Origin of the sequence: Pseudomonas sp. IT-P4 (assembly GCF_949767755.1) — a bacterium.
GTDB classification, from domain to species: domain Bacteria; phylum Pseudomonadota; class Gammaproteobacteria; order Pseudomonadales; family Pseudomonadaceae; genus Aquipseudomonas; species Aquipseudomonas monachiensis.
On record NZ_CATKPX010000034.1, the window covers coordinates 288,358 to 345,721 of the forward strand.

General features: G+C 61.8%; 52 protein-coding genes (2 of these 52 running past the window's edge). 27 read left to right on the forward strand and 25 right to left on the reverse strand.

Going from position 1 to position 57,364, the window contains the following annotated elements; genetic code table 11:
* On the reverse strand, window positions 1–1,678 hold the 5' portion of the coding sequence (locus ACM6IT_RS14685) for a penicillin-binding protein 1A (RefSeq protein WP_409078612.1). Its footprint begins 764 nt before the window's first position; 1,678 of the gene's 2,442 nt are visible here — the first part of the coding sequence; the start codon lies at window positions 1,676–1,678; its stop codon lies beyond the left edge, outside the window.
* A gap of 217 nt (window positions 1,679–1,895) precedes the next feature.
* Between ACM6IT_RS14685 and ACM6IT_RS14690 the strand changes: the two genes are divergently transcribed.
* The 24 genes from ACM6IT_RS14690 (at window position 1,896) to gspM (ending at window position 29,259) form a co-directional block, all read left to right on the forward strand.
* Window positions 1,896–2,960, forward strand: a complete 1,065-nt coding sequence (locus ACM6IT_RS14690; protein WP_056725704.1) for a pilus assembly protein PilM — start codon at window positions 1,896–1,898, stop codon at window positions 2,958–2,960.
* Entirely contained in the window at window positions 2,960–3,526 is a 567-nt protein-coding gene (locus ACM6IT_RS14695) for a PilN domain-containing protein (protein WP_414918234.1), read from the forward strand. The genes ACM6IT_RS14690 and ACM6IT_RS14695 overlap by 1 nt, the downstream gene beginning before the upstream one ends.
* Window positions 3,523–4,146, forward strand: a complete 624-nt coding sequence (locus ACM6IT_RS14700) for a type 4a pilus biogenesis protein PilO (protein WP_414918235.1) — start codon at window positions 3,523–3,525, stop codon at window positions 4,144–4,146. The genes ACM6IT_RS14695 and ACM6IT_RS14700 overlap by 4 nt, the downstream gene beginning before the upstream one ends.
* Window positions 4,143–4,667 (forward strand): pilus assembly protein PilP, encoded by a 525-nt coding sequence (locus ACM6IT_RS14705; RefSeq protein WP_414918236.1) that lies wholly within the window; start codon window positions 4,143–4,145, stop codon window positions 4,665–4,667. The genes ACM6IT_RS14700 and ACM6IT_RS14705 overlap by 4 nt, the downstream gene beginning before the upstream one ends.
* Before the next feature lie 13 nt (window positions 4,668–4,680).
* The gene (pilQ, locus tag ACM6IT_RS14710) at window positions 4,681–6,750 is read left to right on the forward strand and encodes a type IV pilus secretin PilQ (protein ID WP_414918237.1); all 2,070 of its coding nucleotides are present in this window, start codon (window positions 4,681–4,683) and stop codon (window positions 6,748–6,750) included.
* Window positions 6,751–6,754: 4 nt separating this feature from the next.
* Window positions 6,755–7,273 (forward strand): shikimate kinase AroK, encoded by a 519-nt coding sequence (aroK, locus tag ACM6IT_RS14715; RefSeq protein ID WP_056725695.1) that lies wholly within the window; start codon window positions 6,755–6,757, stop codon window positions 7,271–7,273.
* A 150-nt stretch (window positions 7,274–7,423) separates the two neighbouring features.
* On the forward strand, window positions 7,424–8,524 hold the full coding sequence (gene aroB / locus ACM6IT_RS14720) for a 3-dehydroquinate synthase (protein WP_056725692.1): 1,101 nt from the start codon (window positions 7,424–7,426) through the stop codon (window positions 8,522–8,524).
* 10 nt (window positions 8,525–8,534) lie between these two features.
* A complete protein-coding gene (locus ACM6IT_RS14725) occupies window positions 8,535–10,124 on the forward strand; it encodes an AAA family ATPase (RefSeq protein ID WP_414914174.1) in 1,590 nt (529 codons plus the stop codon).
* A gap of 349 nt (window positions 10,125–10,473) precedes the next feature.
* Window positions 10,474–14,919: a glutamate synthase large subunit gene (gene gltB, locus ACM6IT_RS14730; RefSeq protein ID WP_414918316.1), complete on the forward strand. Its 4,446-nt coding sequence runs from the start codon at window positions 10,474–10,476 to the stop codon at window positions 14,917–14,919.
* A gap of 32 nt (window positions 14,920–14,951) precedes the next feature.
* Window positions 14,952–16,370: an FAD-dependent oxidoreductase gene (locus ACM6IT_RS14735; protein WP_007975602.1), complete on the forward strand. Its 1,419-nt coding sequence runs from the start codon at window positions 14,952–14,954 to the stop codon at window positions 16,368–16,370.
* Between the two features lie 252 nt (window positions 16,371–16,622).
* The gene (gene hemE / locus ACM6IT_RS14740; RefSeq protein ID WP_056725688.1) at window positions 16,623–17,690 is read left to right on the forward strand and encodes a uroporphyrinogen decarboxylase; all 1,068 of its coding nucleotides are present in this window, start codon (window positions 16,623–16,625) and stop codon (window positions 17,688–17,690) included.
* A gap of 290 nt (window positions 17,691–17,980) precedes the next feature.
* Window positions 17,981–19,447 (forward strand): N-acetylglucosamine-binding protein GbpA, encoded by a 1,467-nt coding sequence (gene gbpA, locus ACM6IT_RS14745; protein WP_414914176.1) that lies wholly within the window; start codon window positions 17,981–17,983, stop codon window positions 19,445–19,447.
* 77 nt (window positions 19,448–19,524) lie between these two features.
* Complete coding sequence (locus tag ACM6IT_RS14750; RefSeq protein WP_414918317.1) at window positions 19,525–19,875, forward strand: cytochrome b/b6 domain-containing protein; 351 nt, start codon at window positions 19,525–19,527, stop codon at window positions 19,873–19,875.
* Window positions 19,876–19,879: 4 nt separating this feature from the next.
* Entirely contained in the window at window positions 19,880–20,422 is a 543-nt protein-coding gene (locus tag ACM6IT_RS14755) for a hypothetical protein (protein WP_414918238.1), read from the forward strand.
* Window positions 20,423–20,430: 8 nt separating this feature from the next.
* Window positions 20,431–22,350 (forward strand): type II secretion system secretin GspD, encoded by a 1,920-nt coding sequence (gene gspD / locus ACM6IT_RS14760; protein ID WP_414918239.1) that lies wholly within the window; start codon window positions 20,431–20,433, stop codon window positions 22,348–22,350.
* 4 nt (window positions 22,351–22,354) lie between these two features.
* A complete protein-coding gene (gene gspE / locus ACM6IT_RS14765) occupies window positions 22,355–23,827 on the forward strand; it encodes a type II secretion system ATPase GspE (RefSeq protein ID WP_414918240.1) in 1,473 nt (490 codons plus the stop codon).
* Window positions 23,828–23,830: 3 nt separating this feature from the next.
* On the forward strand, window positions 23,831–25,039 hold the full coding sequence (gene gspF / locus ACM6IT_RS14770) for a type II secretion system inner membrane protein GspF (protein ID WP_056725675.1): 1,209 nt from the start codon (window positions 23,831–23,833) through the stop codon (window positions 25,037–25,039).
* A 3-nt stretch (window positions 25,040–25,042) separates the two neighbouring features.
* Window positions 25,043–25,498 carry a type II secretion system major pseudopilin GspG gene (gspG, locus tag ACM6IT_RS14775; RefSeq protein ID WP_414914181.1) on the forward strand — a complete coding sequence of 152 codons (456 nt, stop codon included), beginning with the start codon at window positions 25,043–25,045 and terminating at the stop codon, window positions 25,496–25,498.
* Between the two features lie 3 nt (window positions 25,499–25,501).
* Window positions 25,502–25,969, forward strand: coding sequence for a type II secretion system minor pseudopilin GspH (gene gspH, locus ACM6IT_RS14780; RefSeq protein WP_414918241.1), 468 nt, complete (start codon window positions 25,502–25,504; stop codon window positions 25,967–25,969).
* On the forward strand, window positions 25,962–26,345 hold the full coding sequence (gspI, locus tag ACM6IT_RS14785) for a type II secretion system minor pseudopilin GspI (protein ID WP_056725668.1): 384 nt from the start codon (window positions 25,962–25,964) through the stop codon (window positions 26,343–26,345). Before gspH ends, gspI begins: the two co-directional genes overlap by 8 nt.
* Entirely contained in the window at window positions 26,338–26,880 is a 543-nt protein-coding gene (locus ACM6IT_RS14790) for a type II secretion system protein GspJ (protein ID WP_056725666.1), read from the forward strand. Before gspI ends, ACM6IT_RS14790 begins: the two co-directional genes overlap by 8 nt.
* Entirely contained in the window at window positions 26,877–27,728 is an 852-nt protein-coding gene (locus ACM6IT_RS14795; RefSeq protein WP_414918242.1) for a type II secretion system protein GspK, read from the forward strand. Before ACM6IT_RS14790 ends, ACM6IT_RS14795 begins: the two co-directional genes overlap by 4 nt.
* Window positions 27,725–28,831, forward strand: a complete 1,107-nt coding sequence (gene gspL / locus ACM6IT_RS14800) for a type II secretion system protein GspL (protein ID WP_223541758.1) — start codon at window positions 27,725–27,727, stop codon at window positions 28,829–28,831. Before ACM6IT_RS14795 ends, gspL begins: the two co-directional genes overlap by 4 nt.
* Entirely contained in the window at window positions 28,828–29,259 is a 432-nt protein-coding gene (gspM, locus tag ACM6IT_RS14805) for a type II secretion system protein GspM (RefSeq protein ID WP_056725659.1), read from the forward strand. The genes gspL and gspM overlap by 4 nt, the downstream gene beginning before the upstream one ends.
* On the opposite strand, the gene ACM6IT_RS14810 is transcribed toward gspM, so the two are convergent.
* Window positions 29,252–30,532 carry an MFS transporter gene (locus ACM6IT_RS14810; RefSeq protein WP_413966567.1) on the reverse strand — a complete coding sequence of 427 codons (1,281 nt, stop codon included), beginning with the start codon at window positions 30,530–30,532 and terminating at the stop codon, window positions 29,252–29,254. The two genes, gspM and ACM6IT_RS14810, sit on opposite strands and share 8 nt — an antisense overlap.
* Before the next feature lie 118 nt (window positions 30,533–30,650).
* Between ACM6IT_RS14810 and ACM6IT_RS14815 the strand changes: the two genes are divergently transcribed.
* Window positions 30,651–31,553 (forward strand): LysR family transcriptional regulator, encoded by a 903-nt coding sequence (locus ACM6IT_RS14815; protein WP_150754744.1) that lies wholly within the window; start codon window positions 30,651–30,653, stop codon window positions 31,551–31,553.
* Between the two features lie 466 nt (window positions 31,554–32,019).
* On the forward strand, window positions 32,020–32,286 hold the full coding sequence (locus ACM6IT_RS14820) for a DUF6124 family protein (protein ID WP_414918243.1): 267 nt from the start codon (window positions 32,020–32,022) through the stop codon (window positions 32,284–32,286).
* A gap of 93 nt (window positions 32,287–32,379) precedes the next feature.
* Here the strand turns inward: ACM6IT_RS14820 and ACM6IT_RS14825 are convergent, their stop codons facing one another.
* The 19 genes from ACM6IT_RS14825 to ACM6IT_RS14915 all read right to left on the reverse strand — a co-directional run bounded on the left by ACM6IT_RS14825 (window position 32,380) and on the right by ACM6IT_RS14915 (window position 49,902).
* Window positions 32,380–33,606 (reverse strand): beta-ketoacyl-ACP synthase, encoded by a 1,227-nt coding sequence (locus tag ACM6IT_RS14825; RefSeq protein WP_414918244.1) that lies wholly within the window; start codon window positions 33,604–33,606, stop codon window positions 32,380–32,382.
* Entirely contained in the window at window positions 33,606–34,334 is a 729-nt protein-coding gene (gene fabG, locus ACM6IT_RS14830) for a 3-oxoacyl-ACP reductase FabG (RefSeq protein WP_414918245.1), read from the reverse strand. The genes ACM6IT_RS14825 and fabG overlap by 1 nt, the downstream gene beginning before the upstream one ends.
* Entirely contained in the window at window positions 34,334–34,792 is a 459-nt protein-coding gene (locus ACM6IT_RS14835; RefSeq protein WP_056725648.1) for a hotdog family protein, read from the reverse strand. The genes fabG and ACM6IT_RS14835 overlap by 1 nt, the downstream gene beginning before the upstream one ends.
* A complete protein-coding gene (locus ACM6IT_RS14840) occupies window positions 34,789–35,985 on the reverse strand; it encodes a beta-ketoacyl-[acyl-carrier-protein] synthase family protein (RefSeq protein ID WP_414914183.1) in 1,197 nt (398 codons plus the stop codon). The genes ACM6IT_RS14835 and ACM6IT_RS14840 overlap by 4 nt, the downstream gene beginning before the upstream one ends.
* Entirely contained in the window at window positions 35,982–36,506 is a 525-nt protein-coding gene (locus tag ACM6IT_RS14845; protein ID WP_056725644.1) for a hypothetical protein, read from the reverse strand. The genes ACM6IT_RS14840 and ACM6IT_RS14845 overlap by 4 nt, the downstream gene beginning before the upstream one ends.
* A 94-nt stretch (window positions 36,507–36,600) precedes the next feature.
* On the reverse strand, window positions 36,601–37,848 hold the full coding sequence (locus ACM6IT_RS14850) for an NAD(P)/FAD-dependent oxidoreductase (protein WP_414914184.1): 1,248 nt from the start codon (window positions 37,846–37,848) through the stop codon (window positions 36,601–36,603).
* Window positions 37,835–38,995: a sodium:proton antiporter gene (locus ACM6IT_RS14855; RefSeq protein WP_414914185.1), complete on the reverse strand. Its 1,161-nt coding sequence runs from the start codon at window positions 38,993–38,995 to the stop codon at window positions 37,835–37,837. The genes ACM6IT_RS14850 and ACM6IT_RS14855 overlap by 14 nt, the downstream gene beginning before the upstream one ends.
* Window positions 38,992–41,331 (reverse strand): MMPL family transporter, encoded by a 2,340-nt coding sequence (locus ACM6IT_RS14860; RefSeq protein WP_414918246.1) that lies wholly within the window; start codon window positions 41,329–41,331, stop codon window positions 38,992–38,994. The genes ACM6IT_RS14855 and ACM6IT_RS14860 overlap by 4 nt, the downstream gene beginning before the upstream one ends.
* Window positions 41,315–41,863: an outer membrane lipoprotein carrier protein LolA gene (locus ACM6IT_RS14865; protein WP_414914297.1), complete on the reverse strand. Its 549-nt coding sequence runs from the start codon at window positions 41,861–41,863 to the stop codon at window positions 41,315–41,317. The genes ACM6IT_RS14860 and ACM6IT_RS14865 overlap by 17 nt, the downstream gene beginning before the upstream one ends.
* 197 nt (window positions 41,864–42,060) lie before the next feature.
* Window positions 42,061–42,486 carry an acyl-CoA thioesterase gene (locus tag ACM6IT_RS14870; RefSeq protein WP_056725634.1) on the reverse strand — a complete coding sequence of 142 codons (426 nt, stop codon included), beginning with the start codon at window positions 42,484–42,486 and terminating at the stop codon, window positions 42,061–42,063.
* On the reverse strand, window positions 42,479–44,023 hold the full coding sequence (locus tag ACM6IT_RS14875) for an HAL/PAL/TAL family ammonia-lyase (RefSeq protein ID WP_056725628.1): 1,545 nt from the start codon (window positions 44,021–44,023) through the stop codon (window positions 42,479–42,481). The genes ACM6IT_RS14870 and ACM6IT_RS14875 overlap by 8 nt, the downstream gene beginning before the upstream one ends.
* A complete protein-coding gene (locus ACM6IT_RS14880) occupies window positions 44,004–44,945 on the reverse strand; it encodes a glycosyl transferase (RefSeq protein WP_414914187.1) in 942 nt (313 codons plus the stop codon). The genes ACM6IT_RS14875 and ACM6IT_RS14880 overlap by 20 nt, the downstream gene beginning before the upstream one ends.
* Window positions 44,942–45,676 (reverse strand): glycosyltransferase family 2 protein, encoded by a 735-nt coding sequence (locus ACM6IT_RS14885; protein WP_414914188.1) that lies wholly within the window; start codon window positions 45,674–45,676, stop codon window positions 44,942–44,944. The genes ACM6IT_RS14880 and ACM6IT_RS14885 overlap by 4 nt, the downstream gene beginning before the upstream one ends.
* A complete protein-coding gene (locus ACM6IT_RS14890) occupies window positions 45,669–47,348 on the reverse strand; it encodes an AMP-binding protein (RefSeq protein ID WP_414918247.1) in 1,680 nt (559 codons plus the stop codon). Before ACM6IT_RS14890 ends, ACM6IT_RS14885 begins: the two co-directional genes overlap by 8 nt.
* Window positions 47,345–47,890: a hypothetical protein gene (locus tag ACM6IT_RS14895; protein WP_056725603.1), complete on the reverse strand. Its 546-nt coding sequence runs from the start codon at window positions 47,888–47,890 to the stop codon at window positions 47,345–47,347. Before ACM6IT_RS14895 ends, ACM6IT_RS14890 begins: the two co-directional genes overlap by 4 nt.
* Window positions 47,887–48,141, reverse strand: a complete 255-nt coding sequence (locus tag ACM6IT_RS14900) for an acyl carrier protein (protein ID WP_007992314.1) — start codon at window positions 48,139–48,141, stop codon at window positions 47,887–47,889. Before ACM6IT_RS14900 ends, ACM6IT_RS14895 begins: the two co-directional genes overlap by 4 nt.
* Before the next feature lie 9 nt (window positions 48,142–48,150).
* Window positions 48,151–48,411: a phosphopantetheine-binding protein gene (locus ACM6IT_RS14905; protein WP_056725601.1), complete on the reverse strand. Its 261-nt coding sequence runs from the start codon at window positions 48,409–48,411 to the stop codon at window positions 48,151–48,153.
* Complete coding sequence (locus ACM6IT_RS14910) at window positions 48,392–49,201, reverse strand: lysophospholipid acyltransferase family protein (protein ID WP_223541755.1); 810 nt, start codon at window positions 49,199–49,201, stop codon at window positions 48,392–48,394. Before ACM6IT_RS14910 ends, ACM6IT_RS14905 begins: the two co-directional genes overlap by 20 nt.
* Window positions 49,177–49,902: a beta-ketoacyl synthase chain length factor gene (locus ACM6IT_RS14915; RefSeq protein WP_414914190.1), complete on the reverse strand. Its 726-nt coding sequence runs from the start codon at window positions 49,900–49,902 to the stop codon at window positions 49,177–49,179. The genes ACM6IT_RS14910 and ACM6IT_RS14915 overlap by 25 nt, the downstream gene beginning before the upstream one ends.
* Before the next feature lie 356 nt (window positions 49,903–50,258).
* Between ACM6IT_RS14915 and ACM6IT_RS14920 the strand changes: the two genes are divergently transcribed.
* Window positions 50,259–51,029: a ParA family protein gene (locus ACM6IT_RS14920; protein ID WP_015093167.1), complete on the forward strand. Its 771-nt coding sequence runs from the start codon at window positions 50,259–50,261 to the stop codon at window positions 51,027–51,029.
* Between the two features lie 93 nt (window positions 51,030–51,122).
* Here the strand turns inward: ACM6IT_RS14920 and trxC are convergent, their stop codons facing one another.
* The 4 genes from trxC to ACM6IT_RS14940 form a co-directional block, all read right to left on the reverse strand.
* Window positions 51,123–51,557, reverse strand: a complete 435-nt coding sequence (gene trxC / locus ACM6IT_RS14925; protein WP_223541753.1) for a thioredoxin TrxC — start codon at window positions 51,555–51,557, stop codon at window positions 51,123–51,125.
* Window positions 51,558–51,630: 73 nt separating this feature from the next.
* Window positions 51,631–53,094: a protein adenylyltransferase SelO gene (gene selO, locus ACM6IT_RS14930; protein WP_414918248.1), complete on the reverse strand. Its 1,464-nt coding sequence runs from the start codon at window positions 53,092–53,094 to the stop codon at window positions 51,631–51,633.
* 48 nt (window positions 53,095–53,142) lie between these two features.
* Window positions 53,143–56,511 (reverse strand): mechanosensitive channel MscK, encoded by a 3,369-nt coding sequence (gene mscK, locus ACM6IT_RS14935; protein WP_414914193.1) that lies wholly within the window; start codon window positions 56,509–56,511, stop codon window positions 53,143–53,145.
* Between the two features lie 34 nt (window positions 56,512–56,545).
* A protein-coding gene (locus ACM6IT_RS14940; RefSeq protein WP_056725589.1) for a potassium/proton antiporter crosses the window boundary here: on the reverse strand, window positions 56,546–57,364 show its final stretch. The gene runs 924 nt beyond the window's last position; 819 of the gene's 1,743 nt are visible here — the last part of the coding sequence; the start codon falls outside the window, past its right edge; the stop codon is at window positions 56,546–56,548.

The window sequence follows — 57,364 nt, forward strand, 5'->3', positions numbered from 1 at the left end:
TGCCCAGCGCCAGGGACAGGTTGGGTGGCAGGTCCTGTTTGTTGAAGCCGAAGCGCGTGATGTAGTCGATGGTCTTGCCCACGCCCATCGCTTGCAGCAAGCGGATCGACACCAGGTTGCGCGACTTGTACAGCGCCTCACGCAGGCGAATCGGGCCGAGGAAGGTGTTGGTGTCGTTCTTCGGACGCCAGACCTTGTCCAGGTACTCGTCGACGAACACGATCGGCGCGTCGTTCACCAGGCTGGAGGCGGTGTAGCCGCTATCCAGTGCGGCGGCGTAGACGAATGGCTTGAAGCTCGAGCCTGGCTGGCGCTTGGCCTGCAGTGCGCGGTTGTAGTTGCTCTGCTCGAAGGCGAAACCGCCGACCAGCGAGCGAATGGCACCGTTCTGTGGGTCCAGGGATACCAGTGCGCCCTGGGCCTGCGGGATCTGGCTGAACTTCAGCGAATTGTCAGGCTGACGCTGTACGCGAATCAGATCGCCGACCTGGGCCACGTCCGAAGGTTGTTTCGGGTTGGCCCCCATGCTGTTGGTGTTCAGGAACGGTCGGGCCCACTTCATGGTGTCCCAGTTCACGTGTTCCTGGCCGGTGCGGGTCAGCACTTGCAGGCCGCTCTTGTCGACCAGGGTCACGATGGCCGGTTCCAGGCCGCTGATGGTGCGTTGTTTGGTCAGCTCGGTTGCCCAGGCTTCGCGAGTCTTGCCCGGCAGCCGCGACTCGGGCCCGCGATAGCCGTGGCGCTGATCGTAGGTCATCAGGCCTTCGTGGACCGCGGTGTTGGCCAGTTCCTGGAGATCGCTCGGCACCGTGGTGGTGACGCGGAAGCCTTCGGTATACGCGTCGCTGCCATAACGCCCGACCATTTCGGCACGGGCCATTTCGGCGATGTACGGGGCGTTCACTTCCGGAGTCGGCACGTGATAGCTGGCGTTCAGCGGCTCGTTGACCGCAGCGGTGTAGTCGGCCTCGCTGATTTTCCCGAGCTTGTACATGCGCCCCAGGATCCAGTCGCGACGCTCCTTGCTGCGCGCCGGGTTGGCCAATGGGTTGAAGCGCGACGGCGCCTTGGGCAGGCCGGCAATCATCGCCATCTGCGCCAGGCTGACATCGCGGATCGATTTGCCGTAATAGACCTGCGCCGCCGCCTCGATGCCGTAGGCGCGGTTACCCAGATAGATCTTGTTGACGTACAGCTCGAGGATCTCGTCCTTGGTCAGCTGGCGTTCGATCTGCAGGGCCAGGAGGATCTCGGTGGTCTTGCGTGAAAAGCTGCGTTCGCTGGTCAGGAAGAAGTTCTTCGCCACCTGCATGGTGATCGTGCTGCCGCCGGACTGGATGTGTCCGCTTTTGACCAGCTGGGTCGCGGCACGCATCAGGCTGCTCGGATCGACGCCGTAGTGGTTGGCGAAATTGTCGTCTTCAGCACTTAGTAACGCATTGATGAAGTTGGGGGGAATGTCGGCGAAACGGATCGGTGTACGGCGCATTTCGCCAAATTCTGCGATCAACTTGTTATCGCTGCTGTAGACCCGCAAAGGGATCTGCAACTGGATGCTTCTCAGCGCCTCCACGGACGGAAGTCCGGGACTAAGGTAGAGGTACGCCCCGCTCAGACCCAGAAGGAGTCCGCAGAAAACCGCGACGATGGACCAACCGAAAAACTTCAGCAGACGAATCAAGGCTTTTGGATATCCAGGGTAAAAATGAATTGGGCAACAGGGTTCAGGCTAAATCAGAACGACCCGCGCTTGAGCAAATGCGGAAAAAAAACGCTGGGCATTATAAGCATTTTTCTGATCGGGAGCGCGGCTGGCGCTGCTGTCAAGACGGGCGGATTGAACGCAATGGACATTGCAGAGTCCGTAACTCACGGAAAGTCATAGGGAATTGGTAGTGCCAGGACTCTTCAACAAAAAATCCAATACGCTCTTGGGAATCGATATCAGCTCCACCTCGGTGAAACTTCTTGAGTTGAGCCGTCAGGGCGAGCGCTACCGGGTCGAGGCGTATGCGGTCGAGCCGTTGCCGGTCGGCGCGGTGATCGAAAAGAATATCGCCGAACTCGAAGGCGTGGGGCAGGCCCTTGCGCGCGCGCTGGCCAAGGCCAGAACCGGCCAGAAGAACGTGGCCGTGGCCGTGGCGGGCTCGGCGGTGATCACCAAGACCATCGAGATGGAGGCCGGACTTTCCGAGGACGAGATGGAAAGCCAGCTGAAGATCGAGGCCGATCAGTACATTCCTTATCCCCTGGACGAAGTCGCGATCGACTTTGAAGTACAGGGCACCTCCGGGCGCAATCCCGAACGCGTCAACGTGCTGCTCGCCGCTTGTCGCAAGGAAAACGTCGAGGTCCGCGAGGCCGCCCTGGCCCTGGCGGGGCTGACCGCTCGTGTGGTCGATGTCGAGGCCTACGCGCTGGAGCGCTCATTCGAATTGCTGGCCAGTCGGCTCACGGTTTCCGGGGGACCTTCGACGGTCGCCGTGATCGACATCGGCGCCACCATGACCACCCTGAGCGTGCTGCACAACGGGCGGATCATCTACACCCGCGAACAACTGTTTGGCGGTCGGCAACTGACCGAGGAAATCCAGCGTCGCTACGGCCTGACGCTGGAGCAGGCGGGGCTGGCGCAAAAGAAGGGCGGTTTGCCGGATGACTATGCAGGTGAGGTCTTGCAGCCATTTCGAGAGGCGCTGGTGCAGCAGGTGTCGCGCTCGTTGCATTTCTTCTTTGCCTCCGGCCAGTACAGCACCGTCGACCATGTCCTGCTGGCTGGCGGTACCGCATCGATCCCGGGGCTGGACCGTTTGATCGAGCAGCAATTGGGCACGCCGACCCAGGTCGCAAACCCTTTTTGCGATATGACTCTGGGCAGCAAGGTCAATGGTGCTGCCCTGGCGAGTGATGCCCCGGCGTTGATGATCGCCTGCGGTCTGGCCCTCAGGAGCTTCGACTGATGGCACGGATCAACCTTTTACCCTGGCGCGAGGAGCGACGTGAAGTTCGCCGCAAGCGTTTCCTTCTGACCCTGGTGGCGGTGATGGTGGGCACGATGGGTGCGGTGCTGGTCGCGAACCAGGTCATCAGCGGTGCCATCGACCGGCAAGTCGCCCGTAACAATTACATCGGCAAGCAAGTCGCCGATATCGATGAGCGGATCACCCGGATCAATGATCTCAAGGCGCGCCGCCAGCAACTGGTCGAGCGCATGGGCGTCATCCAGGACCTGCAAGGTAATCGCCAGATCAGCGGGCGAATATTTGACCAATTGGCGCGAGCCCTGCCCGACGGCGTGTATTTCACCGAGGTGAAAATGACCGCAAAGACCTTGTCCATCACCGGCGCCGCGCAATCCAACAACCGTGTTTCGGATTTGATGCGCAACCTGGAGGCATCAGACTGGTTCGATGCGCCGAGCCTGACCGAAGTCAAGGCCACGGCTGCCGGTCAGGTGGGGCAGGCCAACGTCTTCCAGCTGACCGTTCGCCAGACTCAGCCCGCAAAACCGGAGGAAGGCAAATGAGTCTGTCTGAATGGTTTGAAGGGCTGCGCAAGATCGACATCAATGATCTGGATACCAGCAACATGGGTTCCTGGCCGCCGGCGATCAAGTGTCTGGTGGCTGGTTTGCTCGTGCTTCTGGTGCTGGCCTTTGGCTATAGTTTTTTCACCCGCGACCTTGTGAGCCAGCTCGATCTCAAGCGCGAAGAGGAGTCGGCACTCAAGGAACAGTTCGCCGACAAGGCCCGCATGGCGACGAATCTGGATCTCTACACCCGGCAGTTGAAGGAGATGGAGAGCGCCTTCGTCGTGCTGTTGCGTCAACTGCCCAGCGACACCGAAGTCCCCGGCTTGCTGGAAGACATCACGCGTACGGGCCTGGGCAGCGGCCTGGAGTTCGAAGAGATCAAGTTGCTGCCTGAAGTCGCCCAGCCGTTCTACATCGAACTGCCGATCCAGATCACGGTCAACGGGGACTACCACGACCTGGCCACTTTCGTCAGTGGTGTGGCCGGGTTGCCGCGAATCGTCACCTTGCACGATTTCGACCTTGCCCCCGTCAGCCCCGAGGGTGGTCCGAAGCTGCGCTTGACCATCCTCGCCAAGACCTACCGCTACAACGACAAGGGACCGCATCAATGATCCCGGGACGTTGTTTTATGGTGGTGTTGCTGTCTGCCCTGTCCGGTTGTGGCGCAGGCGATGACTACACCGATCTGGACGCGTACATGAACGAAACGCGCCTGCATGGGCCGGGGAAGATTGAACCAACGCCGGTATTCCGGTCTTACCCGGCATTCACTTACAACGCGGCGAATCTGCGCAGCCCGTTTTCGCCGCAGATCAGCACTGATCTGGCGGCCCGGCGCAGGGGCTCGCACAACGTCAAACCCGACCCGGGTCGGGTCAAGCAATACCTCGAAGGCTTCAACATCGAGCAGTTTCAAATGGTCGGCACCCTTTCCAATGCGACGGGCTCCTATGCCCTGCTGCGTGGGGCGGGTGGGGTGCACCGGCTGAAAGTCGGCGATTACCTGGGGCGCAACGACGGACGGATCGTTGCGATCAGCGGCTCTCAAGTCGATGTGGTTGAAATTGTCCCGGATGGTCAGGGTGCTTGGCTGGAGCGTCCCCGGACCATTTCCTTGAAAGAGCACTCATAGTGGAACTCCAATAATGAACAGGATTCTTTCCACCGTCGGCCTTTCGCTATGGATAGCGTTGTTGTCGCCGATGGTACAAGCAGCCAATCTCAAGGCGCTGGATGTCGCTGCGCTGCCCGGTGACCGTGTCGAGTTGAAGTTGTCGTTCGATGCACCACCCCCGGTGCCCCACGGCTACACGACGGATTCGCCGGCCCGGATTGCCCTGGACTTGCCGGGTGTCGCCAGTCAGTTGGCCAGCAAGACTCGCGATCTCGGCAGTGGAAATGCCCGCAGTGCAACGGTGGTGGAAGCCCGGGACCGTACGCGATTGATCATCAGCCTGGCCCAGTCGGCCCCGTACGCCTCGCGAATTGAAGGCAACAATCTGCTGGTCGTCGTCGGGCAGGGAGTCAAACCGTCGACATCCAGGCCGGCGGCCACAGCAATGCCGGTTCCGGCTCGGGCCGCCGCGACGGCGGGCAAGGTCATTCGGGGTGTGGATTTCCAGCGGGGAACCCAGGGCGAAGGCAACGTGGTGATCGACTTGTCGGATCCATCGATTGCACCCGACATACAAGAGCGCGAAGGCAGGATCATCGTCGGATTTGCCAAAACCTTATTGCCCGAGCGATTGCGCGTGCGACTGGACGTGAAGGATTTCGCCACGCCCGTGCAGTTCGTCAATGCCAGCGCGAGCGGCGATCGAGCCACCATCAGTATTGAACCCGGCGGCACGTTCGATTACTCGACCTATCAGACTGACAACAAGCTCACTATCAGCGTTCGCCCGGCGACGGTCGACGAACTGCAAAAGCGCAATGCCGGGCAACAGGCCTATAGCGGCGAGAAGCTATCGCTGAATTTCCAGGACATCGATGTGCGCTCGGTGCTGCAACTGATCGCCGATTTCACCAACCTCAATCTGGTGGCCAGCGATACGGTCCAGGGGGGAATTACCCTGCGTCTGCAGAACGTGCCGTGGGATCAGGCGCTGGATCTGGTGCTGAAAACCAAGGGGCTGGACAAGCGCAAGGTCGGCAATGTCCTGCTTGTTGCGCCGGCCGATGAAATTGCTGCCCGTGAGCGTCAGGAGCTCGAATCGCAGAAGCAGATTGCCGATCTGGCGCCGTTGCGTCGGGAGTTGTTGCAGGTCAATTACGCCAAGGCGGCGGACATCGCCAAGCTCTTCCAGTCAGTGACCAGTGCTGAAGCGAAGCCCGACGAACGGGGGTCGATCACTGTCGATGAGCGTACCAACAACATCATTGCCTACCAGACCCAGGACCGGCTGGATGAGTTGCGCAGGATCGTTACGCAGCTGGATATCCCCGTGCGTCAGGTGATGATCGAGGCGCGCATAGTCGAAGCCAACGTCGACTATGACAAAAGCCTCGGGGTGCGCTGGGGCGGTTCGATACAGAACAAGGGCAACTGGAACACCTCCGGCGTCAGCAATGGGCTCAATGGGTCATCGACCATCGGCACGCCCGGCAGTACCAGCACCAACTCACCGTTCGTCGACATGGGTGTAGCCAACAACACCTCGGGAATCGGCATCGCGTTCATCACCGATAACGTCTTGCTGGACCTGGAGCTGACGGCCATGGAGAAAACCGGCAACGGGGAAATCGTCTCACAGCCCAAAGTAGTCACGTCCGACAAGGAAACCGCGAAAATCCTCAAGGGCACCGAGATTCCCTATCAGGAAGCCAGCTCCAGCGGCGCGACTTCGGTCTCGTTCAAGGAGGCTTCGCTGTCGCTGGAGGTGACGCCGCAGATCACGCCCGACAACCGGATCATCATGGAGGTCAAGGTCACCAAGGACGAACCGGACTTCCTGAACAAGGTTCAGGATGTACCGCCCATCAAGAAAAACGAAGTCAACGCCAAGGTCCTGGTCAACGATGGCGAGACCATCGTCATTGGCGGTGTTTTCTCAAATACTCAGAGCAAGGTTGTAGATAAGGTGCCATTTCTTGGCGATGTGCCGTATCTTGGCCGCCTTTTCCGGCGTGACGTGGTTTCGGAGAAAAAATCCGAGCTGTTGGTATTCCTCACTCCGCGTATCATGAATAATCGGGCGATTGCTGTGAGTCATTGATTCTGTGCGAAATTTGATTCTTGTTGGACCGATGGGTGCTGGAAAAAGCACCATCGGCCGGTTGCTGGCCAAAGAGCTGCGCCTGCCATTCAAAGATTCCGATAAGGAAATTGAATTGCGCACGGGCGCCAATATCCCTTGGATCTTCGATAAGGAAGGCGAACCGGGCTTTCGTGATCGCGAGCAGGCAATGATTGCCGAGCTGTGCGATTACGACGGTGTGGTGCTGGCGACAGGCGGGGGCGCGGTCATGCGCGAAGCCAATCGTCGGGCACTGCATGCCGGTGGGCGTGTGGTTTATCTGCATGCGTCGGTCGAGCAACAGGTCGGCCGCACGTCTCGCGACCGCAATCGGCCATTGTTGCGTACCGCTGATCCCGCCAAGACCCTTCGGGATCTGCTGGCGATCCGCGATCCGCTTTATCGGGAAATTGCCGACCTGGTGGTCGAAACCGATGAGCGGCCGCCACGAATGGTCGTACTCGACATTCTGGAGCGCCTGCAGCAGTTGCCACCCCGTTAAAGCGCCGCGGGAAATGCGCTATCCTCGGCGTCCGCCAGGACCACTCCAGGTTGTGGCGGATGGCTACCGGACGGCGTCACGCCAGATGAGGCCGTGGATATTCGTTAACTCAGGGCAGAACGCCTGATTCCATCTTCACTGTGGGGACACATGCAGACACTCAAGGTCGATCTGGGCGAGCGCAGCTACCCGATTCATATTGGCGAAGGTTTGTTGGATCAGCCTGAGCTGCTGGCCCCGCACATTCGCGGACGGCAAGTAGCAATCATCTCCAACGAGACGGTTGCGCCGCTCTATCTCGAGCGTCTGACCCGCAGCCTGGCGCAGTTCTCGGTGATTTCCGTGGTGCTGCCCGACGGCGAAGCCTTCAAGACCTGGGAAACCCTGCAACTGATTTTCGACGGCCTGCTGACCGCCCGGCATGATCGGCGCACCACGGTGATCGCCCTCGGTGGCGGTGTGATCGGTGATATGGCCGGCTTTGCCGCCGCCTGCTACCAGCGCGGCGTCGATTTCATCCAGGTTCCGACCACGCTGCTGTCGCAGGTCGACTCCTCGGTGGGCGGCAAGACCGGGATCAACCATCCGCTGGGCAAGAACATGGTCGGCGCCTTTTATCAGCCGAACGTGGTGCTGATCGATACCGCCAGCCTCAACACCTTGCCGGCGCGCGAGCTGTCCGCCGGGCTGGCCGAAGTCATCAAGTACGGGCTGATCTGTGATGAGCCGTTCCTGACCTGGCTCGAAGACAACGTTGACCGCCTGCGCAGTCTGGACCAGCAAGCCCTGACCTATGCCATCGAGCGCTCCTGCGCGGCCAAGGCGGCGGTGGTCGGTGCCGATGAGAAAGAGACGGGCGTTCGTGCCACTTTGAACCTGGGCCATACGTTTGGCCACGCCATCGAAACCCACATGGGCTATGGTGTATGGCTTCATGGTGAGGCAGTGGCTGCTGGCACCGTAATGGCGCTGGAAATGTCCGCGCGACTCGGCTGGATCAGCGAGCAGGAGCGTGATCGCGGTATTCGTCTGTTCCAGCGTGCGGGGCTGCCGGTCATTCCGCCGCAAGAGATGACAGAAGCCGATTTCCTCGAACATATGTCCATTGATAAAAAAGTGATCGACGGTCGTTTGCGCCTGGTGCTGCTGCGCCACATGGGCGAAGCGGTGGTGACCGACGATTATCCGAAAGAGGTTCTACAGGCCACGCTGGGAGCAGACTACCGCGCCCTGGCTCAGCTTAAAGGTTAATAAGAACACGATGACTAGTTTGCATGCCGACGAGGCTTTCCTCGGCCATTACCAGTTGAGTCATGACCCTTTTGCTCCACGGGTACCTGGCTTCAAATTTTTCCCGGCCCAGCGCAAACCCGTGCTGGGACAACTGCATCACCTGGCCCGCTACAGCCAGTTGCTGCTGGTAGTCACTGGCCCCGAAGGCAGTGGCAAGACCCTGTTGCGTCAGGCCCTGGTCGCCAGCACCAACAAGCAATCGGTACAAAGTGTGGTGGTTTCTGCCCGCGGCGCCGGCGATGCGGCCGGTGTGCTGCGTCAGGTGGCCCAGGCGCTGAACGTCGGCCAGGCTGATGCCGACGCGATTCTGGCCCAAGTGGTGCAACTCGCACTGACCGGGCAAGAAGTCTATCTGCTGGTCGATGACGCCGAACAACTCGACGAATCCGCCCTTGAGACTCTGATGGTCCTGGCTGCCGGCGCGCCTGAGGGTCGCCCGCATGTGTTCCTGTTCGGTGAGACCTCGCTGATCGGTCAACTTGAGGCTCTGCATCTCGAGGAAGAGCGCTTCCACGTCATCGAGTTGCAGCCCTACACCGAAGAAGAAACCCGCGAATATCTGGAGCAGCGGCTCGAAGGCGCGGGTCGCGGTATCGAACTTTTCACCGCGGATCAGATCTCTGATATTCACGAAAGCTCCGAAGGCTGGCCTGGCAGCATCAATCAGGTCGCCCGCGATGCAATGATCGAAGCCATGATCGCCAGCCGCTCAGCGGTCAAGCGTCCAAAAATGGGGTTCAATATGCCGAAGAAACACGTATTGGCGATTTCCGCCGTGGTCGTGGTCGCGGTAGCTGCCGCCTGGTTGATTCCGGGTCGCAACAAGGCGCCGACCACCGGTGCACCGACCAATGAACAGGCGCAACTGCCGCTTGGCCAGGGTCAGCCAGCCGCGAATGGCGGTGCTCCGGCCGTCGAATTCGCCGGCAGCACGCAGCCGATGCCATTGCCGTTGGTCGGTAACTCGCAACCGGTCATGCGCGCTCCACTGGCTGAAGCCGCGGGCGGCATCACCGAAGGCGATGATGGCGTTCCGGTAGAAGGCTCCAGCGCTACGCCGCCGACCGTTACGACTACTGCACCACCAGCGGGTGTACCTGCCGGCCCTGCGCCGACACCAGCGGCCAAGCCGACACCTGCGCCGACTCAGGTCGCCACTGCCAAGCCTGCGCCTGCTCCAGTGGCCAAGCCTGCTCCAGCGCCAGCCAAGCCAGTCGTTGCCGCGGCGGCCAAGCCCGCGGAGAAATCCGCTCCGGTGGCCAAAGCTGCTGGCGGTACCTGGTACGCTGGTCAGGCACCGGGTAACTACGTGGTGCAAATCCTCGGCACCAGCTCCGAGACCGCCGCGCAAAGCTTCGTCAAGGAGCAGGGCGGCGAGTACCGTTATTTCAAGAAAGTCCTCAATGGCAAGCCGCTCTACGTGATCACCTACGGCAGCTTCGCCAATCGTGATGCAGCCGTTTCCGCCATCAAGGCCTTGCCAGCGAAGGTTCAGGCTGGTAAACCTTGGCCTCGCACTGTCGCCAGCGTCCAACAGGAACTGGCAACAACTCGCTGAAGATTCGGCGGCCTTACCCAGGCCGCCTCTCCAAGCACCTCAAAATTTCTACAAGTGCGCGCAACCTTCCGGGCTGCGTGCCTTGTGGTGTCTGCGTCACAGTAGTCTTTGAGTCGTTGCGGTCAGAATTAAAAAAAGTTTTGACTAGCACAGCAGATCGCTTTAAACCTTTCACAAATGCGACATAGATTTGCGACATTTCGTCGTCAAATTTGTGAGCCTCCGTGTCGGTGTGTACAATGACCTCCCTTTTGCCCCCGCAAAGCTGGCGTACGTTCGGCGCGGTTGGTAAGTGGTTGAATTGAAAAGAAATTTGCTTCGAGAGAAGCAGCCTGGTGAGAAAGTGTCTATGAAAGCAGGTCTGTACCAACCAGATGAATTCAAGGATAACTGCGGTTTCGGCCTGATTGCTCATATGCAGGGCGAGCCCAGTCATACCCTTTTGCAAACGGCCATCGAGGCCCTGACCTGCATGACCCACCGCGGTGGGATTAATGCCGACGGCAAGACCGGTGACGGTTGCGGTCTGCTGATTCAAAAGCCGGACGTGTTCCTGCGAGCCATCGCCCAGGAAACCTTCGGCGTCGAAATGCCCAAGCAATACGCTGTGGGCATGGTTTTCTTCAACCAGGACCCCGTCAAGGCCGAAGCCGCTCGCGAGAACATGAACCGCGAGATCCTGGCCGCCGGTCTGCAACTGGTCGGCTGGCGCAAAGTGCCGATCGACACCAGCGTCCTCGGCCGCCTGGCCCTTGAGCGCCTGCCGCAGATCGAGCAAGTGTTCATCGGTGGTGAAGGCTTGAGTGATCAGGACATGGCCGTCAAGCTGTTCACTTCCCGTCGTCGCTCGTCCGTGGCCAACGCCGCCGACACCGACCACTACGTGTGCAGCTTTTCCCACAAGACCATCATTTATAAAGGCCTGATGATGCCGGCGGACTTGACCGCCTTCTATCCGGACCTGAGCGATGAGCGCCTGCAAACCTCGATTTGCGTGTTCCACCAGCGCTTCTCCACCAACACCCTGCCGAAATGGCCGCTGGCTCAACCGTTCCGCTTCCTGGCGCACAACGGCGAGATCAACACCATCACCGGCAACCGCAACTGGGCCGTGGCCCGTCGCACCAAGTTCACCAACGACCTGATGGACCTGGAAGAACTCGGCCCGCTGGTCAACCGTGTGGGTTCCGACTCCTCGAGCATGGACAACATGCTGGAGCTGATGGTCACCGGCGGCATCGACCTGTTCCGTGGCGTGCGGATGATCATTCCGCCTGCATGGCAGAACGTCGAAACCATGGACCCGGATCTGCGTGCGTTCTACGAATACAACTCGATGCACATGGAACCGTGGGATGGCCCGGCCGGCGTGGTAATGACCGACGGTCGTTACGCGGTGTGCCTGCTCGACCGTAACGGTCTACGTCCGGCGCGTTGGGTCACCACCAAGAACGGCTTTATCACCCTGGCCTCGGAAATCGGTGTCTGGAACTACCAGCCTGAAGACGTGATCGCCAAAGGCCGCGTTGGCCCGGGCCAGATCTTTGCCGTGGACACCGAAACCGGCCAGATCCTCGACACCGACGCGATCGACAACCGTCTGAAGTCCCGTCATCCGTACAAGCAATGGCTGCGCAAGAATGCCCTGCGCATCCAGGCGACCATGGAAGACAACGACCACGGCTCGGCGTTCTACGACGTCGATCAGCTCAAGCAATACATGAAGATGTATCAGGTCACGTTCGAAGAGCGCGACCAGGTGCTGCGTCCACTGGGCGAACAGGGCTACGAAGCCGTGGGCTCGATGGGCGACGATACGCCGATGGCCGTGCTGTCCCAGCGCGTGCGCACGCCGTACGACTATTTCCGCCAGCAGTTCGCGCAGGTCACCAACCCGCCGATCGATCCGCTGCGTGAAGCCATCGTCATGTCGCTGGAGATCTGCCTCGGTGCCGAGCGCAACATCTTCCAGGAGTCGCCGGAACACGCTTCGCGCGTGATCCTCAGCTCGCCGGTCATTTCCCCGGCCAAGTGGCGCTCGCTGATGAACCTCGATCGTCCGGGCTTTGAGCGCGCGATCATCGATCTGAACTACGACGAAAGCGTCGGCCTCGAAGCGGCGATCCGCAACGTCGCCGATCAGGCTGAAGAAGCCGTGCGCGCAGGTCGTACCCAGGTTGTGCTGAGTGACCGTCACATAGCCCCTGGCAAGTTGCCGATCCACGCGTCCCTGGCCACAGGTGCTGTGCACCACCGCCTGACCGAAAAAGGCCTGCGTTGCGACTCCAACATCCTGGTGGAAACCGCGACTGCGCGTGACCCGCATCACTTCGCCGTGTTGATCGGTTTCGGCGCCTCTGCCGTTTACCCGTTCCTGGCCTACGAAGTGCTGGGCGACCTGATCCGTACCGGTGAAGTACTGGGCGACCTCTACGAGGTGTTCAAGAACTACCGTAAAGGCATCACCAAAGGCTTGCTCAAGATCCTGTCGAAGATGGGCATCTCGACCATCACCTCGTACCGCGGTGCGCAGTTGTTCGAAGCCATCGGTCTGTCCGAGGAAGTCTGCAACCTGAGCTTCCGTGGCGTGCCAAGCCGCATCAAGGGTGCGCGTTTCGTCGACATCGAAGCCGAGCAGAAAGCCCTGGCCACCGAAGCCTGGAGCCCGCGCAAGCCGATCCAGCAAGGCGGCCTGCTGAAGTTCGTCCACGGTGGCGAGTACCACGCCTACAACCCGGACGTGGTCAGCACCCTGCAAGCCGCTGTGCAGCAGGGCGACTACAGCAAGTTCAAGGAATACACGTCGCTGGTGGACAACCGCCCGGTGTCGATGATCCGCGACCTGCTGAAAGTCAAAACCCTGGACACGCCGCTGGACATCAGCGAGATCGAACCACTGGAATCGGTGCTCAAGCGCTTCGACTCCGCCGGTATCTCCCTGGGCGCCCTGTCGCCGGAAGCTCACGAAGCCCTGGCCGAAGCCATGAACCGCCTCGGTGCGCGCTCCAACTCCGGTGAAGGCGGCGAAGACCCGGCGCGCTACGGCACCATCAAGAGCTCGAAAATCAAGCAGGTTGCCACCGGCCGTTTCGGTGTAACCCCGGAATACCTGGTCAATGCTGAAGTGCTGCAGATCAAGGTCGCCCAGGGCGCCAAGCCCGGCGAGGGTGGTCAACTGCCAGGCGGCAAGGTCAACGGTCTGATCGCCAAGCTGCGTTACGCAGTGCCGGGCGTGACCCTGATTTCGCCACCGCCGCACCACGACATCTATTCGATCGAAGACTTGTCGCAGCTGATTTTCGACCTGAAACAAGTCAACCCGAAGGCGCTGGTCTCGGTGAAGCTGGTAGCAGAAGCGGGCGTCGGTACCATCGCCGCCGGTGTGGCCAAGGCCTATGCGGACCTGATCACCATCTCCGGCTACGACGGCGGAACCGGCGCATCGCCGCTGACCTCGATCAAATACGCGGGCGCTCCGTGGGAACTCGGCCTGGCCGAAACCCACCAGACCCTGCGCGGCAATGACCTGCGCGGCAAAGTCCGGGTACAGACCGACGGCGGCCTGAAAACCGGCCTCGACGTGATCAAGGCTGCGATCCTCGGCGCTGAAAGCTTCGGCTTCGGTACCGCGCCAATGATCGCCCTGGGCTGCAAATACCTGCGTATCTGCCACCTGAACAATTGCGCCACCGGCGTCGCGACCCAGAACGAGAAGCTGCGCAAGGATCACTACATCGGTACCGTCGACATGGTGGTGAATTTCTTCACCTACGTCGCCGAAGAAACCCGTGAGTGGCTGGCCAAGCTGGGCGTGCGCTCCCTCGAAGAACTGATCGGCCGTACCGATCTGCTGGAAGTCCTCGAAGGCCAGACCGCCAAGCAGCATCACCTGGACCTGACTCCGTTGCTGGGCAGCGACCACGTACCGGCGGACAAGCCGCAGTTCTGTGGCGTTGAACGCAACCCGCCGTTCGACAAGGGCCTGCTGGCCGAGAAAATGGTCGACATGGCCTCCCCGGCAATCAACGACTTGAGCGGCGCCGAGTTCGACCTGGATATCTGCAACTGCGACCGTTCCATCGGCGCACGGATCTCCGGCGAAATCGCGCGTAAACACGGTAACCAGGGCATGGCCAACGCGCCGGTCACGTTCCGCTTCAAGGGCACGGCAGGGCAGAGCTTCGGCGTATGGAACGCCGGTGGCCTGCACATGTACCTGGAAGGCGACGCCAACGACTACGTCGGCAAGGGCATGACCGGCGGCAAGCTGGTCATCGTTCCGCCGAAGGGCAGCGTCTACCGCACCCAGGACAGTGCCATCATCGGCAACACCTGCCTGTACGGCGCCACTGGCGGCAAGCTGTTCGCCGCCGGCACCGCGGGCGAGCGTTTCGCCGTGCGTAACTCCGGTGCCCACACCGTTGTGGAAGGCACTGGGGATCACTGCTGCGAGTACATGACCGGTGGTTTCGTCTGCGTATTGGGCAAGACCGGGTACAACTTCGGCTCTGGCATGACCGGCGGTTTCGCCTACGTGCTCGACCAGGACAACAGCTTCGTTGACCGGGTCAACCACGAACTGGTGGAAATCCAGCGGATCAGCGGCGAGGCGATGGAAGCCTATCGCAGCCACCTGCAACGCGTGCTGAACGAGTACGTCGAGGAGACCGACAGCGAGTGGGGTCGTGAACTCGCCGAGAACCTCGATGATTACGTGCGTCGTTTCTGGCTGGTCAAGCCCAAGGCTGCCAACCTGAAATCGTTGCTTTCCAGCACCCGTGCCAACCCGCAGTGATATGCGCCTGAAGAGTTTGATGAGGTTTTAAAATGGCTGAACGTCTGAATAATGACTTCCAGTTCATCGAGGTCGGGCGCAAGGATCCGAAGAAGAAACTGTTGCGTCAACGCAAGAAAGAGTTCGTGGAAATCTACGAACCCTTCAAACCCCAGCAGTCGGCCGACCAGGCCCACCGCTGCCTGGGTTGCGGTAACCCGTATTGCGAATGGAAGTGCCCGGTGCACAACTTCATTCCCAACTGGCTGAAGCTGGTGGCCGAGGGCAACATCCTCCAGGCCGCCGAACTCTCGCACCAGACCAACACACTGCCGGAAGTCTGCGGCCGGGTGTGCCCGCAGGATCGTCTGTGCGAGGGTGCCTGCACCCTCAACGACGGCTTCGGCGCGGTGACCATCGGTTCGGTGGAGAAGTACATCACCGACACCGCGTTCGCCATGGGCTGGCGCCCGGACATGTCCAAGGTCAAGCCGACCGGCAAGCGTGTCGCGATCATCGGTGCCGGGCCTGCGGGCCTGGGCTGTGCCGACGTGCTGGTGCGCGGCGGCGTGACCCCGGTGGTGTTCGACAAGAACCCGGAAATCGGCGGTCTGCTGACCTTCGGCATCCCCGAGTTCAAGCTGGAAAAGACCGTGCTGAGCAATCGTCGCGAAGTCTTCACTGGCATGGGCATCGAGTTCCGCCTCAACACCGAGGTGGGCAAGGACGTGACCATGGAGCAACTGCTCGAAGAATACGATGCGGTATTCATGGGCATGGGCACCTACACCTACATGAAGGGCGGCTTTGCCGGGGAAGACCTGCCGGGCGTGTACGACGCGCTGGATTTCCTGATCGCCAACGTCAACCGCAACCTGGGCTTTGAAAAGTCGCCGGAAGATTTCGTCGACATGAAAGGCAAGAAGGTCGTGGTACTCGGCGGCGGCGACACGGCGATGGACTGCAACCGTACGTCGATCCGCCAGGGCGCCAAGTCGGTGACCTGCGCCTATCGTCGTGACGAAGCGAACATGCCGGGCTCGCGCAAAGAGGTGAAGAACGCCAAGGAAGAAGGCGTGAAATTCCTCTACAACCGCCAGCCGATCGCCATTGTCGGTGAAGACAAGGTCGAAGGCGTGAAGGTGGTCGAGACCCGTCTCGGCGAGCCGGACGCCCGTGGCCGCCGTAGCCCCGAGCCGATCCCGGGCTCCGAAGAGATCATCCCGGCCGACGCCGTGGTCATCGCTTTCGGTTTCCGTCCAAGCCCGGCGCCGTGGTTCGAGCAGTTCGAAATCCAGACCGACAGCCAGGGCCGCGTGGTGGCGCCGGAACAAGGTCAGTACAAGCACCAGACCAGCAACCCGAAGATCTTCGCCGGTGGCGACATGGTGCGCGGTTCCGACCTGGTGGTGACGGCGATCTTCGAAGGCCGTAATGCCGCCGAAGGGATCCTGGATTACCTGGGCGTGTAACCCCGCCCCGGAACTAAATGTAATACCCCCTGTGGGAGCGAGCTTGCTCGCGATAGCGGTGGATCAGTCAGCAGAGATGTTGAATGTGAAGCCCTCATCGCGAGCAAGCTCGCTCCCACAGTCGTTTTGTGGTGAGTCAAATACTGCATTCCACCGCGACAAATTGACCCGATAGACAAAAGGCTGACCTGCAACCGTGCCTTTTGCTCCCGGCTCTGAGAAAATGCCCTCACTTTTTTTCCGGATGCCGACATGACTGCCCTGAAGAACGACCGTTTCCTGCGCGCCCTGCTCAAGCAACCCGTAGACGTCACCCCCGTGTGGATGATGCGTCAGGCCGGTCGCTACCTGCCTGAATACCGCGCCAGCCGTGCCAAGGCCGGCGATTTCATGAGCCTGTGCATGAACCCGGCGTTCGCTTGCGAAGTCACGATGCAGCCGCTCGACCGCTATCCACAACTGGATGCGGCGATCCTCTTCTCCGACATCCTGACCATCCCCGATGCCATGGGGCAGGGTCTGTATTTCGAAACCGGTGAAGGTCCGCGCTTCAAGAAAGTCGTCAGCACCCTGGCCGACATCGAAGCCCTGCCGATTCCTGATCCGCACAAAGACCTGGGTTACGTGATGGACGCGGTCAGCACCATCCGCCGCGAACTGAACGGCCGCGTACCGCTGATCGGTTTCTCCGGCAGCCCGTGGACCCTGGCGACCTACATGGTCGAAGGCGGCTCGTCGAAAGACTACCGCAAGACCAAAACCATGCTCTACGACAACCCGCAAGCCTTGCACCTGCTGCTGGACAAGCTCGCGCAGACAGTCACCAGCTACCTTAACGGCCAGATCATGGCCGGTGCGCAAGCGGTACAGATCTTCGACAGCTGGGGTGGCAGCCTGTCGGCGGCGGCGTACCAGGAATTCTCCCTGGCCTACATGAAGAAAATTGTCAGCGGCCTGATCCGCGAACACGAAGGTCGCAAGGTGCCGGTCATCCTGTTCACCAAGAACGGTGGCCTGTGGCTGGAAAGCATCGCTGATGCCGGCGCCGACGCACTGGGCCTGGACTGGACCTGCGACATCGGCAGCGCCCGTGCCCGTGTTGGCGACAAGGTCGCGCTGCAAGGCAACATGGACCCGACCGTGCTCTACGCCAAGCCGGAAGCCATCCGTACCGAAGTCGGGCGCATCCTGGCCAGCTACGGCAAAGGCAGCGGCCACGTGTTCAACCTCGGCCATGGCATCACGCCGGAAGTCGATCCGGAACATGCTGGTGCATTCCTGCGCGCGGTACATGAGCTGTCGGCGCAGTATCACGAGTAGCGATTGCCCGTTTTCACAAAGCCTGTCCCGCCTCGTGCCGGACAGGTTTTTTTGTGCCGCTTAAAAGCTCAAAAAATAGAGCATCACCAACTGTAAGAATGTTTTCTTTTTTTGTCGGATTGAGGCAAGGAGAGACTGTTCCTGCCTCGCGTGGTGATTACTCCTACATAGAATTTTCCTCCATCCCCGTAAGGTTCCAGGCCCTTGTCCGGCGTATTGCCGAACAATCACGAAGCGAACAGGGGCGCCCACAAGGCGCCCTGTTTTCGATAAGCAGTCTGGAATACATCATGAAAATTACATTTGATAAAAGAAGTGCTTTAACGGCCTGCACTTCATCGATGATCCTGTTATCGGCAATGCTGGCCTCTCAAACCGTTTCCGCCCATGGCTATCTGGAAGTGCCGCCGTCGCGCGCGCTGGCTTGCCAGAAAGGCTTGAACACCAACTGCGGTGGCGCCCAGTACGAACCGCAGAGTGTCGGTGAAACCTTCAAAGGCTTTCCGGCGGGCGTCGGCGGTGCTCCCTTGCAGGGGCCGGTCGATGGCAAGATCGCCAGCGGTGGTCACTCGCTGTTTTCTGCCATGGATGCACAGTCCGCCACCCGTTGGCACCTGACTGAAATCAAGGACCGCAACATCGATTTCAAGTGGCATTACACAGCGGTTCACCCGGCTACCAAACACGAGTATTTCATCACCCGCAACGGCTGGAATCCGAACGAATCGCTCAAACGCGCCACTTTCGAAAGCACGCCGTTCTGCACCATCGACGGCGGTAACAAGCGTCCGGAGTCCAGCGACAAGCACAACTGCAACATTCCGGCAGACAAGTCTGGTCATCACGTCGTCCTGGCCATCTGGACCGTGGGCGATACCGATGCCGCGTTCTACAACGCTACGGATCTGAACATCCTGGCGGAGCCTGAACTGCCTGGCGGCTGGTCCTCCGTAGGCAGCATTGCGCCTTCGACGGCGCTGTTGGTGGGCGACAAGGTCAAGGCCCGCGCATTCACCGGCAATGGCGAGAGCCCGGACTACAGTGTCGAAATCAGCATCGATAATGCTGTAGAAGGCACGCCGCAAAACTGGTCGTTCAAGCTGGCAGAGAAAATCAACCAGACCCACACCCTTGTTCGCGCCGGTATCCGCGACGAGAGCGGCAATGTCGAGCCGGTCAAAGGCACCAACAGCCTCTACGCACAAAAAGAAAGCGGGGTAGTGCGCTACGAAGTGCAACTGGACATGAAGGAGGACACCGCTGCGCGCATGTCGGTGGCCTCGCAGCAAGCCGAATACGTTCTGGATAAGGGCCGGGCGAAGGTCGATTTCAGCATGATCGCGAACCGTGCGATGAACGTCGAAGCCACTTTGCTCGACCAGAACAACAAACCGGTAGGCACCACCTCGGCACAAGTGGCCAGTGGCTCCACCTCGCTGTCCATGGATGTGCGCAGCAACCCGGGCGCGCACACCTTGACCCTGGTCGGCACCACCCTGGATGGCCGCACGACCCGTCAGGACACCCAGACCACCCAACTGACCGGTGAGGGCGCCGGCATCGAATACGATTTCGTGTTCCCTGAAGGCCTCAGCGACTACACAGCCGGTACCAAGGTGCTGCATCCGAAGACCAACGAAGTCTTTGAGTGCAAACCGTTCCCCGAGTCGGGTTACTGCAAGCAGTACAGCCCCTCCGCCAACGGCTTCGAACCGAGTGTCGGTGCTCACTGGCACATGGCGTGGAACAAGTTGTAAGTCCCCCTCGTAGCACTTCAGGCGATCGGTAGCCGATCGCCTGACGCTTTATTCCCTTGATGTTGATCGAGTTGAAAATGACGGTTTCGGGTTATTCCAGACTGCGCGTGCTGCTGCATTGGTTGTCTGCGGCGGTGATCCTGTGGACCTCGATTTACCTCATCGTCGGGGCCGTCCTGGTGACCGGCGTGTTGATGATGGATCGCCCGATCAATGTATTCGGGGTTATCGGGATCGCTCAACCGTTAAGCGATCCATGCCTGATCGCCCTGTTTGTTACGGTCCACACGTGGGCGTGTGTGGTGTTGTCGCTGCTGCTGGCCGTCCACATCGGTGCCGTCATCGTGCATGAGGCCTGCAACCACCGGGTGCTGCAACGGATGTCTTTGCGTCTGTGTGGCAAGCCTGGGGCCGGGCGACTTGAGTGAGGCCATGGTGATGCTTTCGCGCGAACGCTTGGCCGGACTGGTCTTGCTCCTGGGCAAGGCGAGCCTGCTGGTCGTGCCGCTGGCCTATGGGGCGTTCCTGGGCTGGCAGGAGTGGCGCTATCGCGAACAGTTGATGCTGCCAGCGCGGGTCGAAACCTCGCGAACCGCACCCGCACCCCGGCAAACGCTCGACGCAACGGCGGTTGCAACGGTGCTCGGTCTGACGACGGGCGCCGAGTTGCTGCCGAGCGCGGAACCGCTGAGCTTGAAGGCAAGCTTCGTCGTCACTCATGGCTTGTCCCGGGTGTTGTTGGCGGACTCACAAGGCGCGCGCATCTACCAGGTCGGCGAGCGCTTGCCCGGTGGCAGCGTCTTGCGTCGCGTCGAGCCCGACCACGCGGTGTTGTGGAGCAAGGGCCGAGAGGAACTATTGACGCTCCAGCCTCCCGCACCGGGTTTTCTGCAACGGCTCGATCCCCACGGCAAGCCCCAAGTGCCCAGCGTTTCTCCGCGTTTTTTTAGCCCGCTTGCCGGGTCGACAGAGTGATCAAGTTCATGAATAGCTTTCTCGGTGCGCAAGCACTGCGACCGGTGATTTTTTTCGTCGCCATGGTGGTAACGCTTTCCCACGGCGCGCTTCTGGCCGAGGAAGAAAAATGGCAGCTGGCGATGAACAACGCAGAGCTGCGCGACATCGTCGAAGAGATCTCCAACATTCTGGGGACCACCGTGGTGCTGGACCCCAAAGTCTCCGGTCGCGTCACGGTCATGTCCCGACAGGCCCTCGATCGTGAAGGCGTGCGTCGGTTGTTCTATTCGGTGCTCGACGCCCACCACTTCACGGTGATTGATGAGGGCGACCGGATCCTCATCACCCCGGTTGCCGAGGCCAAGACCCGGGCCGGCCAGGGCACGGTGAAAACCACTACGGCGTCGCAGTTCGTGACCGAAGTCATCGGCTTGAACACCAGCAGTGCCTCCGATATCGCCGGGCTGGTGCGACCGTTGGTGTCTGCCAATGGTTATGTCGGCCCTTCGGTGTCGGCCAATGCGTTGGTGCTGACCGACACGGCTGCCAATGTGAAGCGCATCGCGCGGGTGATCCGCGAACTGGACTCCGGTCAGAACAACCTGCACGCGGTGGTCCCGCTCAAGCATGCCCTGGCGGGCGATGTCGCGCCGGTGATCGAGGCCTCCATGGGCAAGCGCAATGCCGATTCAGCGATACAGGTACTGGCGGACACCAGGACCAATCGCCTGGTTTTCATTGGCCCGCCGGTCGTTCGCCAGCGCTTGATCGAGCTGGCCCGAGGTCTCGATACGCCGGCTACCACGACCCTCGACAATGCCCGGGTGATTCGCCTGCGTCACAGCGATGCCAAGCAGTTGGCCGAGATTCTGGAGTCGATGGGGCAGGGCAGAAAGCAGACATCCGCCATCGGCAACGCCAAGGACACGTCTGGCGGTGCAAGCTTCATGATCAAGGCCGACGAAAGCCAGAACGCGCTGGTGCTGATCGCCGAGCCGGCGCAAGTGCGGACCATCGAAAACATCGTGCGCCAGCTGGACCAGCCACGGGCCCAGGTGTTGATCCATGCCGCCATCGTCGAAATCTCCGGCGACATCGCTGAGGCCGTCGGTGTGCAGTGGAACCTCAGCACAGGTGACGCCAAGGGCTTCATCAACTTTCCCGGCACCGACATTCCGATCGTCGGCGGGTTGAAGTTCGACGAGAAAAGATCGGCGCCGGAGGGGGCGATCCTGCAACTGGGCGGCGACCGCTTCGGTGCGCTGATTTCGGCCTTGGCCAGCAACACCCACAGCAACCTGCTGTCCACGCCGAGCCTGTTGACCCTGGACAATCAGGAAGCCGAAATCATCGTCGGCCAGAACGTGCCGTTCAAGACCGGCTCCTACGCCACCAACAGCAACGGCGCGGAGAATCCGTTCACCACCGTCGAGCGCAAGGACGTCGGCATCAGCCTGAAGATCAAGCCTTACATCAACGAAGGCTCGACGCTGCGCCTGGAGGTCGAGCAGGAAGTGTCGGACATCGCGCCGTCGGTGTCGGGCATCGATTCCTCGGACCTGATCACCAACAAGCGAGCACTCAAGAGCACCATTCTCGCCGACGATGGCGAAATCATCGTGATCGGCGGCCTGATCAGGGACAGCGTGCGCACCCAGAAAAGCGGCGTGCCGCTGCTGCGAGACATTCCCTACCTCGGCGCGTTGTTCCGCTGGAGCCGCGACACCCAGACCAAAAGCAACCTGATGGTGTTCTTGCGCCCGACCATCGTGCGCAGCAAGGAAGACCTGTCTCAGGTCAGCCAGCAGCGTTACAACGCGCTGCGTGACTTGAGCAAATCAGGGGCGGGGGAAAACAACTCGCTGTTGCTGCCTTCCGAGGCGCGCGGGTTGTTCGAACCGGCCAGCGACGCGCCAGTGTTCGATTTGCGCGGCAAGGCGCAGTGAATCCATGAGCGAACTCTGCGAGCAATTGCCCTTCGGTTTCGCCCGGCGTTTTGGTGTGTTGCTGGAGCATGACGGCGACGAGCTGCGCATTGCCCTGCGCAGTGATGCGCCGCTCACCGCATTGGCGGAAGCGCGCCGGGTGTGCGGACGGACGTTGCCGTTTCAAATCGTCGGGGCCGATGAGTACGCCTCGCGCCTGGCGGCGGCCTATCGCGAGGGGCACAGTGCGGTGGAGCAGGTTGCCCAAGGGCTGGACGAAGAACTGGACTTGCTCAGCCTGGTCGATCAGGTCCCGCAAACCGCCGACCTGCTGGAGCAACAGGGCGACGCACCGATCATTCGCCTGATCAACGCGCTACTCGGTGAAGCAGTGCGTGAGCATGCCTCGGATGTGCACCTGGAAACCTTCGAGCAGTACCTGTCGGTGCGCATGCGGGTGGATGGCCAACTGCGTGAAATGCTCAGGCCCAAGCGCGAACTGGCGACGCTGTTGGTGTCGCGGATCAAGGTCATGGCGCGCCTGGACATCGCGGAAAAACGCGTGCCCCAGGATGGGCGAATGGCCTTGCGCCTGGCCGGGCATGAAGTCGATGTACGGGTCTCGACGCTGCCTTCGGCCCACGGCGAACGGGTGGTGCTGCGTTTGCTCGACAAGCAGGCCGGGCGCCTGGACCTGCATCGGCTGGGCATGCCGGACGATACCCTCGTGGCCCTGCGCCAACTGTTGGGCAAGCCCCACGGCATTTTGTTGGTGACCGGGCCGACCGGTTCCGGCAAGACCACCAGCCTGTACGCCGCCCTGAGCAGCCTGAATGACCAGACCCGCAATATTCTCACGGTCGAAGACCCGATCGAATATCACCTGCCGGGTGTCGGCCAGATGCCGGTCAACCCAAAGGTCGACATGACCTTCGCCCGGGGCCTGCGGGCGATTTTGCGCCAGGATCCGGACGTGGTGATGGTTGGCGAAATCCGTGACCGCGAAACTGCCGAGATCGCTGTCCAGGCGTCCTTGACCGGACATCTGGTGCTCTCGACCCTGCACACCAACAGCGCGGCCGGCGCGGTCACGCGGCTGGTAGACATGGGTGTCGATGCCTATCTGTTGGCGTCCTCGCTGGTGGGCATTCTGGCCCAGCGCCTGCTGCGCACCTTGTGCCCCCATTGCAAGGTTTCGTACCTCGCCGACGCGGCAGCCTGCCAGCGCCTGGGGCTCGACACCAGCACGTCGCACACCCTGTTCAAGGCTTCGGGCTGTGAACAGTGCCAGAACGGCTATCGCGGCCGCATCGGCATTTACGAGCTGATCAGCGTGACGCCCGCCGTCTCGGCGCTGATCCATCAGGGCGCCAGTGAGCAATTGCTCGTCGACGAAACACGCAAGGTCTCGCGCAGCCTGTTCCAGGACGGGCGCCAGCGGGTGCTTGAAGGGTTGACCAGCCTCGATGAATTGCTGCGTGTGACCCAGGAGAACTGATCGGTGCCGACCTTCGACTACCGCGCCCACGATGCCCAGGGACGATCCTGCAAGGGACGGCTGGAGGCCGATGGACCCCGCCATGGGCGACAGTTGTTGCGTGAGCGTGGTTTGTGGCCGCGTGTCTTGATCGAGGTCAGGGTTGGCGGCGGTGCGGGCCAGCGGTCGCGAGGTGGACGCCTGAGTGCCGCTGATCTGGCGCTGTTGACGTTGCAACTGTCAACGCTGGTTCAGGCCGGACTGCCCCTTGAGGAAGCGCTCGATGCGGTGGCGAAGCAGAGCTCAAAGCGCAAGGTTGCAAGCTTGCTCTCGGCGGTCAGGAGCCGGGTAATGGAAGGTCACGCCCTGGCCTCGGCACTGGGGCAATTTCCCCGGGCCTTTCCCGAGTTGTTCCGCGCCACCGTGGCCGCCGGAGAACGCTCGGGGCATCTGGGCCATGTGCTGGAGCAACTGGCGGCCTACACCCAGGCCCGCCAGGCCTCGCGGCAAAAGATTCAGATGGCCCTGGTGTACCCGTTGATCCTGATGTTGGCCAGCGTGGCAATCGTCGGTTTTCTGCTCGGTTACGTGGTGCCGGATGTGGTGAAGATCTTCGTCGACAGCGGCCAGCCGTTGCCCTGGCTGACCCGGGCGCTGATCGGCGTGAGCAACGGCCTGCGCGACCATTTCCTGTTGTTGATGGGCGTGCTGGCGGTGCTGCTCGGCCTGTGGCGCTGGAGCTGGCAGCAGCCGCAGTGGCGTCTGCGCTGGCATCGTTGGGTGCTCAATGCCCCCGTCATCGGTGAAGTGCTGCGCGCCATGGAAGCCGCGCGGTTTGCCAGCACCCTGGCAATCCTCGGCAAAAGTGCCGTGCCCTTGGTGGACGCCCTGGAAATTGCTGCCGCAGTCATCGGCAACCTGACCATCCGCGCGCGGATGGTCGATGTCGCCCGCTCGGTCCGCGAAGGCGCAACGCTGACCCGTGGCCTGGAGATGAGCGGCGACATCCCGCCGATGATGCTGCACATGATCGCCAGCGGCGAACGTGCCGGCGAACTCGACCGCATGCTGGCCCGGGCCGCCGAACAACAGGAAAACAGCCTCGCCGCGCGCATCGCGCTGGTGGTGGGCCTCTTCGAGCCGGCCATGCTGGTGCTGATGGGCGGCGTCGTGCTGCTGATCGTCATGGCCATCCTGCTCCCGATTCTCAGCCTCAACCAATTGGTGAATTGATCCATGCAACCTGTCCGAAAAAAACCTTCCCGCGCGCAACGCGGTTTTACCCTGATCGAAATCATGGTGGTGGTGGTCATCATCGGCGTGCTGGGGGCCATTGTGGTGCCGCAGTTCATGAGCCGCCCCGATCAAGCCAAGGTCACTGCCGCCAGAATCGATATCCAGGCCATCGCCACCGCCCTGGAAATGTACCGCCTCGACAACGCCCATTACCCCTCGACCCAGCAAGGCCTGGAAGCGTTGGTCAAGCGTCCTTCCGGACTGCCCGTGGCGCGGGGCTGGAACCCCCAGGGTTACCTCAAGAGCATGCCGGTCGACCCGTGGAACACGCCTTATCAGTACCTCAATCCGGGTATGCGATCGGTAGACGGCACTTACGACCTGTATTCCCTGGGCGCCGATGGCGCAGCGGGCGGCGAAGGGTTTGCAGCCGAAATCGGCAATTGGGGCCATTGATCCGTGGGCTACCGCAGTCGGGGGTTTACGTTATTGGAGCTGATGATCGTGATTGTCGTGGTTGGCGTCTTGCTGGGCATGGTGAGCTTTGTCGGTGGGGGCAGTCCCGCGCGCGAGGTCAGGCAGGTAGCCGAGGCGATGGTGCAGGTGATTCATCAATTGCGTGAGCGCGCGGTGTTCGAGGGGCAGGAATATGGCTTGCGGCTGGGTACCGATGGCCACCGGGTGATGCGCCGGGGTGATGGCGGGTGGGAGCCGGTGGAGGGGCTGACTACCTGGCCTTTGAGCATACGAGTACGTTTGCAGCAGGATGGCTATGGGGTAGGGCTGGACGCTGACGAAGGACCGCCGCAGTTGCTCTTGCTCAGCAACGATGAAACCAGTGCCTTCACGCTGACATTCGAGTCCGGCGACAGGACCTGGCTGAGCCTGTCCGGCGATGGTACCGGCGAGGTGGTGATCGATGACTAGTCGGCCACCCTTGTCGTCCATGGGCGGCTTCACGCTGCTGGAAATCATGGTGGCCCTGGCGGTCTTCGCGACACTGGCGGCAGCCGTGCTGTCGGCCAGTCAATACGCGGTGAAGCAGCGCGGCGCCGTCGAGACTCGGCTGTTCGCAGCGTGGCTGGCGGACAACCGCTTGAACGAATTGCGCCTGCAATCGGGCTTGGCGGCCGGTCAGCAACAACAGATCGTGTCCATGGATCAACGCGACTGGGTGCTGCAACAGCACATCAGCGCCACCGGCGATCCGCGTTTGCTCCAGGTCGACATCCAGGTCAGCCCGGCGAACAGTGCGCACGCCTTGCATCGTGCCAGCGGCTGGATACTTGCGGTTCATGACTAGGCAGCGTGGGTTCACCTTGCTGGAGCTGGTTATCGCCCTGGCCATCTTCGCCGTGCTGGGGCTGGCCAGTTGGGGTTTGTTCGATAGCGTGCTGCGAGTGCAACAGGGCACGGCGGCCCACGAGCGAGCACTCAGGAGCCTGCAACGAGCGATGGCGGTGATCGAGCGGGATCTGCTGCACGTCACCGCACAGCCGGTGGTGCTCGCCGGGCCGCTTTTGCAGTTCCAGCGCAGTCACTGGCGCAACCCTCTGGACCAACCCCGCAGTGAGCGCCAGATGCTGAGCTATCGGCTCGACGGCGGCGTGCTGTGGCGCGAAAGCCAGGGCGAAGGTACGGAGTTCGTGCAGCGGCAAAAGTTGCTCGAAGACGTTCGCGAATTGGGCTGGCGTCTGTTCGACAGCCAGTCCGGCTGGGTTGCTCATTGGCCGGCCGGGCAGGACGCGAAGGCGCCCATGGCGCTGGAGGTGCAAGTCTCTGTCGGGCGCTTCGAATCGATTCGTCGGGTGTTGCCGATGCCGGGTGCATTGCCATGAACGGGCGCCAACGCGGCATTGCCTTGATCAGTGTATTGCTGGTCATGAGCCTGGCACTGCTGATCATCGGCGGCGTGTTGCGCAGTCATCACCTTGCGTTGCAAAGCAGCGGGCAACAATTGCAGCAGATACAGCTGCGGCAACTCGCATCGGGCGGGGAAACCTGGGCGTTGTTGCTGTTGCGCGATGCGTTGCAGGACGCGAAAAAACCCGTCGAACGGTTGCAAGGCTGGACTGACATGGCGCCTGACTTCGAGGTTGACGATGCGCAGTTCCTTATCGATATCGACGACCTCGCCGGGCGCTTCAATCTCAATGCGTTGTTACGCCAGGGGCAGGTGGATCAAGTCACCCTCAATCGTTGGGCACGTCTGCTCGAGCTGCTCGAACTGCCTCCTCTGCAACTGAGTCAGGTCGGGCCGCTGCGGGAACTCAGCCAGTTGCGCTTGCTGCCCGGCATTGACGCTCGCTTGCTGCAGCGGCTGGAGCCTTGGGTGGCGCTGCTGCCCACTGAAGCCGCCTTGAACATCAACACCGCGCCGGCACTGCTGTTGAGAGCACTCGGCGAGGTGGACGCCGCGACCGCCGATGCGCTGGCGCGTCAGGCGGCAACAACGCCTTGGGCGAGCGTCCAGGCGTTTACCCAAGACCCCTTGCTCTCCGGGCAGGGCCTGAGCAGTCACGGACTTGGCACCCAAAGCCGCTGGTATCGGATAAGGGTGCGGGTGACCCGGGACGGGCGCGAACTGCACCTGGCCACGGATATCGGGCACGACCCCAAGACTCGACAACTGACAGTGCTGCAACGACGTTTTCTTCCCATGAGCAGCCACGAGAGACCGCGATGAACACTTGGCTTTACCTGACCGCCGAAGGGCAGGACGCGCCATCAGGCCTCTGGCCCTGCGTCCTGTGGTCAAAAACCGGTCAACGCCAGCCGATGCCACTGAATCAGGCGGCCTCGGCATTGCAAGGCCAGGTAGTCGATGTGCTAATGCCCATGGAAATGTGCAGTTGGGTTCGCAGCGAGCCATGGCCGTCGCGACGCAGGCCCGAAGCCCAGGCCATGGCCTACGCCGTGGAAGATCAACTGAGTGAAGCGCTGGAAGGCGTGCATCTGAGCGTTGGCGCTCGTGATCGTGACGGCTGCTTCCCGGTCATGGTCATTGGCCGTGAACGGTTGGCCGCCGTGCTCGACTTGCTGCGAGAGGCGGGCATTGAGGTGCGCGGGGTGTTCGTCGATGCCGATCTGTTGTCCGGTGATCAGCCGTGCGGCGCATGGTGGTTCGGTCGCTGGTTGTTGGGTGCAGGCCTGTCGGCGCGCCTGGCGATATCGCAAGACGACCTGGCGCTGCTCACTCCGTTATTGCCCAAGGACATGCAATGGCTGGATGCCCGTGAGGCCCCCGCCGTCATCGACCAATGCCTGACCCAGTGCCCAACCCGGGCCATCAACCTGCTGCAAGGCGCATTTGCCCCACGGGGCAAGCGTCTGCCCTGGCGCGCCGGCGGGTGGGCGTTGTTGATGCTGGCGCTGTTGACCTGGGGTGCCAGCGAAACGCGCATCCGCTTCCTCGACAGCGAAGCCCGCCGCCTGGCCACCCAGAATGAACAGCGATTCAAGGCGCTTTACCCGGAGCAAAGCCGCATCGTCGATATGGCTGCGCAACTCAAGGCCCTGCAAAGCCAGCCTGTGGATTCGCAAAACAGCCGCATTGCCGGGCTGATCCGGTTGATCGAACAGGTGATTGGCGCCAGCCCGGTCGAGGTCCAGCGCATCGAGTTTCGAGCAGGCGAAGGCTGGAAAATCCAGCTGACCGCCAGCGGTTTTACCGAGCTGGAGCAGTTGCGCGAACGCGGGCGACAACAAGGCATGCCCGTGCGGCTCGACAGCGCGAACAAAACGGCTGGCCGGGTACACGCCACCCTCACCGTGGAGGACGGGGCATGAAGCAGGCATGGCGGCGCATTTCCGTGCGCGAACAACGGCTGTTGCAAGTGTCGGGGACTTTTTTGTTGGCGGTCGTGGCTTTCAGCCTGATCTGGCAACCGACCCGGCAGCGACTGGAAACCGCCGAGCGACAGTATCAACAGCAGGCGGGGCTGGCCGCGCAACTGCAACGGGCGTTACCGCGCAGCGATGTCCCCGTCGACAGCGAAAAACCGCTATCGCTGCGCATCAGCGAAAGCGCCGCGGCGACGGGGCTGGAGATCCGTCAGATGGAGAGCGACACCGATCTGCTGCGCGTGACCCTCAATGGCAATGCACAACCGTTGATGCAGTGGCTCGACGGCATGGAGCGCAACGGTGTCGCGTTGCAATCGCTGACCCTGGAAAAACGCGACGATGCCCTGGAGGCACGGGTGGTGCTCAGGTAGTCGAGGTGTTCTGCGGCAACAACGGCAACTTCGCCAGCTTCAACGCGACCAGTAGCGCAATCACCAACAGCGTGCCGATGAACAACCCGATGCCGTTCCAGCCGCCCAGGTGCCAGAACACGCCACCCACCGTACCGGCGATGCTCCCCCCGGCGTAGTAGCTGAACAGGTACAAGGACGATGCTTGTCCCTTGGCCCTGGTGGCGCGGCGGCCGATCCAGCTGCTGGCCACCGAGTGGGCGCCAAAGAAGCCGAAGGTAAAGATCAGCATGCCGATGATCACCAGCGGCAGTGGCGTGAACATCGTCAGGGCCAGGCCAACGATCATCAGCGCGATGGTGCTCCAGAGCACTTTGCGGCGACCGAGTCTGTCGGCCAGCGAGCCGATTTTCGCTGAGCTGTAGATGCCCGACAGGTACACCACCGACAGCAACCCGACGAAGGCCTGTTCCATGTGGTACGGCGCGGCCAACAGGCGATAGCCGATGTAATTGAACAGCGTGACGAATGCGCCCATCAACACAAAGGCTTCAAGAAACAGCAGCGGCAACCCGGCGTCGCGAAAGTGCATGGTGAAACCGTCGAGCAGGCTGCGCGGGTGCAGCGAGCGGGCGCGGAAGTTGCGCGATTCCGGGAGGATTTTCCAGAACAGCGCCGCGGCGATCAGCGCCAGGCCACCGATCACCAGCATCGCCGTGTGCCAGCTGACGAAGTCGATCAATACCCCGGTGATCAAGCGTCCGCTCATACCGCCAATCGCGTTGCCACCGATGTACAAACCCATGGCGAGGCCGATGTGCTGTGGGTGGATTTCTTCGCTCAGATAGGTCATCGCAACCGCCGCCAGACCGCTCAACGACAATCCAATCAGCGCACGCATCAGCAGCACACCGTGCCAGCTCGGCATCATCGCACTGGCCATGGTGCACAGCGCCGCGGCGAACAATGCGGCCACCATCACCGGTTTACGCCCGATACGGTCGGAAATCGGGCCGGTGATCAGCAGGCCGATGGCAAGCATGCCGGTGGCGATAGACAGGATCAGGCTGCTCTGCGCCGCGTTGATGGAATACTCGTCGGACAGCAGCGGCATCATCGGTTGCACGCAGTAGAGCAGGGCGAACGTCGCGAAGCCGCCGCAGAACAACGCCAGCACCGTGCGCATGAACGCCGGGGTGCCTTTTTCGATGTAGATCTCCGCCAGCTCAGCGGCAATAGCGTCCGGTGCTGCGGGAGGAACTTCATGGGCGAGTGGGGCGACAGCAGTTTTCACGGGGGACCTCGGAGGACGCAGCCGGTCAGGCAATGAAAAAAGCATATAGCTGGCTAATGATTCAATCCAATATATTGTTCGACCTGTTTGATAGCTTTAACGACCTAATGGGGTTTCCATGGAATTGCGTCATCTGCGCTACTTCATCGCTGTCGCCGAAGAACTGCACTTCGGCCGCGCCGCACAGGTGCTGGGCATCTCCCAGCCACCGCTGAGCCAGCAGATTCAGGCGCTGGAGCAGGAAGTCGGCGCGCGGCTTTTCGAGCGTACCAATCGTCGGGTCGAGCTGAGCGAGGCCGGTCGGCTGTTTCTGCAAGAGGCACGGCTGGTGCTGGCGCAGGTCGACAAAGCGGCGGATGTCGCGCGACGAGCGCAACTGGGCGAGTTGGGTGAGCTGAAAATCGGCTTCACCTCGTCGGCCCCCTTCAACTCGACCATTCCCCAGGCGATTTTCTCTTTCCGCCAGCGCTTCCCGGCGGTGCACCTGAACCTGCGGGAAATGAGCAGCACCCAGGTGGCCGATGCGCTGGTGGACGAGTCGATTGAAGTCGGCATCATGCGCCCGCTCGGGCTGCCGGACTGCCTTAGCGTGGTCGAATTGATGCGCGAGCCGCTGGTCGCGGTACTCAGCTCCAAGCACCCGTTGGTAGAGGGCAGCGAGGAGGGCTTGTTCCTGTCAGCCCTGGCGCTTGAGCCCTTTGTGTTTTTTCCGCGCAGCTATGGCAGTGGCCTCTACGCACAGCTGCTCAGCCTGGCGCGGGACTCCGGCTTCAGCCCGCACTTCGCCCAGGAGGCCGGCGAGGCGATGACCATCATCGGGCTGGTTGCAGCGGGGCTCGGTGTGTCGGTGCTGCCGGCGTCTTATCAGCGGATGCGTATTGACGGTGTGGTCTATCGCCCGCTGCTCGATCCGGCGGCGGTGTCAGCAGTTTGGCTGGTGCAGCGCAAGGATCAGAAGTCGGCGATGGCGCGGGCGTTTGTGGAGTTGTTGACCAGGAAGGTCGAGCCGTTAGAGGCGTGACTGCTGCGTCCGAACGCGGCCCGAGTCAATCGCGAGCTTGCTCGCGATGGCGTCCGAGAGAACACCAAAAAGACTAGCTGTATGGAGCAAGAAGCATCAGTCCTGCCGGAAGCTTCACCACCCGCCGTGGGACATTTCCGAAATCCTTCGCAAAGGCTACAGCGCCTTGCGACGTTGCCTGCAACTACTCCAGAATCCGCCGGCTTGTGCGCTTTGAGGGCCATCGCTAACTTGATTCGTGTCACTGATGGTCAGTGATCGGGTTTAGCAGCCCGTGTCCACGATGAAGCGCATTTGCGCTCCTGATAGGCAGGTATATCCATACCTGCTTTTGACGGTAGCTGTGCGCAGGGCGCCTTCGGGCGCGCCGGTTTCATCGTGGCCCGGTCTGCTAACCTGCGTACAGCTGCCACCCTTTTGATCAGTAGCGATTCGGTGTCGGCTCCTCTTTTCTGGGCACTGAATCATGACCAACAAAGCAAAAAACCGGTCGGACACCGATCCGGATACCTCACGCCAACCCAGCAAAATCTTCCTCGTCGCTCCTGAAGTCGACAACCACACTCTGCTGGAGTACGCATGTGTGTCACTGGCATCAGCCAATGCCATGGCGAGCGACTTCGCGAGGAGTCTGAACGGAGCGCAAAGCAACGCCCTGCTGGGCATTCAGCAGTCGATCATGCTGGGGGAACTGGCGGTGAATCGGGTGTTGGATAACCTCGATTCGCCCTGATAGCTACATCGCACATCAACAAGATCGCAGCCTTCGGCAGCTCCTACGGGTTCCTTGTAGGAGCTGCCGAAGGCTGCGATCTTTTGACATTGATTACGGCCAGCGCTTGAAAATCAGCGAAGTATTCACCCCGCCAAACGCAAAATTATTGTTCATCACATACTGATTGCTCATCTGCCGAAACTCGCCGCGCAGGTAGTCGAGCTTGCCGCAATGCGGGTCGACTTCGTCGAGGTTGAAGGTGTGGGCGTAGAGATCGCGGTTCATCATTTCAATGCTGAACCAGGACTCCAGCGCACCACAGGCGCCAAGGGTGTGGCCGAGGAAGCTTTTCTGCGAGCTGATCGGCATGTGTTCGCCGAACAGGCTGCTGGTGGCCAGGGTTTCGGCGATGTCGCCCTGTTCGGTGGCGGTGCCGTGGCCGTTGACGTAGCCGATGTCCGACGGTTTCAACCCGGCGTCTTCCAGGGCCAGTTCCATGGCCCGGCGCATGGTGACTTGTTCGGGACGGGTGGTGTGCTGGCCGTCGGCGTTGCTGCCGAAACCGACGATCTCGGCATGGATGCGCGCACCACGGGCCAGGGCGTGTTCCAGTTCTTCGAGCACCAGCATGCCGCCGCCTTCGCCGATCACCAGGCCGTCGCGTGCGGTGTCGTAAGGGCGCGGGCTGCGTTGCGGGGTGTCGTTTTTCAGGCTGGTGGCGTAGAGCGCGTCGAAGACCATGGCTTCGGTCGGGCACAGTTCCTCGGCGCCCCCGGCGAGCATCAGTGGCAGGCGCCCGAACTTGATGGCCTCGTAGGCATAGCCGATGCCCTGGCTGCCGCTGGTGCAGGCGCTGGAGGTGGGAATCAGGCGACCGGTGAGGCCGAAAAAGATGCTGATATTGGCTGCCGTGGTGTGCGGCATCATGCGCACGTAGGAGTTGGCGTTCAGGCCCTCGGCCACTGAGTTGAGCAGCATGTTGCCGAACGCCTTGATCTCGTCGGTGCTGCCGGTGGAGGAGCCGCAGGCGACGCCCATGCGCCCGTCCTTGATCGATTCGTCACCCAATAATCCGGCGTCGGCCAGTGCCAGTTCCGACGCGCCGACGGCCAGCCGCGAAACCCGGCCCATGCTGCGCAGTTGCTTGCGGGTCCAGTGGCTCGGCACCTTGAAGTCATCGATGGGGCCAGCCAGGCGCGTGTTGAGTTCGGTAAAACGATCCCACTCGTCCATCCGGCGGATGCCGCTGCGGTTGGCCGCGAAGTTGCCGGCGATGGTCTCCCAGTCGCTGCCCAGTGAGGTGATGCCGGCCATGCCGGTGACGACGACGCGCTTCATCAGCACAGGCCTCCGTTGACGGCCAGAACCTGCCGGGTGATGTACGAGGCTTCCGCCGACATCAGGAAATTCACCGCGCCGGCCACCTCTTCAGGGGTGCCCATGCGTTGTGCGGGGATCATTTTCATCAGTTCTTCCACCGGCACGTTCTCGTCGAGCATGGCTGTGTCGATCAGGCCGGGTGCGACACAGTTAACGGTGATTTTGCGCTTGCCCAGCTCGATCGCCAATGCCTTGGCCGCGCCGATCAACCCGGCCTTGGAGGCACTGTAGTTGACCTGGCCACGGTTGCCGATCAGCCCCGACACCGAAGTGATGCAGACAATCCGCCCGGCGGCGCGACGACGGATCATCGGCATCATCACCGGGTGCAGCACATTGTAGAAACCGTCGAGGTTGGTGCGCATCACCACATCCCAATCCTCCTCGCTCAGGGCCGGAAAGGCCCCGTCGCGGGTCAGCCCGGCATTAAGCACCACACCGTAATAGGCACCGTGGGTTTCCACGTCGGCTTCGAGAACTTCCTTGCAACGGGCGCGGTCGGACACGTCGAACTGCAGGATGCGCGCACGACGGCCCAGGGCCTCGACTTCGGCCTTGATGGCTTCGGCGTCGGCCAGGCCGCTGCGGCAATGCAACACGATGTCGTGCCCGGCCTGGGCCAGGCGCAAGGCGATGGCGCGGCCGATGCCACGGCTGGAACCGGTGACCAGTACGGATTCAGTCATCACTGGACTCCTTCGGGTTCATGGAGATATTGAGCGGCCTGGGGTGGGCGGTACACGTTCAGACGGGCGGTAACGTGAATGCCGGGGGCGTTGATGTGGCATTCGAACACGCCCATGCCGTTATCGTCTTCCAGGGAGCGAATACCGTGGATGGTCAACTCGGTACCGGCCGGAAAACTTTCGACGTTGCATTCGAATTTGCGGCTGCCGAGCAGGAAGCCCAATTCCACCTCATCACCGCGCTGGCGCGCATGGCAACCGGCGAAGGCGGCCACGCTCTGGGCCATCAGTTCGATGCCGACCCAGGCCGGCAGGCTGCCGTCGGGGAGATTGAACAGGCCATCGGGCTTGACGGTCAGGCGCGTGTGAATCTGTTCTTCATCGAACGCCAGGATCCGGTCGATCAGGATCATGTCGCCAGCGTGGGGCAGCAATTCAGCGATCGGCCAGTCAATCATGGGGCGTCTCCGATAATCAGGCTGACGTTGTTGCCACCGAAGGCAAAGGAATTGCTCATCAGGTAGCGAGGTGCAATGGACGTCAGGCGCGTGGCCGGGGTCACCCATTGCAGCGGCGGCAATTCGGGGTCGGGCTGTCCGTCCCAGACGTGTGGCGGCAGGGCATGCTCTCGATTGTCCGGGCTCAGGCTCAACCAGCAGAACGCCGCTTCCAGCGCCCCGGCGGCACCGAGGGTGTGGCCGGTCATGGGTTTGCTCGACGAACAGGGCACGCCGGCCGGGAACAGCGTCGCCACGGCCTGGCTTTCCATGGCGTCGTTGTGCTGGGTGGCGGTGCCGTGCAGGTTCAGATAAGCGATCTGCTCTGGTTGCAGGTTGGCGCGGCCCAGGGCTTTGCGCATCGCTTGCAGGGCGCCACGACCAGTCGGCTCCGGGGCGGATATGTGATGCGCATCGGAACTGGCGCCGCTGCCGAGCAAGGCAATCGGCTGGCTGTCGCCTGCACGCCTGGTCATCAGGAACAGCACCGCCGCTTCACCAATGTTGATGCCGTTGCGGTTCACCGAAAACGGATTGCAGCGTTGTTCCGAGACCGCTTCGAGCGCCGAAAAACCGTTGAGGGTCAGCTTGCACAAGGTGTCGACGCCGCCACACAGCACCGCGTCGCAAATGCCCAGGTCCAACAGGCGCTGGGCGCTCATCAAGGCCCGGGCGCTGGAGGTGCAGGCCGTGGAAATGACATAGGCCGGCCCGCTCAACTGCAGCCACTCGGCGAGGAAGTCCGCCGGTGCCCCGAGTTCCTGTTGCTGATAGTCGTACTCGGCAGGGAACTGTTTTTCGCGCAGGTAATGCGCCAGGCTCTGGCTGGCCTCGTCGATGCCCGAGGTGCTGGTGCCCAGCACCACACCGATGCGGTCGCGGCCGTAGGTCTGGATCGCGCTGTCGATGTCCGGGCGGATTTGCAGCGTGGCTTCCAGCAATAACTGATTGTTGCGACTGTGATGGCGCGACATATCGGCTGGAATGCTTGCCAGTTTGCCCTGGACCGCACCGACCGGCAGCGTGCGTTGTGGCACCCAACCGGTTTGTTCGCGCATGCCGCCGCAGTCGCCGGCAAACAGGTTGCGGGCAACTTCCTGCTTGTCGCGGCCCAGCGCGCAGACCAATCCGAGGGCATTGAGGTAAGCCGTCATGGCGTTTCACCGCTCAGGGGGGTGACTTGATAGGCCGGACCACGCGGTAGCTTCAATTCAAAATTCTGCGGTTGTACGTAGTGGATGTCCCAGCGCTCGGGCAGGTACCGTTGCCTGCCGTGCTGCCAGGCGCCGGGATAGTTGGCCGCCAGTTCATCTTGCGGCGTCAGCGCAAACAGCAGCGCCGCGAACAGCTCCCGGGCTCGCGGGTTGGGCGGTAATAAACCATCGGACTCCCAGGTTTTATCGACCAATTTCTGGCGGGCCTGGGGAATGCCCAACAGGTCCATCATCGACCAGCGGATACCCGCCTCTTCACGCTGGATCACCAGCACCCAGTCCTCGCGTTCGTCGGCCTGCCCGCGCTGGATGTGCAATTGCAGCGGCAGCGGCAGATCCGGATTGTGCACGGGCAGCGGCGCCCGGCCGGCGCAGGCGCTCAAAAGCAGGGTTGCGGCGATTAACAGCAATCGCAATGCACTGGCTACCCCTGTGCAGTTCAAGCGACGGCTAATCAACATCACACAGTTCCTTCAAAAGGTTTTTGCGCGCCATCACATTGACCAGAGGGTCTTCCCGTTGGCCAAAGGGGGCTGGCTTGCACACACGAGTGGTTCATGACGCATCCCTTGCACAGAATTCTGATATCACCTTCAACCGGCGCCTGGCTTCGCTGACGAACGGGTTGCTTTGATCCCAGGCATATCCGGCAAGTATGGAGCTGATCATCCTGCGGATTTCCGGCGAACTGCCCTCATGGAAGATCACATCCTGGAAGGTCCCCGCGTACCAGCCTTCGACGTAGCAGCGGAACGTGTCGACGCCGCGCTTGAGCGGTTCGGCGAACTCGGTTTGCCAGTCGACGGCTTCGCCTTGCAGCTGACGGTGCAAAACCCCGGCGGCCATGCTCGCCGAACGCATGGCGATGGTCACGCCGGAGGAAAACACCGGGTCGAGGAATTCCGCGGCATTGCCCAGCAGCGCGAAGCCCGGACCGTGCAGGGTTTTGACGTTGGCCGAGTATCCGCCGATGGTTCGGGCCTCGGTGTCCCACTGCGCATTTTGCAACACGCTGGCCAGGCTTGGCGTCTCGGCAATAAAGCTGCGCAGGCACTCGTCCAGATTATCGCTGCGGCCGGCGAAACGTTCCTCGGCGGCGACCACGCCGACCGAGCAACGCCCGTTACTGAACGGGATGGTCCAGAACCATACGTCGCGCAGGGTCGGGTGAGTGGTCACCAGGATCTTGCTGCGATCGAAGGTCGGGAGGTCGATACGGTCTTCGACGTGAGTGAACACGGCCTGACGCACCGGGAAGTTCGACGGCGCCTCGAGGTCGAGCAAGCGCGGCAGTACGCGACCGTAGCCACTGGCATCGAGCAGGAAACCGGCCTCGACGCGGTACTCGCTACCGTCTTCGCGGCGCACGCCGAGCTGCGGTTTTTCGGGGGTAATGTTGACGTCGACGATGGTTTCGCCATAGCGGATCTCCACGCCTTGCAACGTAGCCTGATCGGCCAGCAGCTTATCGAAATCGGCACGCAGGACCTGATATGTCGTCGATTTGCCGTGGCTGAACGTCTCGCCGAAATCGAACGCGCTGTAGCGCTCGCCCCAGGCAAACGCGGCACCGGTTTTCAGCTGGAAGCCGGCGGCGTTGACGGCGTCGAGCATGCCCGCCTCTTCGACGAAATCAAGGCAATGGGCCAATAGGCTTTCACCGATGGAAAACCGTGGAAAATGCTGGCGCTCGATCACCAGCACATCGTGTCCCTTGCGCTTGAGCAACGCGGCGGCGATGGCGCCGGATGGACCGGCGCCGATGACCACGACCTGGCGACATTCCATTTCAACGGTTGGCATGGGGGCTCCTTGCGGGGACAGCGGCTTTCAGGGGAATTCGGTGCATGCCGGTCAGGGCTGGCAGCAGTGTAGCGATCAGGCCCATCAGCATCAGGGCAAAGTACAGCGGCGGGCTGATGAGTTGTTGTTGCAGCAGCAGGTTGAGAAAAACGATCTCGCTCAAGCCGCGGATGTTCAGCAGCACACTTTCCCGCCAGCGGCTGGCGCCCTGGAACGAGGCCCCGGCCCAGCCGAGGCCGAGCCAGTTGCCCAGCAGTTTGCTCAGCATCGGCAACAGCAGCAGGGCGAGCAGTTGCACCCAACCGAGGCTGTCCATCGCGCTGTGCACATTGATCTGCACAATGCCGAACGTAAGGATCAGCGGGATGGCGATGTACGTCTGCAAGCGGCCCATCCACACGGCTGGCAGTGGCAGGACCAGTGGGGCTTTCAGCGCGGCCATGATCAACACATAGCCGATGCCGAAAATCAGCGCATTGAGCTTGAAGTGTTCGGCGACGACCAGCAGGGCGAAAAAGCTCAGGCTGTAAAGCCATGTCTGGCGCAAACCGAGCAACCGCAGCAGCACCGGCAGGCACGCGCCGGCCAACGGCAGCAACAGGCTGCTCAGGTGCAGGCTGCCCTGGGCGATGCCGAACAGCGTCCAGCAGGCGAGGTCGATGAGGATCGCGGTTTGCACCAGACGTCGGGTGGCGGCGGGTGGGTAATCGATGTGCCGCAGGTACAGGTACAGCACCGGAATCGCGGTGATGGCGAACAACAGGCCGACGGCCAGCGAGCTGATCCACGGTTGTGCCGGCAACAACCAGACCGCCGTGGCCAGGCCGCAGGCAAACGGAATGCAAAAGCTGGGAAGGGCGATTTTCAGGCTTTGGCGATCCAGTTGCAGGTCGATCACATCGCTGAGGATGTAGCCCAGCAACAGGGCAAAGCTCAGGCTGTAGAGGTTCTTCAGCCAGCCCGGCGACACCAGCAGCGCACCGCTCAATTGCCATTGGGGCTCGATCCAGAAATACATCAACAGCGGCAGGCCGAGGGTCGCCAGCAACAATTGGCTGACGATGGGAATCAGGCCGAAATGCCGGCCGGCACGGGTCGCCAGGGCGAACAACACCAACGCCATCGCCCAGAACAGAACGACCATCATATTGCCCGCTCCATGGCCGTGGGTTCATGCACCTGGCGACCGGCCCACGGCGCGAGCAGGAAGCTGAAGATCAGGCCCAGGCTCACCGACAGCCCGAAGTTGCTCACCGCCGGGGTGCTCGACACCGCCAGCAGGCCGAACGATAGCCAGGTGGTCAACGCCGCCAGCAGGGTGCCCAGCAGGCTCACGGCTGCGCCGCCGACCTGTTCGCGCATCAGGATCGCGTAATCGACGCTGATCGCCGTCACCAGCAGCAGGCCGAACAGGCTGAACAGGGTCAGCGGCTGCCCCAGCCAGCCGAGACTGGCCAGGCTGCACAACGCCGCCAGCAGGGGCAGGGACACGATTCGCAACGCGCCGCCGAAGCCGAATGGCAGGATCAGCACCAGCACGATCAGCACGCAGGAGGCGAGCTTCAGTTCAGCGGCACTGATTTGGGTGGCCGCGAAGACGTTGTTCAACTCACCCAGTCGATCCACCAGTGTCACGCCGGGCAAGTCCTCGCCCTGGAGCCGCAGCAGGGCCGGGTTGTTGATGCCTTGCAGGCTGACCATCGCCGCCACGCCGTCATCGGTCGGCCCCAGCCACAAGGGCCGGTAGGGTTCCGCCAACGGGCCGCTGAGCGCTGCGTCGATGTCCACGGTCGGCAGTGCCTGTAGCTTCGTCAGCTCGGCTTGCAGCGCCTCGGCCGGTACGCCGATGTCGAGCAAGGGTTGCCAGAAAGAAGGCAGTTTGTTCAGCGTTTCGCGCACCTGTTGCTGTTCGTTCGGCGGGCTGACCAGTTGATTGAGCGACAGATAGCCCTGGAGCTTTTCCAGGCCAATCAATTGATCCAGCCGCTCTCTCAGGTCGGTCTGGCGTTCGAGCAACTGCTGCTGATCGGCGGCGCGTATCAGGAAGAACTGGCTGGTGGGTTGATAGCCGGTGATCCGGGCAATAGCCTGGGCTTCGTCGGTCAATTGTTGCGGCGCGCTGATCCACTGACGAATGTCGTTTTTGCTGTCCAGTTGCAGCAGGCCACCCACGCAAAAAGCGATCAGCAGTGCCAGCAAGGCTGGCGTTTTCAGGTGTTTGAGCAGTGCTTCACGACAGCCCAGCAAAAACTCGCAAACGCGCAATGGCCATTGCGCCGGGCGCAGGTCTACGCCCTTGAGCAATGCCGGCAGCAGGCACACGGCGGATAAATAGGCGCCGAGCAAACCGGCGGCAGAGAAGGCGGCAATCTGGGTCAGCGCCGGGAAGGGTGTCCAGGCCAGGGCCAGATAGCCGATGCCGCTGGTGATCAGGCTCAGGGTCAGCCCGGGCAGGGTCAGGCGCAGGGCCGGCCAGCTGTGCCAGGGTTTCAGGCTCCAGCTCTTGGACAGGTAATGCAGCGGGTAGTCGACGGCGACACCGATCAGGCTTGAGCCCAGTACCAGGGTCATCACATGCATATGGCCGAACAACGCAACGCAGGCCACCGCACCGAAGAGCATGCCCACCAGCACCGGCACGAACGCCAGCAAGACGCGCCAGCGCCGGAAGGCCAACAGCAGCAGCAACAAAATCCCCACGGTGGCACCGCCACCGACCCAGGTCATCTCCCGGGCGGCCTGTCGTTGACCGCTGGCGGCGTACAACAGGCCGCTGGCGGCGAGCAGTTGCACGTCGTGCCGGGCGGCTTCCTCGCGGCTGTGTTCAAGCAGGTCGGCCACCTGCAGCGGCAGGTTCATGTCGAAGGCGTTGCCGGTGGTGCGCGCGCGCAGCAGCACCCAGCTCTTGCCATCGGCATCGGCGACCAGGGCGCCGCTGCCGATGTCCAGTTGCACCGAACCACGTTGCGGCTGGCTGTTCTGGATGCGCCCGGTCAGGCCCAGCCAGTCGTCCTGGCTTGGCACCAGGCTGTACCCGTTGAACGGGTCGAACAACGCTTGCACCCGTTGCTGGATAAAGGTGTCGGGGTGCTCGATCAGCAGTTGCCGGTCCGCCGCCTGGAGCATCGCCAGGCGACCTTGCAGCAATTGTGTGCGCAACGCCGGCAAGTCGGCTTGCAGGGTCCACTGGACCTTTTCGAACAAGCCGCTGGCCTGCCATTGCTCGCCGAGTGTCTGCGCCATGGCGACGGCCTGCTGGCGATCACTGTGGCCGACCAGCACCAGCATTTCGCGGTTCAGCGGCTCTTGCATGCGTTGTTCGGCGCGCAGTTCCAGAGCGTCGGGCGCCGTACCGGGCACCAGGTCCATCAGGTTGGCCGACAGCGGCGCGGCGTCACGCCATTGCCAACCGGCGAGCGCCAGTACTGCCAGCAGCAGGATCAGGAACAACCGTGGCAACCACCGTTCACTCGGCAAAGTCATGCTGCTCCGCGTCGCTCAACGGCTGGCTGCTGGTACTGTCCTGCATGCGCAATAACGTACTGTCGCCCTGGGTCTCGAGCAGTTCGATGCTGTGCACCAGTTCTGCGCCGGTAATGTTGATCTGGTTGAACACCTGCTTGAGCAGCATCGAGCGCGGCAGCAGCGTGAGTTTCCAGTTCTGCGCATCGCCGCTCAGGGACAGTTCGAAATCCCGTTGCAGGCCACTGCTGTCGCCTTGCAGAACGGCGAGGAACAAACGGTTCTGCTCGGCACCGGCGCTTTTGCCCGGCAGCATTTGCCAGACAATGCCGTCGCGCCGGGCAATGCCTTTGGCGGTGATGCGATAGTCCTGTTGCAGTGGCGTTTTCAGCAGCCACAACAAGCCGTGGTTTTTGGCCAGCACGAACGTGCCCTTGCTGGTCAGCGGCTGGGGCAGGGCGCGCAGGTGTTTTTCCTGGATGAAACTGCCGTGGATCACCTCGGGCCTGGCCAGTTGATCGCTGAGTTGTTGCAGGTCGAAGGCGCTGGCCATCGACGACACCCCGAGTAACGCCAAAACACTGAGGAATTTGAACACTGAGAAACGTGGCGAGCGAGCTTGCTCGCGCTGGGCTGCGTAGCGGCCCCAATACGTCAGCAAACCTCGGCGGGGTTGCGAGTGCTGCGCACTCGAGCGCGAGCAAGCTCGCTCGCCACAGGCGGGGCGGCTGGTCTCAAGGGAAATATCGATCATCCCAGTACCCTCTCAACCGCGTCGGTGAACACTGTCGGCGAGGCCAGTTGCATCTCGCGGCTGGCGATGTCGACGGCCACCTGTACCGACATGGCTCGGGTCAGGCGCTCACCGGTTTGCAGGTCGCTGATCAGGTAGTTGATCTTCAAGCGGTTCTCCCACTCCACCAGGTTGGCGCGCACGTTGAGCGTCTGGCCGAACACCGCGCCGCGCACGTAGCGCAATTGCAGGTCGATCACCGGCCAGGCATAGCCGGATTCGTTCATCGCCGTGTAGTTGTGGCCGATCTTGTCCAGCAGCGCACAGCGGGCCACCTCCAGGTATTTGACGTAATGGCCGTGCCAGACCACGTGCATGCTGTCGACGTCAAAGAACGGTACGACGATTTCCGTGTCGGTGTAGAGAAATCCCTTGCTACGCATGCAGCCTCCAGTGTTGTTCGGCGATGCGTTGCAGGCACAGGCGCAATTCGCCTTCCAGCGCGCGGTCTTCGATGACCGGTGGGAAGTCCTTGGCCAAGGCTTCGTGCATGGTAGCCAAAGCGGGTGGCAGGGGGCGTGCATCTTCGGCCTGGCCGCGCAGCCAGACGCCCTGATTGGCCGCCAGCAGCGTGGCGGCCGCCACTTGTTCGGTGAGTTCCAGCACGCGGATCGCATCCCGGGCGGCGATGGTGCCCATGCTCACTTTGTCCTGGTTGTGGCATTCGGTGGAGCGCGAGAAGACGCTGGCCGGCATGGTGTTCTTCAGGGCTTCGGCAGTCCAGGCGCTGGTGCCGATCTGCACCGCCTTGAAGCCGTGGTTGAGCATGGCGCGGTCGGCAGTGGCACCCGACAGGTTGCTCGGCAAGCCATGGTTGTAGCGCTCGTCCACCAGCAGCGCGAGTTGTCGATCCAACAGGTCGGCGACGTTGGCCACGAGGTTTTTCAGGCTGTCCATGGCGAAGGCGATGTGGCCTCCGTAGAAGTGCCCACCATGCAGCACTCGCTCGGCCTCGGCGTCGATGATCGGGTTGTCGTTAGCACTGTTGAGCTCGATCTCGATGAATGAGCGCAGCCAGTTCAGGCTGTCGGCCAGTACGCCCAGCACATGGGGGGCGCAACGCAGGGAGTAGCGATCTTGCAGACGATGCAAGGGCGCGGTGGGCGCGTCGATGGCCAGATCCTCGCGCAACCATGCGGCGACCTGCATCTGCCCCGGGTGTGGCTTGGCGGCGAACAGGCGCTCGTCGAAGTGCTCCGGGTTGCCTTGCAGGGCGACCACGTTCAGCGCGGTAATGCGCGTGGCCAGGTGCAGCAGGTAATCGGCGCGGGCGTACGCCAGGCAGGCCAGCCCGGTCATCACAGCGGTGCCGTTCATCAGCGCCAAGGCTTCTTTCGGACGCAACACCAGTGGCTGCCAGCCGAGTTCGCGGTGCACATCGGCAGCTTGCCGGCGCTCGCCGCGGAACATCACCTCGCGTTCACCGGACAGCGTGGCGGCCACGTACGAAAGCGGCGTCAGGTCACCACTGGCGCCCACCGAGCCTTCCTCTGGAATCAGCGGCAGGATGTCGTGTTCAAGGAACGCCTGCAGGCGCTCCAGCAGCTCCACTCGCACTCCGGAAACACCGTGGCACAACGACTGCAAACGCGCCGCCAGTACCGCGCGGGTGGCCTGGGCGTCGAGCAGTTTGCCCAGGCCACAGCCGTGGAAGGTGTACAGGTGACGGGGCAGCGCCTCGACGTGATGCAGCGGCACCGCGACCACGCAAGAGTCGCCGTAACCGGTGGTCACGCCGTAGATCACGCCTTCCTTGTCCAGCAGAGAGTCCAGAAAACGCGCGCCCTTGGCGATGCGCTCGCGGTAGGCGGGATCGCTTTGCAACAGCGTCGGCACTTTGCGGTTGGCCAGTGCCAGCACATCTTCTATGCGCAAAGGGCGTTCGCCGAAGGTTACCGGCTCAAGCGTTGGCGTCGTCATCGGTCTTCCAGAAAGGGTAAAAGTTGAACCATTGTTGGGGCGCTTCAAGGCAATAGTGACCCAAGCGTTCGGCGTAGCGGGAGGCCCACTGATGAATGACCTGTTCGCGGTCAGTACGTTTCCAGGTGATTGCCTCAGCGAACGGCTCGATGGTCAGTCGATAGTCACCGTCGGGCTTTTTCAGGCACAGCAGCAGGTTGACCGGACATTTCAGCAGGCCGGCCAGCAGCCACGGGCCCTGGGGGAACCTGGCCGGATGACCGAGGAAGTCCACGGTCGCGCAGCGTCCGCCATGCAGCGGCACGCGGTCGCCGGCGATCGCCAGCCACTCGCCACGCTCCAGGCGCTCGCTCAGTTGCAGCATGATCCCGGGGTCCAGTTCGCTGACCTGGATCAAGCGCAAGTTGGTCGCCCCGGCTTCACCCAGTAAACGGTTGAACTGTTCGGCGTGCTTGGTGTGCACCAGCACGTTCATCGTGACCTTTTCGCCGATCTCCGCCAGTGCGCGGCAGACTTCCAGATTGCCCAGGTGTGCGCCCACCAGCATCTGCCCGCGGGCACCGCGCAGCTGGTCACGCAGCAGCGCCGGGTCGATGATTTCGATTTGTTCGATGCTCAGCTTGCCGTTCCATACGTCGAGTTTGTCGAGCATCGAATCGGCGAAAGCCATGAACTGGCCGAACACCCGCCAATGGCTCGGGCGCAATTCGCTGCGACCGCTCCAGTCGGCCAGTCGTTGCTGGTATTGCCAGGCACTGTGTCGGGCGCTGCGACCGAACAGGAAAAAGTACAGGACGATGCCGTACAACACTGGGCTCAGTACTCGACGGCCCAGCACTTTGGCGCCGAACGCAGTGAGCTTCATCAGCCAGAAACTGCCCCGTTCTTTGCGGTCGGCCCAGTGTTGCTTGTCTGCACTCATGCCCGCCACCGTCGCCAGAGGATCACTGGCGCACGCAGCAACATGCCGAAGAACAGCCGCGTGTGCATGCTGGAAATCAGGACGTTGTCGTGGAACATCCGAAAGTGCGAAACGCCGTCCAGCGGGTAATGGACCTTGGTTTGCAGCCATAACATCGGCTGATTGCGCCAGGAAAGGCGCACCAGGATGTCCGAGTCGAAGTCCATGCGCTTGCCGATTTTTGCTGACTCGATCAACGCCAGGACCGGTGCCAAAGGGTAGACCCGGAAACCGCACATGGAGTCGCGAATCTGCAATGACAGGGTGTTGATCCAGACCATGACGTGAGTCAGGTAGCGTGCATACAAACGGCCTTTCGGCACGCTGGCGTCATATTGCGGATAACCGCAAATCAACGCTCGTGGGTAGCGGCGTGACTGTTCGATGAAGCGTTGGACGTCCTGCAAATCGTGCTGGCCATCGGCATCCACCTGTAAGGCATGGCTGAAACCCAGGCGCGAAGCTTCGCGCAAACCGGTCATGACCGCGCCACCCTTGCCCTGGTTTTCGGCCAGGCGGATCAGGTAAACCATTTCACGCTGGGCCAGGCGATCCAGCACCCGGGCGCAACGCGGGCTGCTGGCATCGTCCACCAGGATGCACGGCAGATGGCTGGCGATCAGCGCATCGACTACCGTGGTAATGGCTGTTTCGTGGTTATACACCGGGACGATGGCGCAGGGGCTATGCATGCGCCGCCTCCAGCAAGATCCGCCCGCTGGAGCAGGTGGCGGTTTCGTCGCGATAGGTGAAATACAATTTGCCGCGCGCCGGGTCGAAGCGCAGGTGCAGCTGGATCTCATCCCCCGGGCGCACCAGTTGCTGGAACTTCAAGACTTCCATGCCGGCGAATTTTTTCGGCAGGTTCATCAGTTGCTGGCCCAGGCACAGCGCCCAGTCCACCTGCACCACGCCAGGCAACACCGGCGCCGTGGGGAAGTGTCCGCTGAAATAGGCCAGGTCCGGTGGCACCGCCAGTTGCAGGCTCCACTCGCCATCGCTTTCGGTTTGTTCCAGCACTTCGGGCGCCTTGGGGCGCGGCGCCAACAGCAGGGCGTCGACGTCGGCCTGGGGCAGTTTGCCCTGAGCGTTCAGCGGCAGTTGGCGCAGCAGGCGCCAGCGTCTTGGCAGGGCCAGGGCTTCGCAGTGTTGGCTCAGGTGCTGGCGCAATTGCTCGGTGAGGCTGCGTCGCCCCTGATTGCGCAGCACATGCAGACCGGCATCGCTCAGCACCAGCAATGCCCCCAGGGAGGCGCGGTTTTCCTGAACGACACCGAGCCGCGCTTCGATGACCCATTCATGGGCCGTCAGCGCTTGTTCCAGCATCGGCAGCGAGATGCGTTTTTCTTCCAGCTTGACGATCCGGTCCAGTCGCCCAAGCAATTCGAAACGACCGTCGACAGAGATACGCACGGCATCGGCCGTGTGTTCGACATGGCCATGGGGCAAATACGGCGAAGCGATCAGCAGTGCACCGTCACTGTCCTGGGTCAGCGTGACACCGGCAAAGGGCTGCCAGAGTTCCGCGCCCTGACGCCAGGCGATTCCACCGGTTTCCGAACTGCCGAAGATCTCCGTTGGCCATTGCCCCAGACGCTCATGCAGGCTCTGTGCAGCCTCGACCGGCAATGCGCCGCCGGAGGAAAACACCCGGCGTACGGAACTCAAGGCAGGCCAGTCGAGGTTGTCGCCCATGCGCTTGAGCAGCGCCGGGCTGGCCACCCAGGCGAAGGCCGGGTGCTCGCGGCTGGCGCGTTGCAGGTCTTCCGGAAAGGCCAACTGCCGACGTACGAACGGGCGCCCGGCGCATAGCGGCCACAGCACCCGGAACAGCAGGCCGTAGATGTGCTGGGTGGCGACGCTGCCAATGATGCATGCCGGGCCCAGGTCGGCGCCCCACAGCTGTTCCAGGGCTTCGACTTCATTGGCCAGTTGGCGCAGGTTCTTTTCGATGCGCTTGGGTTCGCCACTCGAGCCGGAGGTGCACAGGCTGAGTCGGCAGTTATCCAGGTCCAGGGCGGCGGCACTCAGTGGCTGCTGTTGTAGGTCGCCAAGGTGCGCATCGTCGGGCTGATCGCTCAGCCACAGATCGACTTCACCTGACCAGCGTTGGCGGGTCTGGGGTTGCAGGTCGGACGGCAGCAGCACACTGACCCCGGCACGCCAGGCGCCGAAGAGGGCAATCGCCAGGTCGGCGGCATCCTCAAGGTGCACGGCCATCTGCCGCACACCCCGGGCTTGCAGGCCGGCGGCCAGGCGCAGTGCCTGTTCGCACAGTCGGGCGTGATCCAGTGCCGGGGCGGTCGTTACGGCACGCTCAGGCTGAGCCTTGAGCAGCAGGTGCTCAAGTTTTATCCAATTCATGGGCGGCCTCGTACCCTTTGTCGTATGAGCCATTCAATGGCAAACATCAGGCCTATCAATCCGTAGGAAATCAGCCCGGTGTACAGCGTCCACCAGCTCAGCGGCGCCCAGAGTGTCAGGGCGGCGGCACACAAACCGTTGCATAGAAAAAAAACGCTCCAGGCGATGGTTACCTGACGGGTGTAGCGAATACCCTTGGCGGGCAAATGCGGCTCGCGTACCCGGGCCAGGCGTTCAACGATCGGTGGGCCGAATATCAGGCTCGATCCGAACAGCGCCAGCATGAAACTGCTGATCAGCACCGGATACCAGCGCAACAGCGCCGGGCTGTCGAACAGTGCCAGCAACAGGCAGAACATAATGGCCACCGTGGCCATCCACCGGCTGCCAGGCCGTCGCTTGCCGGTCAGCGCCCGGCCCAGCCACAGTGCGCCCAGCAGCATCCCGAACTGCCACGGGGCGAAATGCTCCATGCCGAAATACACCGCAAAGGGATACAAAAGGCCCGCCAGCAGCAGGCCGAGGCCAATCAGTCGATTCATGCGGCCGGTTGAACCAGACGGTAGACCGCCTCGACCACGTCACTGACGGTACGCACCGATTTGAATTCTTCGGCGGCGATTTTCTTGCCGGTCTGACGTTTGATGTGATCAATCAGGTCGACCGCGTCGATGCTGTCGATTTCCAGGTCCTGATACAGGTTGGATTCCAGGCTCACACGCTCAGGGTCCAGCTCGAAAAGCTCGACCAAGGCATCGCGCAGGGTGTTGAAAATGTCGTCACGAGTTTGCATGGTCCGGTCTCAAGCTGCCTGTTTTGCAATGACGAACGCCGCAAGGCTCGCCACGTTACTGAAGTGATTGCGCGTGTCCTTGGCATCGGCGTCGATCTTGATGCCGTATTTTTTCTGGATGGCCAGGCCCAGCTCCAGGGCGTCCACCGAGTCCAGGCCCAGGCCTTCGCCGAACAGGGTCTGCTCATTGCCGATGTCGTCGGCACTGATGTCTTCCAGGCCAAGGGCGTCGATGATAAGCATTTTGATATCACGGTGCAGATCGCTCATCTTCGGCGAGCTCCTTAATAAAGTAAGAATGTAGATAATCGTTGAGCTTGCGCGAGGCCTGCGGAGCCGGCCCCTGCGTGGCGAAGGTCTGTGGGTCTATATCGGCCCCGACCCGAAAACTGAAGTGCACGCGCCGCTTGGGGATGCGATACCAGGGCTCGGCCTTGGTCAACGTGGTCGGGCTGACCTTGATAATGACCGGGGTGAGGATTTTCGCACCCCGCAGGGCGATTGCCGCGCCGCCCCGATGAAAGGCCGGCGGCTGGCCGGGTCGGGTGCGCGTACCTTCCGGGAAAATGATCAGGGTCTGGCCGTCTTTCAGCGCGTCGGCAGCCGCGTCGAGCATGTCCATGCTGCCGTCGTTGCTGATGTATTCGGTGCAGCGCAGCGGCCCGCGAGTGAAAGGGTTTTCCCAGAGGCTTTGCTTGACCACGCAGTTGGCGTGACGCACCAGACCGATCAGAAAGACCACGTCGATCAGCGATGGGTGATTGGCAATGATCATTTGCCCGGGACGACCGAGTTTTTCCGCGCCTTCAATGTTATAGGTCAGTACCCCGGTACGGGCCATAAAACGCACAAAAATCCAGAAACAGCGGCTGACCGTTTGCCGGGCCCGCAGCCGATGGGTCCGGGCGTCGCCCGGCAGGCAGTTCAGCACAGGGAAAATCACCAGGCGCAGGCACAGCCCGCCCAACCCGAACAGGGCAAAGCTCGCGGCGGTGGCCAGCAAGCGCCAGTGGTAGGCGTCGCGGTTTTTCTCGGTCACGGGTTGCGTTGCCAGGTCCATACACGATTTTTCCAGGCATGTTGGCAGGTGGTTTGCTGGCCGAGCAGCGTACGCAGCAGATTCAGCGCGTGGGGCCAGCGGGATTTGGACAACGCATCCGGGGGGCTGTTCAGGGACAACCGCCAGTCGGTGCCGGGCGTGATCAGCAGGCCGACGGCATAAGGGAACGGTACGTCGTCGATCCAGGTCGAGTAAGCCTCGGGCGGCCGCTCTTCGGTGACTACCAGCAGTACCGCGCCAGCGCCTTCAGCCAGCAGCGCGGCAGCTTCGAGCATGCCATGTTCCAGGCCATCGCCTGCGGCGGCCAGGGCGGTCATTTCGCTGGTTTCACCACGCATGATCGACCACAGGCCAATGATCGCGTTATGCACCGACAAGCTGAAGCGGGTTGGCGACAGCGGTTGATCGGTGGCCAAGTCGCTGAGGATCTCGATCGTGCGGGGCGTTTCGCCGTGACGGGAAACAAAGACCAATGGCAGATCCTGCCGACCTTCGGCCAATGGCCAGCCGACACTGAATGCCATGCGCGCCAGACGGCTGAGCCGCCGACGCTGCATGGCCGGCAGAAAGGAAACGTCGGGAGCGGCATCGCTGTCCGGCAGCACAACCGGTTGTCGGCACCAGGCCTGCCAATCGGACACGCTATCAAGCCCAGGGGCCCAGGCGCGCCATTGGGCGATGTTGAAGTTGATCACAGACATTCATTCCACCCTCACGGGCTTACTTGACGCGGGGGAGTGGCCGAAAGCCGGGACTTACCCTGCGTGGCGTTTGGCGCCGAGTGGCGCGCATTATCCCGGTGCCGGGAACGTGTAGCAAATGCTGGTTACATTTTGCTCAGCAAGATGAAGCGACTGGCTCGCAAAAATTGAACGATTGGTAATTATTCACAGAATTATGACTCCGTCTGTCAGTTCTGGCGTCGAATCGCCGGGCTGTTCAGGGCCTTTCAAGCAGGAGAAGGCAACTGACTGTGTAGTCCTTGCACTGGTGAGGTAGCGTAGCCATGCCGGGGACCACTACACTCGGTCATTCTTTGATACACGGAGGTTTTGACATGCGGCGCGTGGTGTTCAATCAGAAAGGTGGCGTTGGCAAATCCAGCATTGCCTGCAATCTGGCGGCGGTCAGTGCCAGCGAGGGTTTTCGCACCTTGTTGGTGGATCTCGATGCCCAGGCCAACTCCACTCAGTACCTGACGGGGCTCACCGGTAGCGATATCCCGATGGGCATCGCCGATTTCTTCAAGCAGACGCTGTCTTCCGGGCCGTTCTCCAAAAAGAATCAGGTCGACATCTACGAAACCCCCTTCGATAACCTCCATGTCATTACCGCCACCGCCGAACTGGCGGACTTGCAGCCAAAACTTGAAGCCAAGCACAAGATCAACAAGCTGCGTAAGTTGCTTGAAGAGCTGAGCGAAGACTACGACCGGATTTACCTCGATACCCCGCCCGCGCTGAACTTCTATGCGGTTTCAGCGTTGATTGCCGCTGATCGTGTATTGATTCCCTTCGATTGCGACAGCTTTTCACGCCAGGCACTGTATGGCCTGATGGCGGAAATCGAAGAGTTGAAGGACGACCATAACGAAGGCCTGGAAGTCGAAGGCATTGTCGTCAACCAGTTCCAGGCCCGCGCCAGCCTGCCCCAGCAGATTCTCGATGAGTTGATCGCCGAAGGCCTGCCGGTGTTGCCGGTGTACCTGGCCAGCTCGGTACGCATGCGCGAATCCCACCAGGCCAATACGCCACTGATCCATCTCGACCCGCGGCACAAGCTGACCCAGCAGTTTGTCGAGTTGCACAACCTGCTGGAAAACGCCTGAAGATCAAAAGATCGCAGCCTGCGGCAGCTCCTACAGATTGGGCGCTGATGTCCTTGTAGGAGCTGCCGCAGGCTGCGATCTTTCCGGGCAGTCTCAGATCCCCTGGCTACGCAACCAGCTCATCAACTGCGGTAACGGAAAAGCCCCGCTCTGCCGGGCGACTTCCCGGCCGTTCTTGAACAGGATCAGGCTCGGAATCGAGCGAATCCCCAATTGCGCCGACAACTGCTGGTTCGCCTCGCTGTCCAGCTTGGCCAGTCGGCACTTGCCCACCAGTTGCCCGGCCGCCTGCTCGAACACCGGTGCAAACGACTTGCACGGCCCGCACCAGTCCGCCCACACATCCACCAGCAGCGGCAGATCGCCCTTGATCTGGCTGGCGTAGTCGCCTTGTTTCAATTCAAACGGTTTGCTCAGCAGGACTTCAGCCTTGCAGCGCCCGCACTTCGGGTGGTCGTTCAGGCGCTCGGCGGGAATGCGGTTGAGGCCGTTGCAGTGGGGGCAGGGGATGAGGAGTGGGTCGGTCATGACAAAACGTCCAGTCGAAAGCGAATGATCCTTATCTGGAGACAGGACTGCAGATTTTCAATCGTGCAGTGCCTCACGACGAACAACTGATCTCCAGGTGCTTGCCCCATTCCGGTGGTCGCTCGGCGTAGCTTTGCATCCCCGGTTGTTCCTCGAACGGATTGCTCAGCACGGCGTGTAGCCGGCGGACTTCCGAGTAGTCGCCGTTCTGCGCCGCCTCGATGGCCTTCTGCGCCAGGTAGTTGCGCAGGATGTACAGCGGATTGACCGCGTGCATCCGCTGGCGGCGCTGCTGTTGATCAAGCGTGCCTTCACGTGCCACCCGGGCGACGTAGAGTTCGCCCCAGGCATCAAAGCCCTTGAGGTCGACGAAGTCATCACGCAAGCGGGTGATGGCCTGTTCCGGTGCTTCATCACCCAGGCGGCGGAAAAACAGGCTGTAGTCGACGCCGCTGTTTTGCATGAGTTGCAGCAGGTTCTCCAGCAATTTCTGGTCGTCATCCTCCGCGGTGGTCAGGCCGAGGCGGCGGCGCATCAGGTCCAGGTAATGAGCCTGGAACAGCGGCAGGTACAGGCCGAGGGTTTCGCGCAGGGCTTCGACGCTGATGAACGGCGTCAGGGCCTGGGCCAGGGCGCTGAGGTTCCACTGGCCAACTGGCACCTGGTTGCTGAAGGAGTAACGGCCCTGGTCGTCGGAGTGGTTGCAGATGAAGTTGGCGTCGAAGTCGTCGAGGAAGGCGAACGGGCCGAAATCGAAGGTGATGCCCAGGATCGACATGTTGTCGGTGTTCATCACCCCGTGGCAGAAGCCATACGCCTGCCATTTGGCGATCAGTTCGGCATTGCGCTCCACCACTTCGCGGAACATCGCCAGGTACGGCTCCGGTTGTTCCAGGCACTGCGGAAAATGCATGGCCAGCACGTGATCACCCAGCTCTTTCTGCTGCTCGGGGCGCTTGGTGTAGTAGAAGTATTCGAAGTGCCCGAAGCGCACATGGCTCGGCGCCAGGCGCAGGACCATGGCCGCGCGCTCCTGTTTTTCGCGCCACACCGGGGTGTCGGAGCCGATCACGCACAGGGCGCGGGTGGTCGGGATATTCAGCGCGTTCAGGGCTTCGGAGGCGAGGAATTCGCGGATCGACGAACGCAGTACCGCCCGACCATCGCCCATGCGCGAGAACGGCGTCTGGCCGGCGCCTTTTAGGTGCAGGTCCCAGTGTTCGCCGGCCTCGTTGTACACCTCGCCGAGCAACAGGCCACGACCGTCGCCCAGTTGCGGGTTGTAGGAACCGAACTGATGCCCCGAATAGACCATCGCCCTTGGAATTGCGTCGGCCCAGAGCTTGTGGCCGCTGAACAGTTCGGCGAACTCCGGGGTTTCGGCCACGGCCGGGTCGAGGTCCAGCAGCGCCATGGCGGCGGGGCTGGCCACGACCAGGCGCGGATTATCGATGGGCTCGGGCAGCACATGGGCGGAAAACGCATCGCCCAGGCGGTCGAAGCGGTTATCGAAAGTGAGTTCGTCGAGGGCTTTCAAGGGCCGGCTCCAGCAGAATGTCCGAGCATTCTGCTGGGGAAAGTCCGGTTAGTCGAGTTTGGCGGCGGGCGGTTCTTGCGCTGGCTTGCCGTCGACGATCGGCACGATGGTTTTCGCTTCCGGTTCGATCGGCACCATCTTGTATTCCTGGCCGTGCAGGTTCTTGAGGTAGACCTCCATCTGCCGGAACGAGATGTTGATGTGCTGCTTCTTGAATTCGCGGTTGATGAAGCGGTTGACCTCGTCGAGCACGGGGTTGCGGTCGCCGAGATCGCGCACGTGCATGCGCAACTCGTGGTCGAGGGTGCTTTCGCCGAAGTTGAGGAAGTACACGTGGGGTTCCGGGTCTTTCAGCACGCGCGGGTTATCCCGTGCGGCCTTGAGCAGCAGCTCTTTCACCAGGTCCAGGTCCGAGCCGTAGTCGACGCCGAGCTTGAGGGTCACCCGGGTGATGGTGTCGGTCAGCGACCAGTTGATCAGTTGCCCGGTAATGAACGTCTTGTTCGGGACGATGATGTCTTTGCGGTCGAAGTCGGTGATGGTCGTGGCACGGATGCGAATCTTGCTCACGGTGCCCGACAGGTTGCCGATGGTGATGGTGTCACCGATCCGCACCGGGCGTTCGAACAGGATCATGATGCCGGAAATGAAGTTGGCGAAGATCTCCTGCATGCCGAAACCGAGGCCGACCGACAGGGCCGCCACCAGCCACTGCAGCTTGTCCCAGCTCACGCCGAGGGTCGACAGCGTCGAGACGAAACCGACGCCGGCGATCACATAAGACAGCAGTGTGGTGGTGGCGTAGGCGCTGCCCTGGGCAAGATTCAGCTTCGACAGCACGAACACTTCGAGCAAGCCCGGCAGGTTGCGCGCCAGGGCGAAGGTGATGCCGATGATGATCAGCGCGCCGAGCATGTCGCCGATGCTGATCGGTACCATGCTCATGTTGGCGCCGGTACCGCTGGTGTATTCGTAGAGGGTGACGTTGTCCAGGTACGAGAACACCGTGATCAGGTCGGCCCAGACCCAATACAGTGCCGCCATGAAGCCGCCGAGCAGTGCCAGGCGGATCAGGCGCAGGGACTGTTCGTTGACCTTCTCGATGTCCATCGTCGGTTCTTCGATCACCGCTTCGCCATCGCCGGCCTCTTTGGCGGCCAGCCGCTTGGCCAGGGCGCGCTGGTAGGCCAGGCGCCGCGCCGCCACACTGAGGCCGCGCACGAAGGTGGCTTCGATCACCAGCCAGAACATCAGCAGGTACAGGGTGTTGATCAAACGGTCGCTGAGCTTCAGCGCGGTGTAGTAGTAGCCGAAGCACACCGCCACGAACAGGGCGACGGGCAGGGCGGTGAACAGGACCCCCACCAGTTTGCGGAACAGCGAAGCGTTTTCGTGGGTCGGGCTGCTGCTGAGCAGGCGGCTGAGCAGCAAGGTCATCAAGGCGTAGCAGATCAGCACCACCGGCATGCCGAGCACGTCATCGGCCAGTGCCGCCGGTTGCAGTTCGGCAACGGCGACGACGGTCACCAGTGCCATCACCACGATACCGAGGCGGCGGATCCATCTGCGCAGGAATTCCACCTGGGGCTTTTCCCAACGGAAATGCAGTTCTGCCACACCACCTGGCGCGAGGATCCGGTAGGCGGTGTAGAACACCAGCCAGGCCCCGGCCATTTGCAGCAGCGCCGCGCCCATATTGGCGTTCTGTCCACGGGCGTCGATCTGCAAGGCCAGCCCGCACAAGGCGAGGCCCAGGGAAACCGGCATCGCCAGCAGAATGTTGATCAGAATCGCCTGCGGCGTGTGCCACTGGCTATCGCGCTTGAAGTGACCGATGTCCTGGTGAACCTTGTTCAGTCGCGCGTACAGATTCTTGCGCCGCCACAGCAACGCGCCGATCAGCAGGGCCAGTGGCAGGAACAGCAGTGGGCGCTGGGTCAGGCCGTCGGTCAGTTCGCTCAGGCTTGACAGTACCGGCAGCGAGTCGAGTTGCCGCTGCAGGCGATCCGGCACGCTGTGAATCCACTCCAGGTCCAGCGGCTTGTTACTGGGAATCCAGAACATCTGCTCATCCAGGGTCGCCCGCAGGCTTTGCGCGGTGCTGAGCAATTGCTTCTGGTTCAGTTGCAGGGTGATGGATTCATTGAGCACCGCACTCAGCTCGCGGTTCAGTCGCTCCAGCAGGTCGGCGCGGGTGGTGGCCAGCTCCATCAGGCTTTTGCGCAGCTGCGCCGTGACTTGCTCGGGGGGTTGGGTCGACAGCAGGTTTTCGACGTAGGTGGTCGGGTTGCTCAGCAATTCCCGTTGCTGGCTGACTTCGAACTGATACAGGCGAATGTCGGCGATCTGGTCGGCCAGGTTGCGGTCGAGCCGCAGGCGCGGCAACGCCTGTTTCTGTTTGTAGAGAATCTTCGAGAGCAGCAGGCTGCCTTTGAGCACGTTGATTTGCTCGTCCAGGGCCGCATCGCTCTGGGTCAGGCTGTCCAGTTGCTGCTTGGTCTGCAGGTTCTGCTGGGTGACTTCGTTCAGGCGGTCGGTGCTTTTGAGCAGGTAGTCCGAGAGCTTCAGGTTGGCCGCGCTTTCGGTGGCCAAAAGGCTGCTGCCGCCGGCCTTCTGCGCTTCGATGGATTGCTGGGTGACCGTTTCCTGGGACAACGCCAGGCGCTTCTGGTTGATCAGGGTTTGCAGTTCCTGGATTTCCCGATCCAGGCGGTCGGACCGCTCCGACAACAGGTCATGCTGGCTGTTGCCGAGGTCTTGCAACTGGGTATTGCCGGCCAGTTCCTGGCGCCGCAACGGGATCAGGGCGTTCAGCGCTGCCAGCTCGGCATTGAGCTGGTCGCGCTGCTCGGGGCTCAGGGTCTTGCCGGCGTCTTTGCCGTTCTTGAGGGTGTTGTTGATCTGCTGAATGCGCGTCTGGCTGCTGGATATCTCCGCCTGGGCGCGCTCGGGGCGGGTCTGGGCGGTGATGATCAGGCTGTTGGCATCGGCCAGGGCCTTTTGCAGGTCGCTTTGCTGGGTGGAGCGCTCGGTGAGCAATTGTTCCAGCTGCTGGATCGGTTCCTTGGCGAAACGCTGCGCCACCGGCACCACGGAACTGGCCTTGAGGCGGGTCAGTTCACGCTGGTTCTCGATGGTCTGTTTGGGCGCACTGCTCAATTGCTGCTTGAGCGCGATCAGCTTCTGCTCGTAGTCGCGCTTGTTGTTGAGCTGGTTCAGCGTGCCTTGCAGGACCGATTGCAGGGCCTTCTGATCGGCTTCCGGCAGTTTGCGGTCGGCAATCTTGTCCAGGCTCGCTTGCACGGCTTCGCTGGAAGGCGGTTCGGCCGCTTGCGCCGCTTGCGATAAACCAAGGGTGCCGACAGAGAGACTCAAACCCAAAAGGGCAATGGCGAAAATGGAGCGCAGGTTAGGCATAAAGACCGGTCAAGCAAGTGAGAGTGGAAGCAGTTTAGAGGAAGAGTCCGGGGCCCGGGCGACTTCCTTCGGGGAATCTGACGCCCACTTTACCGATCTTGTTCCCGTCCATGACGGCCACGGTCCAAATGGTGTTGTTCCATTCCACCTGGTCACCCACCACCGGCGCGCCGCCAACCTTCTGGGCAATGAAGTGGCCCAGGGACATGTCCGGATCGATGCCTTCGACCTTCAGGCCATACAGTGCCGCAACCGCGGCCAGCTGGGCGTCTCCTTCGAGTACGAAGTCGCCGAAGAAACGCAGATCGAGGCCCCGTTGCGGCGCTTGGCTGAAGAGTTTTCCGAGGGCCGGCAGGTTGTGTTCATGGCCGATAACACACAGCAAATCATCGACTTCCAGTACCGTACTACCCGACGGATGGAGTAATTGTTGGCCACGAAACAAAGCGGCGATACGGGTGCCTTCGGGCATTTTCAGCTCGCGCAGGGGTGAACCGATGCACCATTTTTCCGCGCCGAGGCGATAGACGAACAGCTCCCACTCGCTGGTGACGTGTACTTCCAGGGCCGAGCGGGAGATGGGCGCCGGCTCCGGGGGCACCGTCACCTTTAGCAGCTTGGCGACCCATGGCAGGCTCGTGCCCTGAACCAGCAGCGACACCAGCACGATAAAGAACGCGAGGTTGAAGTACAGCTGGGCGTTGGGCAGGCCGGCCATCAGCGGGAACACCGCGAGAATGATCGGGACCGCGCCGCGCAGGCCGACCCAGGAAATGAAAGCCTTTTCGCGACCATGGAATGCCTTGAACGGCAGCAGGCCAACCATCACCGACAGTGGCCGGGCAAACAGAAT

Bases quoted from the DNA above. Each gene is read 5' to 3' on its own strand.
- ACM6IT_RS14695 (WP_414918234.1), top strand. From the start codon at position 2,960: ATGGCACGGATCAACCTTTTACCCTGGCGCGAGGAGCGACGTGAAGTT.
- ACM6IT_RS14700 (WP_414918235.1), top strand. From the start codon at position 3,523: ATGAGTCTGTCTGAATGGTTTGAAGGGCTGCGCAAGATCGACATCAAT.
- ACM6IT_RS14705 (WP_414918236.1), top strand. From the start codon at position 4,143: ATGATCCCGGGACGTTGTTTTATGGTGGTGTTGCTGTCTGCCCTGTCC.
- pilQ (WP_414918237.1), top strand. From the start codon at position 4,681: ATGAACAGGATTCTTTCCACCGTCGGCCTTTCGCTATGGATAGCGTTG.
- aroB (WP_056725692.1), top strand. From the start codon at position 7,424: ATGCAGACACTCAAGGTCGATCTGGGCGAGCGCAGCTACCCGATTCAT.
- ACM6IT_RS14725 (WP_414914174.1), top strand. From the start codon at position 8,535: ATGACTAGTTTGCATGCCGACGAGGCTTTCCTCGGCCATTACCAGTTG.
- gltB (WP_414918316.1), top strand. From the start codon at position 10,474: ATGAAAGCAGGTCTGTACCAACCAGATGAATTCAAGGATAACTGCGGT.
- ACM6IT_RS14735 (WP_007975602.1), top strand. From the start codon at position 14,952: ATGGCTGAACGTCTGAATAATGACTTCCAGTTCATCGAGGTCGGGCGC.
- hemE (WP_056725688.1), top strand. From the start codon at position 16,623: ATGACTGCCCTGAAGAACGACCGTTTCCTGCGCGCCCTGCTCAAGCAA.
- gbpA (WP_414914176.1), top strand. From the start codon at position 17,981: ATGAAAATTACATTTGATAAAAGAAGTGCTTTAACGGCCTGCACTTCA.
- ACM6IT_RS14750 (WP_414918317.1), top strand. From the start codon at position 19,525: ATGACGGTTTCGGGTTATTCCAGACTGCGCGTGCTGCTGCATTGGTTG.
- ACM6IT_RS14755 (WP_414918238.1), top strand. From the start codon at position 19,880: ATGGTGATGCTTTCGCGCGAACGCTTGGCCGGACTGGTCTTGCTCCTG.
- gspD (WP_414918239.1), top strand. From the start codon at position 20,431: ATGAATAGCTTTCTCGGTGCGCAAGCACTGCGACCGGTGATTTTTTTC.
- gspE (WP_414918240.1), top strand. From the start codon at position 22,355: ATGAGCGAACTCTGCGAGCAATTGCCCTTCGGTTTCGCCCGGCGTTTT.
- gspG (WP_414914181.1), top strand. From the start codon at position 25,043: ATGCAACCTGTCCGAAAAAAACCTTCCCGCGCGCAACGCGGTTTTACC.
- gspI (WP_056725668.1), top strand. From the start codon at position 25,962: ATGACTAGTCGGCCACCCTTGTCGTCCATGGGCGGCTTCACGCTGCTG.
- ACM6IT_RS14790 (WP_056725666.1), top strand. From the start codon at position 26,338: ATGACTAGGCAGCGTGGGTTCACCTTGCTGGAGCTGGTTATCGCCCTG.
- ACM6IT_RS14795 (WP_414918242.1), top strand. From the start codon at position 26,877: ATGAACGGGCGCCAACGCGGCATTGCCTTGATCAGTGTATTGCTGGTC.
- gspL (WP_223541758.1), top strand. From the start codon at position 27,725: ATGAACACTTGGCTTTACCTGACCGCCGAAGGGCAGGACGCGCCATCA.
- gspM (WP_056725659.1), top strand. From the start codon at position 28,828: ATGAAGCAGGCATGGCGGCGCATTTCCGTGCGCGAACAACGGCTGTTG.
- ACM6IT_RS14815 (WP_150754744.1), top strand. From the start codon at position 30,651: ATGGAATTGCGTCATCTGCGCTACTTCATCGCTGTCGCCGAAGAACTG.
- ACM6IT_RS14820 (WP_414918243.1), top strand. From the start codon at position 32,020: ATGACCAACAAAGCAAAAAACCGGTCGGACACCGATCCGGATACCTCA.
- ACM6IT_RS14825 (WP_414918244.1), bottom strand. From the start codon at position 33,606: ATGAAGCGCGTCGTCGTCACCGGCATGGCCGGCATCACCTCACTGGGC.
- fabG (WP_414918245.1), bottom strand. From the start codon at position 34,334: ATGACTGAATCCGTACTGGTCACCGGTTCCAGCCGTGGCATCGGCCGC.
- ACM6IT_RS14835 (WP_056725648.1), bottom strand. From the start codon at position 34,792: ATGATTGACTGGCCGATCGCTGAATTGCTGCCCCACGCTGGCGACATG.
- ACM6IT_RS14840 (WP_414914183.1), bottom strand. From the start codon at position 35,985: ATGACGGCTTACCTCAATGCCCTCGGATTGGTCTGCGCGCTGGGCCGC.
- ACM6IT_RS14845 (WP_056725644.1), bottom strand. From the start codon at position 36,506: ATGTTGATTAGCCGTCGCTTGAACTGCACAGGGGTAGCCAGTGCATTG.
- ACM6IT_RS14850 (WP_414914184.1), bottom strand. From the start codon at position 37,848: ATGCCAACCGTTGAAATGGAATGTCGCCAGGTCGTGGTCATCGGCGCC.
- ACM6IT_RS14855 (WP_414914185.1), bottom strand. From the start codon at position 38,995: ATGATGGTCGTTCTGTTCTGGGCGATGGCGTTGGTGTTGTTCGCCCTG.
- ACM6IT_RS14860 (WP_414918246.1), bottom strand. From the start codon at position 41,331: ATGACTTTGCCGAGTGAACGGTGGTTGCCACGGTTGTTCCTGATCCTG.
- ACM6IT_RS14865 (WP_414914297.1), bottom strand. From the start codon at position 41,863: ATGGCCAGCGCCTTCGACCTGCAACAACTCAGCGATCAACTGGCCAGG.
- ACM6IT_RS14870 (WP_056725634.1), bottom strand. From the start codon at position 42,486: ATGCGTAGCAAGGGATTTCTCTACACCGACACGGAAATCGTCGTACCG.
- ACM6IT_RS14875 (WP_056725628.1), bottom strand. From the start codon at position 44,023: ATGACGACGCCAACGCTTGAGCCGGTAACCTTCGGCGAACGCCCTTTG.
- ACM6IT_RS14880 (WP_414914187.1), bottom strand. From the start codon at position 44,945: ATGAGTGCAGACAAGCAACACTGGGCCGACCGCAAAGAACGGGGCAGT.
- ACM6IT_RS14885 (WP_414914188.1), bottom strand. From the start codon at position 45,676: ATGCATAGCCCCTGCGCCATCGTCCCGGTGTATAACCACGAAACAGCC.
- ACM6IT_RS14890 (WP_414918247.1), bottom strand. From the start codon at position 47,348: ATGAATTGGATAAAACTTGAGCACCTGCTGCTCAAGGCTCAGCCTGAG.
- ACM6IT_RS14895 (WP_056725603.1), bottom strand. From the start codon at position 47,890: ATGAATCGACTGATTGGCCTCGGCCTGCTGCTGGCGGGCCTTTTGTAT.
- ACM6IT_RS14900 (WP_007992314.1), bottom strand. From the start codon at position 48,141: ATGCAAACTCGTGACGACATTTTCAACACCCTGCGCGATGCCTTGGTC.
- ACM6IT_RS14905 (WP_056725601.1), bottom strand. From the start codon at position 48,411: ATGAGCGATCTGCACCGTGATATCAAAATGCTTATCATCGACGCCCTT.
- ACM6IT_RS14910 (WP_223541755.1), bottom strand. From the start codon at position 49,201: ATGGACCTGGCAACGCAACCCGTGACCGAGAAAAACCGCGACGCCTAC.
- ACM6IT_RS14915 (WP_414914190.1), bottom strand. From the start codon at position 49,902: ATGTCTGTGATCAACTTCAACATCGCCCAATGGCGCGCCTGGGCCCCT.
- ACM6IT_RS14920 (WP_015093167.1), top strand. From the start codon at position 50,259: ATGCGGCGCGTGGTGTTCAATCAGAAAGGTGGCGTTGGCAAATCCAGC.
- trxC (WP_223541753.1), bottom strand. From the start codon at position 51,557: ATGACCGACCCACTCCTCATCCCCTGCCCCCACTGCAACGGCCTCAAC.
- mscK (WP_414914193.1), bottom strand. From the start codon at position 56,511: ATGCCTAACCTGCGCTCCATTTTCGCCATTGCCCTTTTGGGTTTGAGT.